We start from the raw sequence: 56,109 nt of genomic DNA on the forward strand, positions 1-56,109 counted from the left end.
TTATCAAATTTTACCTGAATTTCAATTCCGCCTTTAAAGTCTATCCCCCAGTTAAACCCTTTTATAAAAATAGAAAACAGACTAAGCATTATTAGAATAAGTGAAATTGAAATAAATAAATTTCTTTTTCCCATAAAATTGTAAATTTTATCTTGACTAAAAAGTTCCATTTTAAGCCTTCATTCCAAAGTGTTTTGGAGTAATTTTTTTACCGCCGGCAAGTATGTATCCCCAAATGCCGTGTGTTCCGAGAATAGCTGTGAGCATACTGGCCATTATCCCTAAAGCCATGGTAATTGCAAAACCTTTAATTGTTCCGGTTCCGTATGCAAAAAGGGCAATCGCCGCAATCAAAGTTGTGATATTTGCATCAATAATGGCGCTCATTGCATTTTTATATCCTCCTTCAACTGCAGTTTTTTTGTTTTTACCTTCGCGAATTAGCTCTCTTATTCTCTCATTTATAATTACATTTGCATCCACCGACATACCGACGGTTAATACAATACCGGCCATTCCAGGAAGTGTAAGCGTTGCGCCAAAAAGCGCCATTACGGCAATAATTAAAAACAGATTTACAATAAGCGCGATGTCTGCAATAATACCTGCAAGGTTATAATACCACGCCATAAATATAACAACTATTACAAATCCGCTTATCAGTGCAATCATCGATTTTTTAATACTGTCAGCCCCAAGACTTGCACCTACGCTTCTTTGCTCAAGCAGTACCACCGGTGCCGGAAGAGAGCCGCTTCTTAAAGCTATGGCAAGAACATGGGCTTCTTCAGGGCTTCCTACGGTTATCTGGCCGCTTCCTCCTCCTATTCTTTCTTGTATGACAGGTGCTGAATAGACTTTGTTATCCACTACAATTGCAAGTCTTTTCCCTACATTTTTACCTGTAAAATCCCCAAAAATCTGGGCGCCTTGTGAATTTAGCGTAAAGAAAATGGCGGGCTGGTTTGTTTTTTGTGTAAATCCAACGGTTGCGTCCGTAATCATACTTCCGTCAAGTACAGGAGGGGTTTTTAACAGATATTTTCTATCAGGGTTATCTTTGCTCGGAAGCAGTATATCTCCGTATTTTGCAGCGTCTTTTTTAGTTATGGCTTTATGCTCGTCATCAACGGCGTACAGCTCTAAATGTGCCGAAGTGGAAATCAGTTTTCTGACAGAATCTTTTTCTTTTTCAGTTTTTATTCCCGGAAGTTCCACCACAATTTTATCAATTCCCTGTTTTGTAACACTCGGTTCGGTTAAACCGAATGCATCAAGTCTGCTTCTTATTGTCTGAATTGCCTGATTTACGGCATCTTCTTTTGTTTTTTGAATTTCAGTCGGAGTTAGTTTAATAGTATATAAAACACTCTCTTTTTGAGGTTTTTTAATTATTTGAACACCTTTTAACTTTTTTAAAATTTTATCCATTTTAGCTTCGTCATCTTTGTCTATAAGTTCAAAACTTAAAGCGTCTTTTTTAACTTTCAAACTGTCTATAAATATTTCTTTTTTGTTTGTTATATATTTGATTGTGGATGCAAATGTTTTAATTTTGTTTTTAACGGCTTCATTCCCTTTTACACCCAAAACCAAATACATTCCTCCCTGTAAATCAAGGCCCAGATTGATTTTTGGATTTTTTCCTATAAATGAGGGAATGGTAAATGCCACTCCAAAAAAGGCGGCTAATATAAATATAACCAGTCTGTAATTAAGTTTTTTCATTTTTCAACTTCTAGTTTTCTAGCAACTGCTGCTTTATCTATTTTTACTTCAACACCATCGGCTATTTTGGCTTTGATAAAGCCTTCTTCGTTTTTTGCCACTTCTGCGATAATTCCGCCTGTTGTAACTATTTTGTCACCTTTTTTCAGTTCCGCCACCATTGCCTTATGCTTTTTTGCCTGTCTTTGTTGTGGTAAAATTACAAGCAAATAAAAAATTGCAAATAATATAATAAGAGGTAATAGCGATGCGACTAAACTCGGTTGGCCTGCTGCCGGTGCTGCTGCGTATAGAAAATTCATGTGTATCCTTTTTTAAGCGATATTTTAACACAAATTCTTTGATTGTGGCAACTCTAATATCTTTACCTGTTTATTTAAACTTTTTTATGCTTAAATTTGGAATTAATGATAATTTTTTTACAAAATTTATTTTTACATTTATTTTGCTTTTGGCTTTTATTTCTTTTTTTTATATCAAACATTCTTTTTTCCAAACAGGATTTTTTATAGGAATTTTTTGGTTTTATTGGATTAGTCTTAGTTTCAGGTATTATAATTTAAGTTTTTTAATCCCTTTGGTAATTTTTGCAATAGGTGTTTTTTACGGGGTTGTTTTTTGGATTATAAAAAAAACAGAAAATTTTATAAAAAACAGTTATATGAAAAAAATTTACTATATTTTAGTATTTACTTTTGCCTTTGATTATTTAGCACCTTTTACATTTGACTGGCTGAAACCAGAAATATTATTTGTTAATTCTTTTTTCGGGATAGATAAAATTACGCTTTTAATTTTTTTTGGCGCAATTTTGTTTTATGAAATAGATAAAAAATTTTTACTTTTACTTATTATTCCGCTTTTTTTTATAAATTATGATGTTCCGAAAATGCCAAAAATTAAAATTTATCTGGCCAGTACTTATGTACCCCAGAATTTAAAATGGAAAAAGTTTTATATTCCTGTTGAAATAAAAAATAACTTTAATTTAATTAATAAAGCCATTACAAATAATTATGAAGCGGTTGTTTTACCAGAGAGCGCATTCCCTCTGTTTTTGAATCTACATCAGGATTTAATGCAGAAATTAAAAAATTTGTCTCAAAAAATTGTAATCATTACAGGGGCGCTTCATTATGAAAACCGTAAGTTTTTCAATTCAACATATATTTTTGAAAACGGTAAAGTTACTATTCTTGATAAGCATCTTCTGGTCCCTTTTGGAGAATATATCCCTCTTCCTTTTTTTCAAAAAGAAATCAACCATCTGTTTTTTGCTGACAGCAGCGATTTTTCCGTAAGTAAGAAATTTGGAGAATTTAAAATAAAAAAATTTAAATTTATTAATGCCATATGTTATGAGTTAACAAGCGAAAATTTATACAAATTAAAACCGAATTATGTGATTGGTATGAGCAATTTGGCATGGTTTAACCCTTCAATTATGCCGAGTATCCAGGAAATGCTTATAAAAATTTATGCAAAAAAATATAAAAAGGTGGTTTTTCATTCCATAAACGGGTTTAGAAGTCAAATAATTCAATGAATGGAAAATGAAGTGAATAGTAGCTAAGAAAGCAAGTTATATACCAATTGAAAATGGAAAATAATTAAAATGTTGAAATAATGAAAGTTTTATATTTTTTAAAGTAACTAATTGAGAATTGATATAACTAATTGAAAAGAAATATTAAGATAATAGACTAATATATAGTGACAGACACTCATAATAAAATTAATTATTAAAAATTTTACATTTTTCATTGTCCATTTTCAATTGTTATGGCGGAGCCGACGGGACTCGAACCCGCGACCTCCGGCGTGACAGGCCGGCATTCTAACCAGCTAAACTACGGCTCCGTATGATAAAATATATGGTGGTCGCTGCAGGGCTCGAACCTGCGACCCCCAGCTTGTAAGGCTGGTGCTCTCCCAACTGAGCTAAGCGACCGTAAAGTTTTTTGGAGATTGGCGTCCCCAACGAGATTTGAACTCGTGTCGCCGCCGTGAAAGGGCGGTGTCCTAGACCTCTAGACGATGGGGACCAAGTGGTGACCCGTGTTGGATTCGAACCAACGGCCCTCTGCTTAAAAGGCAGATGCTCTACCGACTGAGCTAACGGGTCAGTCATTTGTGGAGTGAAATTATAAGAAAAAAATATTTGCTTGTCAAGAAAAAACAAAATAGGCACTGACTAAATAATGGAAAAGTAAAAATATGACAGCGTAGCGGAATTTAGCGAAAATTTTGCGTTTAAAAAATTGCACCGAGCCCTTAGGGCTGCAGGCGTATGAAGTGCAAGTTTGCACAAATTCATCGCCGTGCGAGCCTAAAAACGACAAGCAGTTGTCGTTTTATTAACGGCTCTCCTGTTTGCAATTTTTAGCAAAATTTGAGCGGTGCATTAGCAAAATGAAGCTCTGAAGCTGCCATATTTTTATCTTTGTAGTTATTTTTGTATATTATTACCATTTACTCAGTGCCACAAAATAATACGGGTAAAATAAAATTAAAGAGATTTGATTATTTCTATAATCTCTTTTTTGTCTATTTTATTTTTTTCACCTTTATAAATATTGGCTTCAAGTTTTTTTAATATTTCATCTATTTTTTTGTTCCCGGCAAAAGGAAGCAATAATTGAAAAAGCTCTTTATTGTCTGCTTTTTTGATTTGTTCATAAATATCTTTTTTTGGAAATTTTATTTTATATAAACTTAAACTTAACAGCAGTGTAATTAAAACCCCTAAAACAAAAGCGATTAATATTAAAATATAATTTGTTTTATATACAATTTTTGTTTTAATTTTTACCGGATGGGTGAAATTTTCTGTTTTTGGCAGATTTATCATAGAATTTTCTATTTTTATATATAAAGGGTTGCTTTTTACTTCTTTGAATTTTCGGTTAAATTCCAATAATGAAACGGGTGAGAGATTAATATCTTTTGGGCTTAACACGGTAAATTCTTTTTGATAAACGCCGCAAAGTCTGTTATTTATAATTTTTGTTTTCAATACAGGTTTTTTTTCATATATTGTGGCGTTTTTTATATTTAATTTGAAATTTTTCATATCATAAAAATCTCCGCATCCGCTTATTTTCAATGTTATATGAACGGGCGTGTTTGCAAGCGCTTCTTTTTTGTCAGCACTTAATGTTATGTTAAAATCGCCCCAGATACTGTTTTGGGGAATCGGTTTTACTTTTAATTTTACTTCATTTGATACTATTCTTTTATATCTGATAAAAGCGGCTGAAAAGAAAGGGTCATCAAACGGGTTTTCTTTTTGCAAAATTCCGATATTGGCCAGAATAGGCCCTATTTCAAAAATTCCGCTTTTTTGAGGTATTATCAAAAATTTATATTCGGTTATTTTATAATTGTTTTTAATAAAAGTTTTGCTGGAAATTTGATTTATTAAAAAATCCTGAAGTGTAGGCCTTTGAATCTGAATACTCTGCGGATTTGCATCAATATTTTGGGAAAATTTAATGGTTAATATCCTTCCTTCCCCTAAGAAACTTTCATTTTTGTCTAAACTGAGAGTCAAATCATAGTTTTTATCATTTGTTTTTTCCAATTTATGAACGGTAATTTTTATCGGCTTTGTATAAAAGGTTTTGCCGTCTACAATAACTTTAAAAGAAGGTATTGTTATATTTTTTAAAGGATAAAAAATATAACTTCTGGAAATTTGTGTGTTCATTTTTCCGTTTATAATAGTCACATTTTCACTCTTTGCGCTTCCCTGCACTTTATATGGTCCTATTTGCGCAATATCCGGCATTTTTACATTTTTACCTTCCGCCGTGATTGTGAAAATTACTTCATCGCCTTCGGATATGTCAGTTTTGTTTACGTTTACGTTTACGTTTACATTTGCAAAAAGTAAAACCGCTATTAATAAAATAAATTTTTTCATTTTAATCCTTTAGAGGTATTATTAAAGAATTGAAATTTAAATTTTTTAATGTTTTTTCATAAAATTTCATTCTTAAATCTGTTGTATTGTTTTCTTTTTTTTGTGTTTTCATTTTAGCATTTTTTAATGAATTTTTTTCTAAATCAGATTTTTGCTGCTTTTTTTGCAACGGATTTTTGTTTTTTGATTTATTTGATTTATTTTTTGTTTGTTTATGTTCGGGTTTGTTTTGTTTTTTACCGGTAGCGTTTTTTTTGTTTTTATTAAGGTCTTTATTTTGGGAACTGTGTTTTTTTTGAGAATTTTTATTGTTTGAATTATTGTTTTTTGATTTATTTTTTCTTTTTTTAAGCAGTTTTTCAATCAGTTTCAGATTATATTCGGCATCTTTGTCTTTTTTTAAATTAATGGCTTTTTTATACATTTCAACAGCTTTATTAAATTCTTTTAATCTGACATATGCGTTTCCTGAATTGTAATATTTCTCAAAAAGTAAATTTTTATCTTTTATTTTTGAATAGAGTGTCAATGCTTTTTTATAATTTTTCGCTTTGTAATAACTGTTTGCCGCATCTAAAAGGGCTTTATCGGAATGGATTTTTTCATATTCTTTAGCCGCTTTTATATATTCTTTGTTTTTAAAATAATTATTTGCCTTAAGAATATGAAAAAAATCAAATGCAAATAAAAATTTAAACATAATTAAAAATATAATTATTCTCATCTTCTGCCTTTAAAAAGAGCTAAAAATATGAATAAAATCCCCAAAAACAGAGGATAATAAAACAGCTCTTTTTTGTCTTTTATTTTTATCACTCTTTTTTTATTTATTGAATTTATCATACTAGAGAGATTTTTAATATCAGTGTTCAGATAACTTGCATAAACTATTCCTCCGTTTGTAATCATGGCAAAATTTTCCATTGCTTTGTTTTGCTGTTTGCCTATAAAATATATAAAAACCTTAAGGTTTTTATTTTTTGCTTCCTCCAAAGCTTTTTTCGAAGCCGTGCTGTTAGTAAAAATCACCAAAACTTTAGGATTTTTAAATTCGTCTACCGTTTTTATCAGATTATAAAAGTCTGGGTAAAAAGAGGTTTGTATTTTAGGAATGTGTTTTAAAAGATAAACAATCGAATTATAATCACTGCTTAAAGGAGAGAGTAGATAAACATCTTTATCGAATAAAAGAAGCGAGACTGGCTCATAATTTAAATATTTTACAAATTTTGAGAATTTGTTTTTTGCAAATTCCAAATTGTTGGGGTAAAAATCATTTTTTTGCATATGTTTGCTTATGTCCAGCCCTATTATTACATTTGTTTTCGGAAGTTTGACATTTATATAGCCGTTGTTTATCACAGGGCGGCAAAGTGCTGTAACCAACAGTAAAAAGGCAATTAAAAAGAAATAATTTTTTTGGGAATAAACGGTTATTTTTTTAAGTGTGTTTAATTTTCTGTGTTTTAAAAAAAGAGAAATAAAACTTAACAGTATTAATGCCCACGGGTTTAAAATTTCCATTTAAGCTGCCTTTTGTAAACCGTTATTAATAAAAATAAAATTCCCAAAAAGAGAGGGTATTCGAAATAATAAATTTTATTTATTATTGTTTTTAATAATATACTGCTTTTTTCGAGCCTGTTTATTGTTTCATAAACCTGTTTCAGTTCATCTTTTGAAAATACGTCAAAAAATTTTCCTCCGGTTTTATTTGCTATCAACCTTAATGTTACAGGGTCTATTTCGTTTCCTATACCTACAGTGTAAACCCTGATTTTCTCTTTTTTAAGTTTTTTTAATGTTACGTCAATAGGGGTTATTGATGCGTTGTCCATTCCGTCTGTTACAAGTATTATTATCTTGTTTTTTGCGTGTGAATGTTTAAAAAGATTGTTTGAGAGAAACAGGGCGTCGTAAATAGCCGTTTTTTCTCCTGCGATTCCGGGATATATTCTTTTTAATATTTCATTTAATGCTTTTTTGTCCGGGGTCAGTGGTGAAGCAATATATGCAATATTTCCAAAAATAACAAGACCGACTCTGTCGTTTTTTCTTTTTTTTATAAAAGCTCTTATTACATTTTTTGCAATGTTTATTTTGTTAAACTGAGCCATCGACCCGCTTGTATCCAGATCAATTACAATATCGTAGCCTTTCTTTTGAATGTTGGTGATTATTTTTGTTTTTACGGGGCTGGCAAGTGCAATGCTTAAAAAAAGTATGCTCAAAAATTCCCATATATTGATAAATTTTCTGTTTTTTAAAATAAAAGCATTTGGAAAAATTATTTTATCGCTTCTCAAAGGGCATTTTAAACGGCAGAATATATAAATCAGAGGAATTATTAAAAACAAAGGATATTCAAACATGAATTTCCTTTATAAAATTTTTTAAATTTTGTTTATCTTCATTGCTTAAAGGCGGGACTTCTTTTTTGTATTTGTATTTTTCAAGCGAATTTACGATTTGCTGATATTTTTCTTTATTTTCTTCATTTATAAAAAACCTTGCAAGTGCGCTGAATTCATAAGCGGCTTTTTTTGAATCATTAAAATCGATGTTTTGAAGTTTTTTTAATATTTCTTTTTTAGGATTTTTCTTTTTCAGCTTTTTAAACAAAAAAAGAGTTATAAAAATTAAAATAAGTAAAATAACAGCTGCAAAAGCGCTAAATTCCCAATCTATTATTGTAACATTCGGTTTTATATCACGAATCGGAATCATTTAAAAAGCCTTATCAGTTTAGGAATGGGATTCTCATCTGTATAAATTTTGACAAATGGAATTTTCAGTTTTTTAAAATGCAGAAAATTCTGTTTATCAACTTTTTGAATATACATATTTATTTTTTTTGCATCACTGTTTGTAAAATTGACATTGACATCTTCTTTTTTTACAGGGTCAAACAGTGTTATATCTCCTCTGAAAGGGGGGTTTTCTTCCGCAATATCTCTTAATACGATGACGAATGTTTCATGCTTTAAATAACTTAAATCAATTTTTTCAAAAAAATCTCCTATTAAAATAAGAAGCGATTTTCTAAATTTGTTTAAAATTTTCAAATCTCCGGGGCAGGTGTTTAAAAAGTCGATATTTTTTATTTTTTGAGTATATGCAATATGGGTTTTTATATTTTTTGTAGGTTTGAAGATAACGGGGGTTTTTTCTAAAATAACCATCTCAACCCTGTTATCCTCTTTTATTGCCTCTATGCCCAAAAATTCAATTAAGCCCTGGAGATATTCGCTTTTTAATGTTTTTATTCCAAAATGCAGACTCGGTGTGGGAAGAATGGCGATTATAATTCTAAGTTCCCTTTCTTCGTCATATTCTTTTACAAGCGGCTTATTTATTTTGGCGGAAATTTTCCAGTCTATTTTTTTTGCATCTTCATTGAATCCGTATTCCCTGAATTCCCTGAAATCAAGTCCTTCACCTTTAAAACGGCTTAAATTGCGGCCCTGAAGGATGGAAAAAATTCTTTTTTTTGTTTTAAATTTAATCATGGCAAAGGAATACTCTTTAGTATTTTTCCTATGATTTTATCTTCGTTTATTTCATCGATTTCTGCTTTATAGCTTAAAACAAGCCTGTGTCTTAAAATATCGGGTGCTAATTTTGCAATATCGAGCGGTGTTACATAATCTTTGTTCTGTATCATGGCATAAGCCCTTGCGGCATTAAAAAGTGAAATAGTTGCTCTCGGAGACGCTCCGTAATCAATGTATTCTTCGATATTTATATTATATTTTTCAGGGCTTCTTGTAGCTTCAACAATTTTAACAATATATTTTAAAACTTCTTCATCCATATGAATTTCTTTTATTTTATCCCTGAGGGCTAAAATGTCTTCTTTGTCCGCCACTTTTTTAACTTCTTTTTTTAAATCGAGTCTTTTAATAATTTCCATTTCTTCTTCGAAACTGTTGTATCCTATAACTATTTTCATTAAAAACCTATCAAGCTGTGCCGCCGGAAGAGGGTAGGTACCTTCTTCTTCGATCGGGTTTTGAGTGGCAATTACCAAAAAAGGCTCATCTATTTTATATGTATTGTTCCCTATTGTTACCTGGCGTTCCTGCATAACCTCCAAAAGGGCGCTTTGAACTTTGGCGGGTGCACGGTTTATTTCGTCTGCTAAAAGTAAATTTGTAAATGCCGGTCCTTTTTTTGTTTCAAATTCATCTGTTTTGGGATTAAAAATTTCTATTCCTGTAATGTCACTTGGGAGTAAATCCGGGGTAAACTGTACCCTTTTAAAATCCAGATTCACTGTTTTTGAGAGTGTGTTTACACTTGTCGTTTTTGCAATACCGGGTACGCCTTCTATTAAAAGGTGGGAGTCTGTGATTAACGCCAAAAGCATTGAGTCTATAAGTTTTTCATGGCCTACAACAATTTTTTGGATTTCTTCTTTTATTTTTTGTATAATCTCCATTAGCGGCCTTTTTTTATTATAATTTTAAATCAAATTAATTAAAAACAAATTAAGGAGTGGAAATGAAAAAATTAATCTTTGCGGTAATTGCACTGTTTATGTTTAGCGGATGTACACAAATGTATAATTCAAACGAAGTCGATTTAGAACAGACAAACGGGATTTATACTTATCAAAAAGGGCGCGTAACAGATGTCAGACTGGTTACAATAAGAGACAATGGAAGCGGTACAATGATTGGAGCACTGGTCGGAACAGTATTAGGCAGTATGTTTGGACACGGCAAAGGAAATGCCCTTACAACCCTTGCGGGAGGACTCAGCGGTGCGTATGTGGGAACTCAGGCGGATAAGGCAAACGGTGAAGAGCTTTATATCCATTTGAACGACGGAAGGGATATAGTGACAATAGTAAAAGGTGTTGCTTTTGGTAAAGGGGAATGCGTAAGGGTTGTATTTAACGGGAACAGAATTTTAAGGGTAGAGCGCTGTTATTAACGCTCTATATTTTAAATTTTGATAGTTCTTTTAATAATTTCTGAAGAGCGGATTTTAATGAATTTGTTACACTTGAAATTGTTTGGGATATTTTAAGGTTTGTATCGGAAATTTTTGTTAATGTGTCGGTGTTGTTTAGAAGCTGTTTTGAATAATGGGACATTATTGTTACGTTTTTGGTGGCTTCTTTTGCATAGTTTATATTTTCTTTGTTTATATCCAATATTTGAGTCAATTCTTCTTTTATTTTTGTTGTTTCATCTGCAACTTTGTTCATTTTTTTAGAATTGTTATTAATCTCGCTGGATGTTTTTTCTATTGTGGAAGTAATCGTTTTTACAATATTTTCTATATCCCTTAAACTTTCTGTGCTTTTTTCCGCAAGTTTTCTTACCTCATCTGCAACAACTGCGAATCCTCTCCCGTGCTCACCCGCTCTTGCCGCTTCTATTGCCGCGTTAAGGGCAAGTAATTCTGTCTGTTCTGTTATTTCGTTTATTATTTTTAATACATTTTTTATTTCATCCGTTTGGGCATTCAGATTGGTTAATAAATCATTTAATTCTATTTCTTTTGTGTTTATTTCCAATATTTCGTTTATTTCACCTTCAAGCGAAATTGCGAAATTTTCCAGAAAATCCGCTGTTTTTATCAATGTTTCCGTTGTAAAAGAGACAGACTCTTCCGTTTTATCCAGATGTTCCCCGAGTTTATTTGAAATGTCTGCTATGTCTTTGGCCTCTTTGTCCGTCTGGGCAATTGTTTCTTTTAATTCGAAGGTAACTTTTTCGAGCTGATTTGTATTGGTTCTTATTGTAGAACTTATTGTTTTAATATCTGTTATAACATTTTTTACATTATTAATAAATTTATTTATATAATCAGCCGCAAGTTTTATTTCATTTTGCTGTTTTATAATGATCTGTTTTGTTAAATCGCCTTCCCCTTCACTCAGTTCTTTTGATACGCTGATATATTCCCTTACAGGTTTTACAACATATATTTCCAATAAATAATAAGCCGCTATCTGGATAACAACGGCTATTATCAAATGTTCCCCGGCTGTTTCCCAAAAATGGGCATAATCAACCATATATGTGTATATTAAAAGAACGGCGCTTGTCAGTATATTGATAATAAGAGGCTCTATTTTAAAATCTTTAATAATGGAATGCATTTTATATCCTTTTGACATTAAAAGTTTTTGTAAGATTTAAATCATCAAGCATTTCGTAAAGAACAGGGTCTTTTACTTCAAGAATAACTTTTTTTTCCATATCTGTGAGTTTTAAAAGTTCTCCTATAATACTCGAAGGCAGAGAAAAGCTGTCTTTTATTTTAACAATAATACTGTCTTTATCGCTCAAAGAATAAAGAGCGTTAATTATTTTTTCCGCATCTTCGATGGTTGTGATATTCCCTTCTATTGTTAAAATATTGTTGTTTATACTCAAATTCATTTTGTTTCCTTTAAAAAAATTTTTATTTTATTGCCTTTTTCATTTATAAAAATTCCGTCGCTTAAATTTCTGATAATTTTAAAACCTTTTCCGTGATGTTTCAAATGCAAGGCGTTTGAAAGATTTTTTCTTTCAAATCCTTCTGTGTTGTCTTCGTAAAGTAATTTTAACATAAATTTATTTTTATAAAGTTTTATTTTGATTTTATTGTTTATATTTTTGAATTTGGGGAAATTTTTTATTAGGGCGTTTTCTTTTTGTTTTTTTGTATTTATTTTTAAAACGGAATGTTCTATAACATTCATAAAAATTTCATGTAAAATAAAAATTATTTTTTCTTTTTGGGGTAAAGAACTAAGCTCTATTTCTTTTAGTGTATCATCTAAATTTTGCTGTGATATTAAAATCTCTTTTTCAAAAATTTTATCCATTATAAAATCATCTTTTCTCATCATAAAAATACTGATATCATCTGTCTGGGCAGCTTTTTCATTAAAATCTCTGATTATGTCTTTTAAAAAAACGGCATTATCAAAACTTTTTAAAAATTCGGAATAATAAACACCGCTTTTGTTTTTCAATATTGATTCAATCAGTCCGTCGCTTGTTGAAACCATTTTTTCAGGGTATTTAAAAACATCAATATTAAAATTTTTTGTTTCCTCCCTGATAGGTAAATTATTTGCTTTTATTTTTCCTTTTTCTGTAAAAATAGGCGGCTGTCCGAAATTGGCATATAATACTTTGTTGTTTTTTATATAAATAAATTTTGCACATAAGATTTCATTGTCTATTAAAATTGATTTTACATAATTTATAAAATCTCTTAAAAGTTTTTCAAAATTAAAATCATTGTATTCCAATGCTTTCTTTAAAGAATGTCTGACAAAACTTATTGAGTTAATTGCACTCAATGCTGCTGAAATTCCTTTTCCCATTGCATCAACCATAACACATAAATATTCATTTTCTTTTATAATCTTAGAATATATCATATCTCCGTTTAATGTGTCTTTCGGTTTAAAATATACATCAAAAAGTATATCTTTTTCAAAAAACATTTCAAGTTCGTTTTCTGTGAGTTTCAGTTGTTTTTTTAATGCGTTTTCTTCCTGTTTTTTTCTATAATCAAGCAGCATAAAATCCCTTTTGGTTTTAAGATATAAAATAATAACAAATTATGTTATACTTTCATTAGTGACAGACACAATATTAAGTGAGTAGTGAGTAGTAAAAATTAAAGTGCAATTTATAACTCAACATTCATAATTAACAATATTAACAATTTACTACTCACCATTTTTCATGTTTTTACCATCTTAAAGGAGTAAAATGGCAAGAAAACCGAGAGTAAATGACCCTGGATTTTATCATATCGTCAACAGAGGTGTAAACGGGGCGGAAATTTTTAATGAAAAAGAAGATTTTTATAAATTTTTATCACTGATGTTAAAAACAAAATATGATTATGACATTACATTTCATGCTTTTACAATTTTGCCAAATCATTATCATTTGTTAGTGCAAACGCACAAAGCAAATTTAAGCGAAGCCATGAGGCTTTTAAACAGTGCATATGCCGCATGGTATAACTATAAAAGCAACAGAATCGGGCATTTGTGGAAAGGAAGGTTTGACAGTTTTATGCTTTTTAATAAAGAGCATTTTTGGAAGATTGTAAAATATATAGAAAGAAATGCTTTTGTATTGGGACTTGTGGATGACATAACAAAATGGGAGTATCAGTCTTTGTATTTAAGAGAGCATAAAACAAAATTCAATGAAATTATTGAGGGAAGTAAAATATTAACAAAACCTGTTGACGAATATATAAAATGGCTAAATAAACCTCTCGAAAAATTTGAACTTGAGGAAATTTATAATGAGCCTAAAATTGTTAAAACAGAAGACGGCAGCCTCAAAGTAATCAGAAAAAAAATAGGTGATTTTTTTAATGAATATAAAGATAAAGCAAAAGCCGTAAGAGAAGCCAAAAAAGCAGGATACAAATATACAGAAATTGCAAGATATTTAGGTGTTAATAATGCATATATTCAAAAAATTTTAAAAAATAAAGAGGGTTAATCCTCTTAAAGTTTTGAAGCTACGAAATCAGCTAATTCTAAAAGTCTTCCAGAATATCCAAATTCATTATCATACCAAGCAAATACTTTTACTTTATTACCGTCAACTACCATTGTTGAAAGTCCGTCAATAATGCTTGAATGAGGATTATTGATAATATCAGTTGAAACCACTTCATCATAAGTGATTTCTAAAATTCCTTTTAAGTATGAATTCATAGCTTCTTCAAAAGCTTTATTTACTCCTTCTTTTGTTACGTTTTTTTTAAGTGTTGCAGAAATATCTGTAATTGCAACATCAGGAGTTGGAACTCTAAGAGCTAATGCATTCATTTTGCCTTGTAGTTCTGGAATAACTTTTGTTGTAGCAATAGCCGCTCCTGTTGTTGTAGGGATTATATTTGCAGCAGCAGCACGTCCACGTCTATGTTTTCCTGGATTTTTTCTGTCAACTATAGCCTGAGATGAAGTATATGAATGAACAGTTGTAACAAGTGCACTTTCAATTCCGAAACTGTCATTAAGTACTTTGATTGCCGGTGCGAGTGAGTTTGTTGTGCAGCTTGCATTTGAAATTACGTCATGTTTGGCCGGGTCGAACCAGTCCTGATTTACACCAAGAACTACTGTAAGTTCAGCATCTTTACTCGGGGCTGATATAAGCACCTTTTTTGCTCCGGCCTTTAAATGTCTTGCAGCATCGTCCCTTTTTGTAAAATGGCCTGTACATTCTAAAACAATATCAATTCCAAGCTCTTTCCATGGAAGTTTTTCGGGGTCTCTTCCTGTAACTAATTTAATTTCTGCATCCCCAACTTTTAATGTATCTTCAGTATAGCTGATATCAGCCGGAAATTTACCATGTACTGAATCATACTTTAGCATATATGCCAAATCTTCCGCTGTTCCGCTTCCCCCGTTTGCCGCAACTATTTCAATATTTTCAGGTTTATTGATGACATAATGCCACAATACCATTTTTCCGATTCTTCCAAGTCCATTTATTGCTACTTTTAATGCCATAATTCATCCTTTTTTTTATTAATTATATCATATTTAAAAAATCTTTTAAGATTTTTGAATGGTCAAATACTAATTTTTCAAAAGGAATTTCTTCAAGTTTAAAAATTTTACATTCTTTTGCGTCATCCCCGGCTTTGGGCATATCAAATGCCCTGCATATAAAAACCGTACTAGCGGTATGAAGTCTTGGATCTCTATTTGGATTAGAGTAAATTCCAAGAAGTTTTTTTATTTTTATATCTAAAGAAGTTTCTTCTTTCATTTCACGCTTTAGAGCATCTTCTACACTTTCCCCATAGTCTACAAAACCACCGGGGAGAGCATATCCAAAAGGAGGATTTTTTCTTTTAATTAACACAATCCCGCTAAATTCCGGATTAAAAATTTTAATAATCCCGTCAACCGTTAAAAAAGGGGTTGGCCTAACCCAATGTGGAATGTTTAATTTTTTTGCTTCTTCACAAATTCTTAATTTTCCACCGTGTCCGTTTTTCAAACGGCCAGGTGAGCTTAATTCGCTTTGCTCATTTTCGCTCATTTTCCATTCTCCTAAACTTATTTTTTTGGCACTTGGCAATTCACAACTCACAACTCACCACCCCGCCGCTTTTCAAGCGGCCGGCCATGCTCACAACTCACCACTCACCACTCACAACTCACTATATTATAGCCCCGCTTCTTTTAATGCTTCTGCCTGATAATGGGTTATAAGCGGGTCGATTATCTCATCAAAAAGCCCCTCGTTCATAATTTGTTCTAGTTTGTATAATGTAAGTCCTATTCTGTGGTCGGTTATTCTGTTTTGAGGATAGTTGTATGTTCTTATTCTTTCACTCCGATCTCCGCTTCCAACCTGACTTTTCCTGTTTTCTTTAGTTTCGGCCAGTCTTTTTTCTTCATAATATTCGTAAACCCTTGCTTTAAGTATCTGCATGGCTTTATCTTTGTTTCTCTGCTGGCTTCTTTCATCCTGCATAGATACTGTTATTCCTGTGGGGATGTGGGTGATTCTGACGGCACTTTCCGTTTTGTTTACGTGCTGTCCCCCGGCCCCTCCGGCTCTCATGACATCAATTCTCAAATCTTTTTGATCAATTTCCAAATCCACATCGTCAATTTCCGGCATAATGGCAACTGTTACAGCGGAAGTGTGTATTCTCCCCTGAGATTCGGTTTCGGGAATTCTTTGAACCCTGTGGGTTCCGCCTTCATATTTAAGGCGCGAGTAAGCGCCTTCACCTTTTATTAATACAATAACCTCTTTGAAGCCTCCCATGTCGTTTTTGCTTTCACTTACAATTTCTGCCTTCCAGCCTTTATTCTCAGCATACCTGAGGTATGCTTTTAATAAATCTCCCACAAACAGGGCCGCTTCATCCCCTCCGGTTCCTGCTCTTATTTCAAGGAAAATATTTTTATCGTCATTTGGGTCTTTTGGAAGTAAAAGAATTTTTATCTCTTCTTCAAGTTTTGGTAATTTTTCTTCAGCTTCTTTTAACTCTTCTTTTGCAAGTTCCGCCATTTCAGGGTCATCAAGCATTGATTTTGCCTCTTCAATAGTATTTATGGTTTTTTCATATTCTTTTGCTTTTTGGGTAATTTTTTCAAGATGTTTTGCTTCGCGAGAAAGTTTTGTCATTTTTTTGATATCTTTTGTTATTTCGGGCGAGCTTAATTTTTTATTTATTTCATTGTATTTATCAACAAACGGTTTAAGTTTATCAAGTAGCATTTTTATTCCTTAAGAGTTAAAAGTTAAAAGTGAAAAGCGAAAAATAGAATTTCACCTTTCATTTTTAACCTGAAATAAATTAAAATAAAAAAAGAGGGGGAAATTTATGCGCTTGGTTCTATTGATTTTACTAAATGATGGAGTCTGCTTATTTTTCTTTTTGCTGTATTTTTCTTTAAAATACCTTTATTGATATAACCCTGGAATTTTTTGTTTGCAACTTTGAACGCATTAAAAGCTTCCTCATAATTTCCCTCAGCCACTGCGTTTTCTATTTTTTTAGTAATTGTTTTTACTCTTGTTTTAAAATATCTGTTTCTTTCAGTTCTTTTTTTTGTTTGTCTAATTCTTTTTAGAGCTGATTTGTTATTTGCCATTTATATCCTTTTTTGAAGCGTATTTTATAAAAATTTGGTAAAATTTGCAAATTAATTTTTCACTCCACAAAGGAAAAGAATGAAATTATTCGGCACAGACGGGATAAGAGGTAAAGCGGGAGAAAAAATCACACCCTTTTTGGCTACAAAAATAGCAATGGCTTTCGGGGAGACAATAGAGAAAAAAACCGGAAAAATACTGGTCGGCAAAGATACGAGAAGAAGCGGTTATATGATAGAAAACGGAATTGTTTCCGGGCTTACGGCCATAGGATACAACGTTATCCAGATAGGCCCTATGCCGACACCCGCGATTGCTTTTTTAACGGAAGATATGAGATGCGACGGCGGTATAATGATAAGCGCGAGTCATAATCCTTTTTATGATAACGGAATAAAATTTTTTGATGCAACGGGAAATAAACTTGATGAAAAGATAGAAGCAAAAATAGAAGAGCGATATTTTAAAAATGATTTTTCCTTAAAAACAGGAAAAGAAATAGGGAAAAGCAAAAGAATAGACGACGTTATAGGCAGATATATAGTTCATATTAAATCTTCTTTTCCTAAAAATCTTAATTTAAACGGGTTTAGAATAGTAATCGATACGGCAAACGGGGCGGCTTACAAAGTGGCCCCCACTATTTTTGAAGAATTGGGAGCCGATGTAATTACAATAAACAATAATCCCAACGGATTTAACATAAATTCAAATTCGGGAGCCATGCATCCTGAAATTTTGGCGGAAAAAGTAAAAGAATACAGGGCTGATGTGGGTTTTGCACTTGACGGAGACGCCGACAGGCTTGTGGTGGTTGATGAAAAAGGCGAAGTTATCGACGGCGATAAATTACTCGGTGCTTTGGCATACTATTTACATAAAAAAAATAAACTTTCCACCAATAAAACAGTGGTTACCGTTATGAGCAATTCCGCACTTGATAAATTTTTAAATAAATTCGGCATTGAAGTATTAAGAAGCAATGTGGGCGATAAAAACGTATTGGAACTTATGAAAAAAGAAAATATAAATTTTGGAGGAGAACAGTCGGGCCATATAATTTTCAGCGATTATGCCAAAACAGGCGACGGGCTTGTAAGTGCGCTTCAGGTATGTGCATATTTGTTGGAATCGTCTAAAAAAGCGAGTGAGGCGTTTAATCTGTTTGAACTGTTTCCCCAGATTCAGGCAAATATAAATGTGGTGGAAAAAATTCCCCTTCAAAAAATAGACGGGGCAAAAGCACTTTTCGAAGAAATTGAAAAAAACGGATTCAGACATTTAATAAGATATTCCGGAACGGAAAATAAATTAAGACTTTTAATAGAAGGGGAAAACGAAAAAAGAGCAAAAGAGCTTTTAAATAAACTGACGGAATTTTTTAAAAGTAAACTTTCATAAATGGAAAATGGATAATGGAAAATGAGTGTAAATGAGCTAAGCGAATTAAACTCATCTGGCCGTTTGAAAAACGGCCATGATGGAAAATTAAAATTTATTTTTTCTTTTTTAATTATTTTTGTAATAGACCAAGCTATAAAAGTTTTATTTTTAAACGGATTTGAATGGAATAACAGATGTATATCTTTAACACTTGCAATAAATAAAGGCGTTGCTTTTTCTATGTTCAGTTTTTTGGGAAATTATTTAAAATATATTCAGTTAATTTTGATTGTTTTACTGGGATTTTATTTTATAAAAGAAAAAATTATAAATAAACATCCGATACTTAGCGGTATTTTGTTTGGGGCGGCTTTGTCAAATTTGTCTGACAGGTTTATAAGAGGCGGGGTTGTGGATTATGTTTACTGGCACTGCGGATTTAATTTTGCCATTTTTAATTTTGCGGATACAATGATAGATTTAAGTATAATACTGTTTGCTTACTTTTATTTTTTTAAAAAAAATGATAAAATTTCATCCGAGGTCGCATAGCTCAGTTGGTAGAGCACTATCTTGACGTGGTAGGGGTCACAGGTTCGAGCCCTGTTGCGACCACCATTAATTAGTGAGTGGTGAATTGTGAATAGTGAGTTGTAAAAATCTCTATACTACTTACCAATCACAACTCACTACTCACTAAGGATGTAAAATGAAACTTGAAATTCAAAATGTAGGAAATATTGAGATAAAAAATATAGTTTTTGATTTTAACGGAACAATTGCAAAAGACGGAAAAATATATAAAGAAGTGAAAGACAAAATCATAAATCTTGCTGAAAATTTTAATATATATGTTTTAACTTCCGATACCCACGGAAATGCCGCTAAAGAGCTCCAAAATCTGCCGGTTAAACTTACAATATTAAAAACAAACAATCACACAAAAGAAAAAGAGGAATTTGTAAAAAATTTAAAAAACACATTTGCCGTAGGAAACGGAAGTAATGATTCCTTGATGCTTAAAGCTGCAGATATTGGGGTATGTGTAATAAATGAAGAAGGGGCAAGTTCTAAATCGATTATAAATTCTGATGTTATCTGCAAATCCATAATTGATGCTGTAAATTTATTGGAAAAACCAAAAAGAATTATAGCTACTTTAAGAATGTAAAAACATAACCTCTAACTTTTGGAGGAATTTTTTCTTTTCTCATTTTTTCTTTAAATTCTTTTGGCATTGGAGTTTTAATATAAGGTGATATATAGATATATTTTTCATTGTTGTCAACAGCAATTTTTCCCTGAATTACGCAGTTAAAGTTTGTTTTTAATATTTCTTCCCTTTGTTTTGAAGTAAGTAAGACTCCTAATTTTTTAATAATTTTATCTGCTATTCTTATATCAATTTCAGGGTTTGATTTTTCAAAATAGAACAGGTCCTTTTCTCTGTTAACAGGTTTATCAAATAAAAGTTTTTTATCCTTCTCTAAATATTCAAAACTTTTTTTAACCCCTTCTCTAAATTGTGTAATAAATTCATTAGAAAATCTGTGTCTGATTAAATTTCTTACAAATTTTATGTCGTCATTGCTTTTATCGTAAAAATATTTAACACCTGATTCATTCAAGTATGCTAATATTTCATCACGAGATATATTATAAAAAGGTCTATATATTTTATAAAAATCTCTCTCCTCCGTTTTGTCCATTGCTATTAATTCATTAAGTCCCGCACCTTTGCCAAACTGCATTAAAAACCATTCAAACCTGTCATTTAACTGGTGTGCTAAAATAAGTGTATTATAATTAAATTTTTTCATAATTTCTTCAAAAAATTTATATCTGCACTTTCTTGCCTCTTTTTCGCTGAATTTTTCTAATAAACAGTCTTTAATATAAATTTTTTTATTGTATTTTTGGGCCAGTTCTTTGGCATAATCAACTTCTTCATCACTCTCTTTTCTTGTGTGATAATTTACAATGGCTATATCAAATGGTATATTTCTTTCAAGAAGATAAAAAAACAGAGCCGTAGAATCAACTCCCCCTGAAAATGCCAAAAGATTATTTTGTAATTTTTCCAATTAATTCATCTCCTATAAGTTCTTTAATTTTTACATTGTATAAATTACCAATTTCCAGATTTTCTGTTTCACTTTCATTTATTAAAACATCCCCGTCAACCTCAGGTGCCCACAGCTTTGGTCTTACTGTATAAAAAAGACTATCCTCAGTCAATCCGTCAAAATAGCATTTACAGGTTTTTCCAATATATTTTTTAAGCGAATTTATTGTGGCTTCTTTTACAACTTCTTCTATTTCAAAGAGTCTTTTTTCAATAATTTGTTGAGGTATTTTATCTTTTCTTTTATAAGCGCCCGTATCTTCTTCGTCTGAATATGCAAACACATTTACCCTGTCAAACTCATATTCTTCTAAAAACTGTTTAAGTTCTTCAAAATCTTCCTCGGTTTCCCCCGGATGTCCCACAATAACAGAAGTTCTTACAAATGAAAATTCTTTTCTCATATCTTCAAGAAGTGATTTTAATTTTTTAACGCTTGATGGTCTTTTCATAATTTTTAGCATTCTCTCACTTATATGCTGGATTGGTAAATCAAAATAATTTTCCACTACGCTTGAATCAAATATCCTTCTAATCAGTTTTTTAGTTGTGGTGGCAGGGTAAAGGTATAAAATTCTAACTGTTATTCCTTCTATTTTATCTATTTCATCAATAAGCCTAATTAGACCATCTTTTATACCAAAATCCCTTAAATATGAACTGCTATCCTGAGATGCAAGTGAAAAATCTTTAAAGCCCTGTGATTTTAGTCTTTTTATTTCATCAACTATTTCCTCAATTGTACGGGATTTTAATTTTCCTTTAAAATTTGGAATTGCGCAGAATGCACATTTTTGATTGCAGCCTTCGCTGAGCTTTATATATGCGTGGTAACTGCTTCCTGTAATAATTCTTTCTTCATTGTGGATTAAATATATATTTGGGCTAAACTGAGACTTTTTATTTTCAATCAATTCATCAATTCTGTTGAAATCCCCGACGCCACTCCAAATATCAACTTCAGGTATCTCTTTTGGCAGGATCTCTTTGTATCTTTCGCTTAAACATCCTGTAACTGCTAAAATGGCATTTTCTTTTTTAACTTGCGCTAAACTTAAAATTGTTTCAATACTTTCCTCTTTTGCAGCTTCTATAAAGCCGCAGGTATTTACGATAATAACATCCGCTTCATTTGGGTTGTCTGTTAGTTTATAATCTTTAAGACGAGCTAGCATTACTTCTGAATCTATTAAATTTTTTACACACCCTAGAGATGCTAAATACAGTTTTTTCAAAATTCTCCTTTTTTGATTTATTTTATCAAAGTGATATAATTAAATCAATAAAAATTAATAAAAGGTGAAAAGTGGATAAGTTGGGACTATTTGTCGGTTTGATTTTGTCTATTATCGGAATGTATTATATTGATAAAAATATTTTATTATCTTTTGAGCTAAATCAGAGCAAATGGTTTGGAAAATATGTTTTTTTTGCTGCTTTTAATATTTTGGTTTTATGGGTTTTGTGGGTATTTTATAAAAAATTCAGAGGTATTTTAAAAATTTTAATGCCTCTTTTATTTGGAATAATAATTTTGTTTATAGGGGTTAAGCTTGCGTAAATTGATTGTTTTATTCGGTTTGTTTTTTAGTTTTTTATATGCAATATCTCAACCAGTAATAGATTTAAGAATGGATGAATGTAAATGGGATAATAATCCAAATACATATGAAATAAACAATAGTGGTAATTCAGGGAATACATATAATGCCACAGCTTTAAATGGCGCAAATACAACTGAAGGAAAAATTTGCAGAGGCGGTGATATAAATTCAACTTCAACAGAAGATAAAGCAGTTTTATTAAAAAATAATTATAAACTGCCTAAAAAATACACACTTAATGTATGGATTAAATTTCCTTTGAATACGCAGGGGCATAAAGATTTTGAAGTATGTACAAATTATTTTTTTGGGATTTGTTTAGAATATAATATAGTAAATTATTTCAATATTGCAGACAGGGTTGGAAGTAAATATGATTTTATCTATTTTACTGAAGAAAAAAGCTGGTTTTCAGATTCGTGGACTTTAAATGTAGATGATGATAATGGCGGGGACAGTATAAATTTCAATCCTCAAAATCTTAATGGATGGCATATGCTGACTTTTAAAATAACTAACAAAAATACGAAGTTTTATTTGGATGGGAAATATTATGATAAATTTAATACTCATCCTAATACAGGATATTTAGGGCTTATATTTAACAGTGATTATGGAAGCAATACAGACAATGAGCCAAACGGTCAGTCAATCGGAACTGATGTGGATGAATTTGAAATATACAATACCACATTAAGAAAAAGAAATATTAGAATTATTTATAATAATGAAAAGAGTGGAAAAAATTATGATGGAAGTGAAAGAATATGCCCTTCCTGCGGAGGCACTCAGGAAATAAACGGAACTTTTAATGCAGTTGATTATGTTTCAGGGCAGTGTAATGCTTTGAATGACTGGGATGACAATATAACCACAAAAATTGTAAATAAAGATTTTAATTTAACAGTTTTGGCAAAAGATAAAGATTTAAATGTTCCACTTGAGGCAAATATTACAAAAGTTGATTTTTATGAATATAATTCAAACGACTGTAGTGGAAATTATAATATAGAAAATATTTGTACTAACTGTGGCCAAACTTCTCCTACCGGCTGTCTGGGTATTTCTGATGTTAAAGTAAATAAAGCTGTAAAATGTATAAAGGTCCATATAGAAGGAAATGTTACCAATCCGCTAAATCCGATACAGGAAAGTAATGCAACCGATAATTTTGCCGTGAGACCTGAAAGTTTTGAAATAACAAATATTCCTTCAAATATTAAAGCCGGGGATGAGTTTAATTTAACCCTAAAAGCTTTAGATGTTAACGGTAATCCTTCAAAAGATTATAATGAAAGCGTAAATATTAATGGAGCTAGTCCCGATTTGGAATACAATATTTCAAAAAATAATTGTGATAACGGAAATTTAGAATTAGTTAGTGGTGGTAGTTTTAAGGATGGAATTGCAACAGTTATATTAAAATATAGCGAAGTTGGGGATGTTAATTTGACGCTTAAAGAAGTAAATGGCAGTGAATTTTCAATTGCTGATAATGATGACACTTCTGATAATGATAGGCTAATAGTGCCTGCAGAAGCTAAAATTTCAGTTTCTCCTGATCATTTTGACATTAATGCAAGTATTCAAAATTATGATAAAAATTTTACCTATTTGGATAATGATTTAAATTTATATTCAATTTTGGATATTAATATTACTGCAAAAAATAAAGACAATAAAACCACAACGAATTATAATAAAGACTGTTATGCTAAAGATATTGATATAAATATTTCAAAAAACTTAGCTCCTATACCTAATTTGGATAAAATAAAATATTATTATATTGATGCAAAAGATAATAAATCAAATATTTTTTCTCAGGATATTAATAAAACTGTCCAAATACATTATAAAGATACTAATTTTACAACCGATAATAACGGTTCTACTAAAATAAGTTTGTTTATTAATTTTGACAGAAACAGTTCAAATGCTGTAAATCCATTTGATATGAACATTAGTGAAATTAATTTAACTGACAAACAGGCAAACGGAAATACTCAAAATATAGGAAAAGTACTTTATTATTACGGAAATTTAGTACTTTTTGACGAAAAAGTCACAAGCGATGAATTTGATACAAGAAAAGATTATTTTATAGTTTATGACAATAATGAAAGTGATGATAAACTACCTTCAAATAATGAAATACTGCCTGATTGGTATGTAAACAGTTATCATAATACCATTGATGGAAATATAAGCAACAGTGATATTGTTGTATCAAGCGATTATAACGCTTCTAATCAAATAAACGGTGTTGAGGTAAGTGTGAATTCTATTCAAAATGGAAAAATCACTTTTCATATTAAAAGAACGAATTCATCAGTTAACTTTGCGGTTGTGCATTTGCTTGAACCTAATTTAAAATGGCTCTGGTATTCAAGATATGGAAATGATTACAACATTTCACCTAACTCTACCTGTTTAAATCATTTTTGTTTTAGTATAACTTGGGAAAACGGAGAAAAAGGGGTTATTAAAAGCGGAGAAACAAAAGGAACAGAATCAAATACTACAAAAGTAAATGAAACAAAAAGAGGTGTTAAAATTTTTAGATAAAAATATTATCAATAAGCCTTGTTTCTCCAACTTTTGCAGCAATTAAAATTATTGTGTTTCCAGGAATAATTTCTTTTATATAGTTAAAATCCCTGTCTACAAAAGCAATATACTGAAGCTCGTCTATATCCAAAATTTTCAGCATTTCTTCTTTTATTTTGTCTGTGTCTTTAATAGTAGCTGATAATTTTGCGGCTCTTTTTAGCGATTTTGAAATACTAAGAGCCCTTTTTCTCTCATCTTCGCTTAAATAGATATTTCTGCTTGAAAGTGCCAGTCCGTCTTTTTCCCTGGCTGTGTCACATTCCACTATTTCAATATCAAAAAAGAAGTTTTTTACCATCTGTTTTATTAAATATAGCTGTTGGGCGTCTTTTTTGCCAAAATATGCTTTTGTTGGGCGGATAATATTAAAGAGTTTATTTACCACCTGCAAAACACCGTCAAAATGTCCTGGTCTATTGAAACCTTCGAGTATATATCCTTTTACTTTCGGGGCTTTTATTAAAACCTCATCTTCACTGTACATATTCTCAGGTGTCGGGGTAAAGACAGCGTCAACCACCGCGCGTCTACATATTTCAAAATCAGCTTCAAGCCTTCTTGGATATTTGTTAAAATCTTCCCCCGGTAAAAACTGGGTTGGATTTACAAAAATTGAAACTATTACAAAATCATTTTCTTGTTTTGCTTTTTTTATAAGGCTTAAATGCCCTTCATGCAAAGCGCCCATTGTTGGTACAAAACCGATATTGCCTTTTAAGCTTTTTGTGTATTCAATGGCCTCTTCGGGTGAGCTTAAAATTTTCATAACCAGCCTTTTTTGGTAGAATTATATAAAAAAAACAAGGAATTAGATGGACGCATTCGAATATTCTGAATTAAGTAAAGAACTCGAAAATAAACTTAATAACATAAAAGCTATTTTAAAACCGGATGAAATAAAAAAAAGACTCTCTGAAATTGAACAAATGGAAAACGAGCCTGAATTTTGGAATGATCCTAAAAAAAGCGCAAAAATTCAAAAAGAAAAAAATATTTTATTAAAAAAACTGAATAAATATCTTGAAGTTGAAAAAGAACTTATGGATAACAACGATATGTATGAGCTGGCCAGTGCCGAAGAAGATGAAGAGACACTGGGAGAAGTTTTTAATGAAGCGCAAAAATTAAAAGATAAAATAAGAGAACTTGAAATTGAAGTAATGCTAAGTGATGAAAATGATTCAAAAAATGCAATTATCACAATTCATCCGGGTGCCGGGGGGACTGAAAGCCATGACTGGGCGAGTATGCTTTATCGTATGTATTTAAGGTTTGCCGAAAGAAAAGGCTGGAAGGTAAAAGTGCTTGATTATCAGGCCGGAGATGAGGCCGGGATAAAAGATGCTACAATTTTGATAGAGGGTGACAATGCCTACGGATATTTAAAAACAGAAAACGGAATTCACAGACTCGTAAGGGTTTCCCCGTTTGACAGCGGCGGCAGGCGACATACTTCATTTGCTTCCGTTCAGGTTTCCCCTGAAATAGACGATGATATTGATATAGAAATTGATCCGAAAGATATCAGACTTGATGTGTTCAGGGCAAGCGGAGCCGGGGGACAGCATGTAAATAAAACGGAAAGCGCAGTCAGAATTACACATATCCCCACAGGTATAGTAGTGTCCTGCCAGCAGGACAGAAGTCAGCATAAAAATAAAGAAATGGCGTTTAAAATGTTAAAGTCAAAACTTTATGAATTTGAAGCTGAAAAAAGAAGAGCCGAAGAAGAAGGAAAACCGAAAGATGAAATGGGGTGGGGCCATCAGATAAGAAGTTATGTGCTGTTTCCTTATCAGCAGGTAAAAGATGTTAGAAGTAATAAGGCATATTCAAAAGTTGACGATATACTTGACGGGGATTTGCAGGAAATTATAGAAGATGTATTAATTAGTGAAAAGGAAAAAAGCTGAAAAAAGCGTTAACTTTAATAGAACTTATTTTTACCATGGTAATAATTGCTTTTACATTTACTGTAATTCCAAAAATAATTCAAATTTCAAACAAATCTCTTATGTTTTCAAAAAAAGAGGATGCGATATTTAATATGATGAGTAAAGCTATGGATATTTCATTAAAAGAATATGATGAAAAAAATACAAAATATGATGATATATTATTAACAGGAAATCAAAATATTTTAGAATGTAATACAACTACTAATTACAGAATAGGCGGATTTGTCGGAAGCAGAAACTGTATAAACCACATTGAAGAGAGTGCTATAGGAGCTGATTCAAATGAGCCCCCTTATGATGATGTGGATGATTATAACGGTTTTCATGAAACATTAAGTTATGGTCATACAACTTATGATATAAATGTAACTGTTGGTTATACAGATGAATGGAATAAAAACAATTATAACGGAACTTCACTGGATTTTCATTTTACAAATACAAGTAATAATAAGAAAACTAATATAAAAAGAATAGAAATTAAAGTTTCTCAAAATGGTAAAGAAATTTCTTCTGTTAAATATTATTCTGCAAATATCGGGCATATAAAAATCGGAAGTGTGCAATGGTAAAAAGAGCTTTTACTTTAATTGAAATGATTTTTGTAATTGTTATTTTGGCTTTTATTGCTATCGGCAGTTTTAATTTAATTTCAAAACTTTATAAAAGAAACTACATAGCAAAAACTGAAAGCGATTTTGAATATTTTTCCCAGCAGCTCGCTGATCAGCTGTCAATTTTTTTATATAACAGAATTCCTTTGAGTGTAATTGGTTATAACGGAAATGATTTTAAATATATTGGTGAGATTGGTGAAAATGAAAATTATCCTGTAATGGAATGGATTGGAGAGCTTAACGATGCAAAAACCGGTAGAAATTTAAGCGGTTTTGCGGATTTATATGCCAGCAGCAAGCCAAATCTTAAAGCACTTGATTTTAATTCTTCTTTTGTTAATGATGTTTTGCATAACAAATACAATACTTCAAATAATTTAGATAGTTTAACAGCGGTGATTTTTGCAGGGACATTTGATGAGGGGGGCCAGGAAGTTTTAACTGATTATAAAAATGCATTTGGATGGCATAATCATAATCATAACTATGTTTTTACAATATCAAATTATACCCAAAATGGAAATAACTGTTTTTTAAGTTTAAATGATACAGACGGCAAAAGAATATATGCCAAATTTTATCTGGCCGACAGTGCCTATGCACTGGCGCTTGGAAAAGATATAAACAAAAATGCCACGTGTATAGCCAATCTTCATATTCCGGATAATGAATTGGATAATACTCTTTTTTTATTTTACAATTACAGACCATGGAAGGGTGATACTTTTTGTGCGGATAATAATGGAAATCCGGAAGGAAACGTTACAGTATTGGCTCAAAATGTAAAAGGATTTAAATTTAAAAAAGTAAATTCACATCTTGAAATGTTTTTTACATTTTTTAAAAGCAGGGGTGATATTAATATCTCCGTTTCCAAACAAAAGGTAGTATTTTGAGAAAAGGTATAGGACTTATTTGGGCGATTATAATATTGCTTTTAATAGCTACATTAATGACTGCTGTTACAAAAATAGCATTTTTCAGTGTTAAACATACAAGCGATACTTATATGATTCAAAGGGCCCAGCTTTTTATGCAAAGTGCAATTGAAAATGCGATTTTAGCAATTGAGGGATATGATAGAAGCGGTGGAAATTGCCTTAAAACAATTCATTTTACAGATGAAGATGGCAGATTTAAAGCCAATATTACGATTTTGAGATATTATATTTATAAAAAATGCCCAAATAACTGTAATATATGTGTTCCTATAAAAACAGGTTTTTCAAACGGATATGTGTTAATGGATGTAAAAGTAGTGAGCTTAAACAGTGCAAAAAATGACAATAAAAAAATAGTGCTTGAAAAAGTAACACTTCAAAGGCCGTGAATGAGAGCATTTAGTTTGATAGAACTTATTTTTGTTTTGGTTATTATGGGAATACTTTCATTTGTGGGAATGCAGTTTATTCCAAATGAAACGCCTTTAAGTGATTCTGAAATTTTAAAAAAACTTATTTTAACTAAAAAAACAAATGCCCTCGGGTATAAAATTTTCGGTGAAAACAATGAAACGTGTATAAAATTAACAAAAAACGATATTAACAGTGAAGAAAATGCTTCAAGAGTCAAATACCGCTTTAAATCGGATATTCAAGTCAGCGGGTTAAGCGGCGATTTACTCTGTTTTGATTATATGGGAAGGCCTTATGACGGAGGGGTGGATGAAAAGCTTACACATTTGCTTAAAAATTTTGTTACAATAACATTAAATTATAAAAATAAAGAGAAAAATTTAACACTCTATCCTGTAAGCGGATATGTAAGGTAATTAATGGAAAATGTCTATTTTTTAACTAAAGATTATATGTATGAATATGTTGACGGAAGAGTTGTAAAAAAAGAACTTAAAAAAGAAAAAGGTATTTATACTTCAATAATTTATTTTAAAGATATTTTTAATAATACATTTAAACTCCCTGCGGATTTAAATAAAGACGAATTGGTTATAGAAGCTGAAAAAACGGTTTTTAACGAAGCCACGCTTGATTTGAGTAAAGAATATAAAATTAATTATAAATTTCAAAAATTTGATGATTATTATTTGGTGGATGCTTTTATAGCTGAGGCTGACAGGTTAAAAGAAGAATTTTCCGATATTATTAAAAAATTTAAATATATCGATTTTGTCGGGGCCGCCCCTTTTGTTTTCGAAGAATATTATAATATTGCAAATATAATTCCCAAAAACGATATATTTATATTTTTTACTCCAAAAGACGCATTTTTGGTGGGATTTAAAGATAAAAAATTTGTTTTTGTCAAAAGTCTGGATAAATTTTCCAAATTGGCTGCAATTACAAATCTTAAAGAAGACGCCCTTATCACTCTTTTAAAAGAAAAAGGCTTAAATAAAACATCTTATGAAAATGATGAATTTTTTAATAAAATAGAAAGTTTTTTTTCACAGTTTTTTATGAAAGTGAATAATTTGATTAATTATTCCAAAAATTTTTACCATATGGATGAAATTAACAGGATATTTTTTTATTCAGATATAAAAATAAACGCTTTAATTGAAACGTATGAAAATTTTTGGCATTTAAGCGGTATTGAATTTAAAAAATTTGAAATTGAGAGCGAATATGACCCGTTTGAATATTGTGCAACTGTATATAATGCTAAAAATTATAATAATGAAGAAGTCAATTTCAGTATTTTTTTAAGACCTCCGAAATTTTATAAAACAAAAAGCGGTAAATTTGTGGTATTTTCTTTTATTATTTTAATGTTTTTATTAATTGACGGAATATACAAATATTATTTGATAAACAATCAACAAAAACAGATTTCAAGATTGCAAAATTTTTTTCAAAAAAAAGAAAAAGAAATAAAACTGGTTAAACTTTACATAAAAAAATATAAAGAAAAAATTAACAAAGAAAAAGAAAATACTGCAAATATTGACACCCAAACAGAAGACATTTCATCAAAAATAGATTATTTATATGGTTTAAAAGTTAAAAAACCCCTTTTCAATGAAATAGCCGATGCAGTTGATTTTGCGGTTAAACATAATTTACAAATTATAAAATTTGAAAAAAACAAAAATAAAATAAACTTAATGATAAAAAGCAATATTGACAATTCAGATTTAATTGCAAAATTTGTAAAAAAACTTATAGATTTGGGATATAAAAATGTTTTCTCCAATAAAATTACCAATAAAAAAAACAGATATATCACTGTAATAAAGTATAATGATGAATAGATTGGAAGAATTTTTACAAAATCTTGATAAAAAAAATTTATTATTACTTTATTTATCTGTATTTATAATCGGAATTATTATTTATTACAATTTTAATTATAATGTTTTAAGTTCAAAAATTGATGAAAACAGCCGATTGATTGGTGATTTGGAAAATAAAGCAAATGTTTCATTAAAAAAATACAATACAAAACTGGCAAAACTGAAAAAAGAATATAGAAATTTAAAAATAAAAGAATATTCAAAGCTTCAGGATCTGGATTATTTAAATAAAAAAATTGATTTAAGTATTTTGAATATAAATGATAAAAATTTCTACTCCCTGCTTGAAAATATTTTGTATAAAAGTTCGGTTTTAAATTTAAACCCTAATTTCTATATTAGTAAAAACAATAATAATTTTAAAATTTACAATATAGAAATAAACGGGACTTTAGGGTATTGCAATGAAAGAAATTTATTCAATCTTATTAAATTTTTGGAATCCCAAAAATATGTAAACAGTGTAGAGAGTTGTTATATTGATGAAAACAGATCAAATTTTTACATAAAATATAATGTCTGGGGACTTAAATGAAAAAATTTTTATTTTTATTAGCAGGGATTTTTTTATATGCGGGTATTAGCAATGCTTTAATGGAAATAGTAAAAATAGAAAATTTTAAACCTCGTTTTAAAAAAATATTTTTACCAGCATGTACTTTAAAAGGAAAAAAAACTGTATTAAACAATACTGTTAGTAATTTGAATTTAAAACTGGAAGCGATTTTTAATAAAAAAGCTCTTATTAACCATAAATGGGTGAGGGCTGGAAACAGTGTAAAAGGTTATAAAATAATAAAAGTGTTTCCAAAAAAAGTGATTTTGAAAAAAAACAACAAATATGTTGTTTTAAAATTTGAAAGTAATATTTTAAAGGTTAAAAAATGAAAAAAATATTTCTGTTTTTAATTATTGCAATAACTCTTTTTGCCACAGATTGTAATAAAAAACTCTTTACCCTGCATCTAAAAAGCCCTGTAAAATTCAGTAACATTATTTCAGACATATCAAGCGAATGTAATTTAAATGTGGTAATTATTGATAAAAAAGCAAAGGATATTTTAAATACCGATATAAATTATATAAATATTGACAATGTCTCATTAAAGGATTTTTTAAACACCCTTTTTGATGTTAAAAATCTTTTTTATAAAATAGAAAACAATAATATATATATATCTTATTATAAAACAAAGACATTTAAGCTCGATTTTGTACCAAATTCCATAACCGGTGTTTCAAATATGGATACAACCGACAATACGGTAAAAACCGATTACAGTTTTGATTTCTGGCAGAACCTCAGAAATAATTTGATAAATATTCTTTCAAATATAAACGGGGATTATAAAAAACCTGTAATAGATAAAAATGCAGGGCTGATAACAGTAACTGCGAATAAACCGCAAATGGATCAAATAAAAAAATATCTCAATGATTTAAGTGACAGGCTTCATAAAGAAGTGTTAATTGATGTTAAAATTTACAGTGTGGAACTCTCAAAATCACATCAGACTGGTATAGACTGGTCAAAACTCAATATTGCAATGGATGCTTCGAATATTCCTCTCAGGGCGGCATATATTGGAGGCAGTGAATCTGTTTTCAATTCGGCAACGTTTAATATAAGCGGATTTTTAAATTTTTTAGCTCAAAACGGAAATGTAAATTCAATATCCAATCCTAAAATAGTAACACTTAATAATCAAAAAGCGTTAATCAGAGTAGGGGATACGATTTATTATAAATATGCAAATGAAATTACCACAAATTCAAACGGAAATCCCACAGCATCATATGAAATTAATTCAACGTTTGTTGGGGTGGTTCTTGATATAACCCCCCAAATTAGCGATAACGGGAATATAATTTTAAGTATAAGTCCCAGAATAAGCGCTTTTAAAAATCCAGGTCAGCTCAAAGATACAAAAAGAGATATGCCGCCTGATACAAAAGATAATTCGTTAATTAGCGTTGTCAGGATGAAAAATAACCAAACACTTGTTTTAGGAGGTCTTATTACGGACGATTCCAATGTAAATGTAAACGGAGTTCCTGTTTTAAAAGAAATCCCTTTGGTTAAATATCTTTTTTCTTCAAAAGACGAAATAACTTCAAGAAAAGAGCTTGTATTTGTTATAACCCCGCATATTATCGATTTAAATACCAAAAAAACGCTTAAAGATTACGGTTTTAAGAAACTTCCGAGTTTAGAGGATTTGGATGTTAAGTGATTTAATAAATGAATTTGAGGATAAAATAAATTTGAAAGATTATTTTTCTTATGTAAATTTTGAAATAATTAAAGAATCACTGCTTTCTTCAAAATCAAATATTATTTTTCTTTTGGGAGAACCGGGAAGCGGAAAAAGTTTTTTACTGAATTATCTTTTTAATAATTTTAACAGTTATATTTTAATAAAAGAACCCTTCGAAAGTAAAGAAGAATTTTTTAGGATTGCGGGAGAAATAAATAATAAAAAAATATTAATAGACGAAGCCCAGCTTTTGGACATTAAAATACTTGAATTTTTAAGAATATTAAGCGACAGGGGAAATCAGGTTGTTTTTGCGATGCACAAAATTGAAGGGGAAAAAATTGCAAAACTTCCACAGTTTTTTTCAAGATACAATGAGAAAATTTATTTAAAACCGTTGAATTTTGAAGACTTTCAAAAATATGTGACAGCAAAATTTCTAAAATATAACAAACCGGAATTAATAAATAAAAAAATACTTAAAAAAATTTATAACCTTTCCGGAGGTAATTTCAGGCTCTGCAAAAAAATAGTGTTTACCTCTTTGTTTCTTTTAAATTATTCTTTGAAAAATTCGTTGAAATACAGGAAAATAGATAACTGTATTTTAACAATGAGTGCTATAAAACTGGGATTAAAATGACTTTTTACGAATTGGAAAAAGAGTGTAAAAAAAGAAAAAGAAACTCGTTTTTGTTATTGATGTTCTTAATTTTTTTAATGTTAAGTATCGGTTTGAGCGCTTATTATTTTTCATTTAAAAAAGATAAAAAGATAAAAAAAACAGAAAATAAAAAAATTAAAAAAGTTCAAAAGACAAAAAAAATTAAAAAAATAAAAAAAACAGAAATTTTAAAACCGATAATAGATTTAAATATATCTGTTGATGAAGCTAAAAAAAAGATTAAAAAGGAAGTTAATAATACAAAAATTATTAAATCCAAAAAAGAATTATTAAATATTTCAACCCTGCCTTCTTTTGAAACATGTATAACACTGGCTAAAAATTATTATAAAAACGGTGATTATGAAAATGCTTTAAAATGGGCAAAAAATGCCAATTTGCAAAATAAAAATAAACCTGAAAGCTGGATTATCGTGGCCAAAAGTCTTTATAAATTAAATCAAAAACAAAAAGCGATTAAAATTTTAAAAATTTATTATGATTATACTAAAAATAAAGATATTTTAAATCTTATAGAAAGGATGAAAAATGGGGAAACTTTTTAGTGTTTTTATTTTATTGACAGTTTTTTTAAATGCTTCAATAATTGATGAATATAAAAATAAAAATTATAATAAAGTATGCAGTTATAAAAATATAACGAAATATAAAAAAAATGAAAAAATTCTTTCTATTATCGGTGATTCCTGTGTTAAAACAAATAATTTATATATGCTTCCGTATACAATAAATTATTTAATACACACGTCAGTCGGAAGAAAAAACGCAATCTATTTTTTGGTTATATTTAACGAAAAAAAACTTCTTTATTCATTTTTGTTTGATAATTTTAATATAAACAGTTTTGATTTTCCAAAAACCGATCATGTTTTATCTGTAGTGTTTAATGCTGTTAAAAATAAACAATATAAAAAAATAGGAGATATTTATTTAATTAAAAATAAAAATCTAACGATAAAAATGTATAAAGAAAATGATAAAATGATAATAGAAGAATATAATCAAAAAGAATTATTAAAAAGGTATTGGTTCAGATGATTAGAAAAAATGTAAGACTTGGGGATTTATTAATACAAAATAAAATAATTAACGAAGAAGAATTAAACAAAGCTCTCGAAAAACAAAAAGAATTAAAAAAAGAGGGGATTTATAAAAAACTCGGCGAAATATTAATTGAACTCGGTTTTGCAACGGAAAAAGAGATACTTGAAACACTTTCTCGTCAGCTCGGATATCCTTTTGTAGATTTGTTTGGTGAAAAAATAGATTATGATTTGATGAGCTCATTTCCAATTGCTTTGCTCGAAAGACATAAGATTCTGCCTTTTAGAAAAGATAACGAATATATTTATGTTGCCACTTCAGACCCGCTTGATTATGAAGCGGTGGAAACGGTTGAAAAATTTTCTCCAAAACCTCTTCAAATATATATATCTTTAAGCAAAGATATAAATGCCATATTTGAGAGATTAAAAGTTACCCTTTCAACCAATGAATCGATTAAAAAGGTAAAAATTGAACTTCAAAAAGGAGGCGGGAAAAATATAGCCGCAATAGATGAGCTTTTGGATGTAATAATTCAAAATGCGATAAAACAGCGTTCAACCGATATTCATATAGAACCGAGCAGATACAATTTTTCGGTAAGAAGCAGAATAGACGGGGTTTTAAGAGAGCTTTTTTCTTTCGATAAAGATATATATTTTCCTTTGATTTCCAAAATTAAATTACTCTCAAATATGGATATCAGTGAAAAAAGAAGACCCCAGGACGGAAGATTTACAAAAAATTATAATAACCATATTTATGATTTCAGGGTTTCCACCACACCGACACTGCACGGTGAAAGCGTGGTTTTAAGAGTTCTTGACCAGCAAAAAATACTCCTTAGGCTAACAGAACTTGGAATGAGCGAATATAATTTAAAAAGATTTGAAAAACTTATCCATACCCCTTATGGAATAGTGTTTGTAACAGGTCCTACAGGAAGCGGTAAAACAACCACTTTATATGCTGCGTTAAATGAATTAAAAGGTGTTGATAAAAAAATTATTACAGTGGAAGACCCTGTAGAATATGAAATTCCTCTGATTCAACAAATTCCCGTAAATTATAAAATAGGTGTAACATTTGCCGTGGCTTTAAGAAGTATTTTAAGGCAGGACCCTGATATTATAATGATAGGTGAAGTCAGGGATACTGAAACACTCACAGCTTCCATTCAGGCGGCACTTACGGGACATTTGGTACTCGCCACACTTCATACAAACGATGCACCAAGTGCAATTACAAGAATGGTTCAGATGGGGGCGGAGAATTATCTGGTGGCCGACGCTTTAATCGGAGTGGTTGCCCAAAGACTTGTAAGAAAAATTTGTCCTTATTGCAAAGAAGTTTTTCATCCAAGCAAGCAGGAACTGGAATTAATAAAACCGTATTTAAAAGAAAATATTACCTTTTACAAAGGCAAAGGATGTAAGGAATGTAATTTTACAGGATATTTGGGACGTGAAATGATAAGCGAAGTATTAATTATTAATGACAAACTGGCCCATTTGATAGCGAACAGCAAAGACAAGGTTGAAATTCTCGAAATCGCAAAAGAACTTGGGTTTGTAAGTATGATAGATGACGGTATAAATAAAGTAAAAGCCGGTATTACTACATTAGAAGAAATCTTGAGGGTTGTAAAAGTAGATGTTGTTTAAAATTAATTATATTAGTAAAGGAAAATTAAATTCAAAAATCATTAAGGCAAAAAATGTAAAAGAAGCTATTTTTTTATTAAAAAAAAGAGATAACAGAGCTATTGTAAAAAATATTGAAGAAATAGAAAAAGCTTCGGTTATAGATGAACTTTTAACAAAACTTGATTTAGCAAAAATAGATTTGGAAGAATATATAAGCGTTATTGATCAATTATATGTAATGCTTGATGCCGGACTTGGTATAGATACAGTAATAGATAATATAAAAGAAAATATAAAAAATAAAAAATTAAAAAAAATTTTTTATGCTATTTCTAACGATATTAGAGCAGGGCTTTCACTTAGCGAAAGTGTTAAAAAATTTGAAAAAGATTTGGGTACATTAAGTACAGCAATGGTTTCTTTGGGTGAAGAAACAGGAGATTTGGCAAGGGCGATGCATGATCTCTCTCAAATTTTAAGTGAAATTTTGGAAAATAGAAAAAGGCTTAAAAAAGCAACCCGTTATCCTGTTTTTATTATATTTGCAATGATGATTGCATTTGTAGTGGTGATTTTATTTGTAATTCCTCCATTTAAATCCCTTTTTGCCTCTCTTCATACCGAATTGCCGCTTCCTACAAGGTTTTTATTGTGGATAGAATATGCTTTTGAACAATATGGACTTTATGTATTAGCAGGTGCTATAATAATTTTTGGAATATTAACATATATTTATAATACCAGTGAAAAAGCAAGACTTAAAATGGATAAGTTTATGCTGAAAATCTATATAGTTGGGCCTGTTATTAAGCTTGCCATGATTGGAAGGTTTATTTTTGTAATGCAAAGACTTATTGATGCGGGGATTCCTATAATTAATGCGGTGGAAATTGCTTTAAATATTGTTGATAACAGATTTATCTACAAAAGACTGATACTGATTAAAAATTCCATTCAGATGGGTGGGACTGTAAAACAGGGATTTGTTGAGAGCGGACTGTTTGAAAATATGATAATTCAAATGATAGCGGCGGGGGAAGAATCGGGCTCGCTTGTACTTATGCTTCAAAAAGCAAGCAATTATTATCTGAATAAATACAGGTATATTGTTGATAATATAGCAGCACTGATTGAGCCTGTTTTAATAGCTGCAATAGCGGGATTTGTATTTACACTGGCACTTGGAATATTTTTGCCGATGTGGAACCTTACAGAGGCAATGCAATAGGAGAAGATATGGGGATAGAGACGGGAAGTATAATAACGGCAATTATCAGTACAATAATTTTAGCTTTTGCTTTATGGATAATTTATAAAGTTTCCAATATTTAAAAAATTATGAAATATTTATTAAAACGCTCGACTTTTAAAACACATTGTAGTATAATTAAAAAAAATAAAGAAAAGGAGTAAAAATGAGAAAAGGTTTTACGTTAATTGAGTTAATTTTTGTAATTGTAATTATCGGTCTTTTGGCAGCAGTTGCGGTTCCTAAATTTTTGAATCTTAAACAAAATGCTGAGGCATCACCATTGGTAGGGGCAATTAATGATTTAAATGGAAGTGGTGGAGCAAGTGCTTATCTTAATGCAACAGAATTGAATGGTGTTAAAGATACAGATTTAAATTTAACAAATTTATATAAATTTGAAGGCGGTTATTGGAAAGTATCAAATGACAATAAAAGTGCCATATATAGAGACGGGTATAACGATTTAAATGCCACTTTTACTTATAACAATGATGGTACAGTAACTATAACAAATTATTGTGATACCTCAACAGATCAGGGAAAAGCAGTTGAAAATTATTTAAAAGCTCATGGTTTAGATTGCTCACCAGGTGGAACTTCCTATACTATAGATTTAGCAACACAAAAATAATTAATGAAAAAAGCGTTTACATTAATAGAACTTATTTTTGTAATAGTTATCATAGGTCTTCTGGCCTCTGTGGCCGTTCCTAAATTTACACATCTTACAACAAATGCTAAAAATTCCGCGCTTAAATCAACAATTACCTCTGTTCAATCCGCAATTGACAATATCCATTCTCAGTGGATTGTAAATGATGATTTTAAATGGATCGGGGCTGACGGAATTGACCATTCAGCAGATTTTGATGATAATACAGGATATCCTAAAAAACTTGATGACGGAAAAAATACTGATAAGCTTTTTTCTTATATATTAAAAGTGCCCGTACTTTCTTGCGGAAATAAAAATTCCGGATGTTTTGAAGAGTATGATGACAATAAATACGAATATAAATACAATTCTTCAAAAGATTTAAAATTTGAATATAATTCAACAAACGGTCTTATTGTCTGTGATAATGGAGATGGCGTAACTAAAGAGGAATGTGAAAATCTGTTTTTTAAATAGGATGATAAATTCTAAATCCTTTTTTTTCTTTTGCCAATTCTATTTTTCCGTTATGGGCTTCTATTATTTCCTTGCTTAAAGCAAGTCCAAGACCGTTACCTTTTGTTTTTGTGGATTTAAAAGGTGTAAAAAGAATGTTTTTATCCTCTATTTCTTTTCCGGAATCATAAATATTAATAATATGATAATTATCTTTTTTATCGTATAAAATTTCAATTAATCCTTCTTCATTTTCATCTTCTTCTATTGCATCAATCGCATTTATTAACATATTTTGAAGAACGAGTAATATTAAATCATAATCGGCATTTATTTCAATGTCAGGTAAAAAGAATATAAATTCTATATTTTTAGAATAAGAATAATATTTTATAATCTCTTCCAAATTTTTTTGTAATTCGCTTAAAAAAAAGATTCTTTTATTAAGTTTTAAGCCTTTTGAAAAAAGAAGAGTCGATTTAATTATTCTCTCAATCCTGAAAATCGAGCTTTTTGCTTCATTGATTAATTCGTTATTTGGGCATTCTTTTTTTAATAAAGACAAAAGTATGGAAATAGAACCTATTGGGTTTCTGATTTCATGGGCTAAGTGTGCCGCCATCTGTCCCATAGAGATTAGTCTTTCATTTCTTTTTTGCTCTGTTATGTCGGTAGCGCTTATTATTTTTTTATTTTCGATTTTTGAGCTTCTGATTAAATAAACTTTTTTATTTATTTCTATTTCGCCTTCGTTTGGAATAAAATCAAACTCATTGGTTTTAGAATTTTGGGCAATAATTTCCCCGTTTTCATCTATTACCCACAGGGCATGAGGTAAAAATTCTATAACCCCGTTTAATATATTTTTAAGTTCGATAAATTCGTTTTCTACTTCATAAGTCCTCTGAATTAATGTTTCAAGATTTTTTATCAGCTCTTCATTTTCTTTTGAAAGTTTCATTTAATATATTCCTCAATGTTTTCTCTCAGTTTTCTTTTTAAAACTTTTCCGGTGGCATTTTTTGGAAGTTCTTCTATTACATAAAAAGCTTTTGGAATTTTATAATTTGCAAGATGTTCTTTTAAAAATTTTTTTAGTTTTAATTCTTTAAAATCGGCTTCTTCTTCAAGCTCAATAAAAGCAACCGGTATTTCATCGTTATTTTCTTTTTTCCCAATTACAGCACACTCTTTGATTCCCGGAAATTTCAGACAGATTTCTTCGATTTCCCTTGGATAAATATTAACGCCTTTAGAGATAATCAAATCTTTTTTTCTGTCAAGTATATAAATATATCCGTCTTCATCTATTTTTCCTATATCTCCCGTAAGCAGCCATCCGTTAATGATGCTCTGTTGAGTGGCGTCTTCCCTTTTATAATAGCCTTTCATGACATTATCGCCTTTTACGATAATTTCACCGGCAACTCCTCTCGGCACTTCAATTAATTCATCATTTACTATTTTTACTTCAACACCCGGTATTGCGGGGCCGACTGAAAAAGGTTTTTGAAGTTCGGCTCTGTTGACGGCTACTACAGGCGAGCATTCGCTAAGTCCGTAACCTTCAAGCAGTTTTGCCCTTTTGAATTTTTTTGAAAATCTTTCAAGTACTTCACCGGCGAGTGGTGCGGCACCTGAAACAAAAAACCTTATTTTATTAAACCAGTGAAAATAAAAAGGAAGTTTTGCCCTTGAGAGTGCAGAATAAACATCCGGAACGCCTGTGAAAATTGTAACTCTTTTTAGTAGGGTCTGTTTTATAATATTACTAAAAGGCATAATTGAGCGTATTATTACAACAGGTGAGCCGTAAAACATGGGAAGAAGTATGTTTACAGTTAAAGTAAAAGAATGAAACATTGGAAGATACGCTATAAATCTGTCTTTATTTGTGAGTTTAATAAGCTCATTTACCCCGTAGATGTTTGAGAAAAAATTTTTGTATGTAAGCATTGCCCCCTTTGGTTTTCCGGTAGTTCCGGATGTATAAATAATTACCGCCAAATCATCTCTTTTAGGAAGCTCTTTTATTTCATGTGATTCAAAGTTTGAGAGAATTTCTGAAAAAGAGATATTATTTTCATCTATATTTTCAACTTCACCTTCCCATATTATTTTTTTAATATTTGTATTGTTTCTTATATTTTTTAGATTGTTTTTAAATTTGCTTGAAGCTATTAAAATTTCAGCTTCAGTGTCATTTAAAATAAAAGTAATTTCTTCTTCTTTTAAAAATGTATTAACCGGTATAGCAACGGCAGAGAGTTTTTGTATGGCAAGAATTGCAACAATAAATTCTATTGAATTTCCAACTAAAACAGGAACTAAATCACCTTTTTTAACACCTATAATTTCCAAAGCCCTGGCAAACGTGTCAACTTTTTTTTTGACTCTCTCCCAGGAAATTTTTCTGTTATTTAGAAAATAGGCAGGTTTGTTTTTTAAATTTTTTGCATTTTTTTCAAGTATTTCATAGAAGTTATTATATTGATAATTCATAAAATTACCTTTTTATCATTATTATATCAAATTATTAATTTTCCATTTTATATTTTCAATTATCCATTATTTAACAGTGAATTGTATATCTCTTTTTGTGATTTATCACTGATTTTAGCAAGAAGTTTTGATTTTTCTTTTATGGAAAGGTTAAGGTTTAATATGTCTTCATATGTTAAATTTAGCATTTTTGTTTTTTTTGCCTTGTCTATTACAACAACCCATTCGCCTTTGGTATTATCTAACTTTATATCTTTTGCTTTTGCTTTTATAAATTTTTCATGAATTTTTGATATTTCTTTTATTAGAAAAATTTCTCTGTTTTCATCTATTTTTTGAATTTCTTTAATCAGTTTTTCAATTCTGTGAGGAGCTTCGTAAAGAATAGAAATTTTGCCTGCTTGCATAATTTCATATAATTTATCGGTTCTTTCTTTTCCTTTATTCGGTAAAAACATATAAAAACAAAATTCACCTTCAAATCCGCTTGCAACATATGCCGTTACAAATGCACTCGGTCCCGGTAAAACAGTGTAAGGTATATTGTTTTCCTGACAAAACCGAATTAATTTACTGCCTGGGTCGCTGATTCCGGGCATTCCCGCATCACTGACGTAAGAGCATTCTTTTGTTTTTAGAAGATTTATATCCAGGCTGTTAATTATTTTTGATTCATTATGTGAATGCATTGAAATAAATTCTTTATTTAGGGGAATCTTTAAAAGATTTAGAAGTTTTTTTGTAACCCTTGTATCTTCGCAAAATATAATTTCGGAATTTTCAAGGGCTAAAAGAGCCCTTTTTGTAATATCGGCTAAATTTCCAATGGGTGTTGGAACAAAATATATCAATTATTTTAAGCCGTATTTTTTCTTAAATTTCTCTACTTTTCCGCCTCTGTCTAAGTTTCTTTCCTGTCCTGTATAGAAAGGATGACATTTGTCGCATACTTCAATTCTCAGTGTAGGTTGATTTGAAAGTATTTCAAAAGTGTGACCGCATGTGCATGTAACCTGACAAGTTAAATATTTGGGATGTATATCTTTTTTCATTTATTGCTCCTTTAATGCAACTTTTGCTTTTTGAGCAACCGCAGCAAAAGTTTCTGGTTCGTTCATAGCTAAATCGGCAAGTATTTTTCTATCAAGTTCGATGCCGGCTTTTTTAAGACCGTTTATAAATCTTGAATAGCTAATACCATTTAATCTGCATGCGGCATTTATTCTTACTATCCATAATTTTCTAAAATCTCTTTTTTTCTGTTTTCTGTCTCTAAAAGCGTATACAAGACTTCTTTCAATCTGTTCTTTGGCTTTTCTAAAATGTTTTCTTCTGCCAGAATAGAAGCCTTTAGCCATTTTTAATATTTTTTTATGTCTTTTTCTTCTTACTGTTCCTGTTTTTACTCTCATTATTTCTCCTTGTTTTTTGGCGTGCAAACTTTCGCAACTTAGCCTTTTAGGCGGGGTCTTTTACCCACTTGGCCACTTCTACACTAAACTCCTAAAAGTTCTCTTACTTCTTTTATGTTTGCTTTTGCAACATATTTAGGGGCTCTAAAATTTCTTTTTCTTTTTTGTGATTTTTTAGTCAAAATATGGCTTCTAAAAGCGCTTCCTCTTTTGATTTTACCGCTTTTTTTAACTTTGAATCTTTTAGCCGCCCCTCTGTTTGTTTTCATTTTAGGCATTTTAAGCTCCTTACTCAAATTGAGATGAAATTATACCATAAAGTTTAATTTTATGCTACAATAATGATACATTATGTAAGGATTAAAAATATGACTATAGAAAAATATGTCGAAGACGTTTATTATAAAGAGTGTAATGAAGTAAAAGATATGACAATTAAAGAATTAATTGTTTTATCAAATAAATATAAAACGGATTCAATTTATCTGACAAAAAATAAATATCCTGTTTTTATGTTTGAACATATTGATTTTTTAGATGTGCTTTTGAGTAATGAATTGGATGTAAATGTTTTGGAGTATATCAAAAAACATCCTAAAAAAATAAATGTTTTAAATTATGATACAAATATTATAGATGCGTATTATTATATGCGTTCAAACAATTTAAAAAAAGTAGCTGTAATTAAAAACAACGAGCTTATCGGTGAAGTTAATTTTAAAATGATAAGTGCACGAATTGCCGATATTGTAATAAAAGACCCTCTTACAGGTGTTTATAATGAAAAATATTTTGAAGTGTTGATTGAAGAATACAAGGATTTTGACAAACCTCTCGGAATTATTTATATAGATATAAAAAACACAGGGGTAATTGAAGGATTATACGGAAGAGAAAAAGTAAATGAAATATTAAAAGCAATTGCCGATAAATTAAAAAATTTGCTAAGGGATATAGACTTTATTTTCAGAAACGATTTTAGATTTAAAATAATAACATTTTCTCCTCTTGATGTAACGGAAAAAATAATAAACAGAATAAGAAAATCATTAGATAATTTTGAAATAGACGGGATTAAAATTGCATATTCTTTATCTTTTTCCCATATTCCCGAACTTGAAAGTAATGTGTTATTGGCTCTTGATGATTTGGAAAGAAATCTTATAGATTAAAAGGGACTATCGCACTGCCCCATGTAAATCCGCCTCCGAAAGCGTCAAGAAGCATAATATCGCCTTTCTTAATTTTTCCAACTTTATATAAATCATTTATTGCCATAGGTATTGAAGCAGAAGAAGTGTTTCCGTATTTATGAACGGTTAAAACAGATTTTTCTTTTGGCATTTTAATGGTTCTTGCAACAGCATCAATTATTCTGTAATTTGCCTGATGAGGAATAAACCAGTCTATTTCTCTGCTTGTCATACTGTTTCTTTTTAATATATCGGTTACAGACTGGGACAATGTTTTAACGGCGACTTTAAATGTTTCGTTGCCTTTCATTTCGAGCCAGATTCTATCGCTTTCACATCCATATTTTACACCTCTGCCAGGTGTTATTAAAAAATCTTTATATTTACCGTCGGCATTTATATCTATGTCTGTTATGGCTTCTTCTTTTTTATCTGTTGCACTTATAATTGCGGCTCCCGCCCCGTCACCAAACAAAACACAGGTGGTTCTGTCTTTCCAGTTTACTATTTTACTGAGTGTCTCCGCACCGATTATCAATATGTTTTTATATACCCCGCTTTCAATAAAAGCCTTTGCCTGGGCAAGGGCATAAATAAAGCCGGTACAAGCGGCGCTGATATCCACTGCTGGCGCTGTGATTCCCAGTTTTTCAGCTACTAAACATGCGGTTGAGGGCATTGTGAAATAATCAGGTGTTATTGTGGCTAAAATAATCATATCAATATCTTCGGGTTTCATTCCGGCATTATTAAGTGCATCAACCGAAGCTTTATACGCCAAATCGCTTGTTACCTCATTTTCAGCGATGTGTCTTGTTTTTATACCTGTTCTTTTTGTTATCCATTCATCTGTAGTGTCTACTATTTTTTCCAAATCTTTATTTGTTAAAATTTTAGGAGGAACATACGCCCCTATACTTTTAAAACTTGCATACATTATGAACCTTTAGGGAATTTTCTATTTTTTGTGTTACATCGTTTTCAATATATTTTACGGCTTGGAAGATTGCGTTTTTTATGGCTTTGGAATTACTTTTTCCATGGCTTATAATAACACATCCGTTTATTCCAAGAAGAGGCGCACCTCCGTATTCTGCATAATCTGTTGCTTTTTTCAGACCTTTGAATACGGGCTTTAATAAAAGTGCCCCTATTTTTTGAAAGATTCCTGAGGCATAAATTTCCTGTTTTATTAAAGTTGATATGGCTTCTGCCGCACCTTCGCTTGTTTTTAAAACAATATTTCCTATAAAACCGTCGCATACAACAACATCCACTCCGCCTTTAAATATATCAGAGCCTTCTACATTTCCGATAAAAGATTTGCAGTTTTCTTTTAATATTTTAAAAGTTTCTTTGGTAACGGAGTTTCCTTTGCTTTCTTCTTCACCGTTGCTTAAAAGCCCGATAGTCGGAGTGTTTTTATTTAAAACCACTTTTGCATATTCTTCACCCATTAAAGCAAACTGATATAAATTATTTGCATCACAGTCAACATTTGCGCCAACATCTAAAACTAATGTATATGATTTTTTGATATTCGGCATAAAAGTTACAATAGCGGGTCTTTTTATTCCCTTTATTCTGCCGAGCCTGAGTGTTGCGAGGCTCATTGTGGCTCCGCTGTGACCGGCTGAAACAACTGCGTCAACCTGTTTTTGTTTAAGTAATTCAATAGATTTATAAATAGTGGATTCTTTTCTTCTTACAGCATCTGTAGCATTGTCTGTCATGCTTATAACATCTTCACTATTTATAAACCTAACTTTCTCTTGTAAATTTTGCGGAATTAACGGTTTTATCTGTTTTTCATCTCCCACCAAATAAGCGGTAAAATCTTTCTTTTTCAATGCTTCAACAACACCTTCGATAATAGGCCCGGGACCGAAGTCCCCTCCCATTGCATCAATCGCTATTTTCATTAATACTCACCGCAGCTTGGGCATGCTCTGTGAGGTCTTTTGTAAGCCCCGCAGTTTGAACATTTTACAACATTAGATAATCTAATTTTATAATGTGTTCTTCTTTTAGCTCCTCTTGTTTTAGAGTTTCTTCTTTTTGGAACTGCCATTGTTTCTCCTTAAAATTCTTTGTTAAATTCTTTGTTTTTACATTTTTCGCATATATTATAATCAAGTTTTAAACTTTCTATTTCACTTTTTACTATTTCATCTAAATCAAATTTTTCTTGTTCAATTATATCATACTCATCATCAAAACCGTGATAAGGAGGTTTTACAATTTTATATTTAACCTCTTCGTCAACTTTTCTTTCAAAAGTATTTAAACATTTAACGCATTCCACTTCTAATGTACCGGTGATTTTTCCTTTTACTAAATAAAAATCACCTTTTTTTTCACTACTGCCGATAAATTGAATATTATTAATTTTTTTTTGAATATTCAATTACAAAATCTCCCTGCCTGCAAAGAAAAATGCGATTTCTTTTTTAGCATTTTCAAGAGAATCACTGCCGTGAACTGCATTTGCCTCAATACTCTCAGCAAAATCTGCTCTGATTGTGCCCTCTGCCGCTTCTTTGGGATTAGTGGCTCCCATAAGATCTCTGTTTTTTTTCACAGCGCTTTCACCCTCAAGAACCATAACTACAACAGGTCCACTGCTCATATATTCACATAAATCATTAAAAAACGGTCTTTCTTTATGTACTTCATAAAATTTTGCAGCGTCGTCTTTGCTTAATTTAATTTTTTTCATAGCTGCGATTCTAAGTCCGTTACTTTCAAATCTATCTATTATTTTTCCAATAACATTTTTAGCTACAGCGTCAGGTTTAATTATTGAAAGTGTCTGTTCCATTATCTCTCCTTAGCTTTTTAGAGAGGAATTATACAAAAAAATGAAGAAAAAAAGAAGAGGGGATTATTCGATTACAGGAGCACCAGGTTCTCCTCTGTCTTCTCTGCAAGTTTGTCCTTCTTTGCATTCGTCCCAAACTATGCATCCCTCAGTAGGGCAAGCTTCAGCACATGCCGGAGAATCATAATATCCAACACATTCTACGCATTTGTCAGGATATACATAATATGTTTCTTCTCCTGTTGGGTTTTCGCTGTCATCCACAATTGCTTCTACAGGACATTCGTCTATGCAAGCCCCGCAATTAATACAAATATCAGTAATTTTTACTGCCATTTTAACTCCTTTATTTTTTTTGTAATAGAAATATAACACACAAACCTTAAGTTTTGCTTAAATGTTATTTTTTAAAATTTTTTTGTTACGTTTTGTAATATATTATAGTGAGTAGTGAATAGTAAATAGTGAGTAGTTATAGGAATTTTTTAATTTACCACTCACAACTCACTACTCACAACTCACTTTTTACTATTTGGTATAATTCCATAAAAAAGGCTAATATATGAATTTATATAAACAGGTTTGGGAAAAAATAATAAATTCAGACAATATTTTATTGATAGCCCATGTAAATCCTGACGGAGATGCTCTTGGAAGTTCATTGAGCTTATATCCTATTTTAAAAAAAATGAATAAAAAAGTGACTGTTTTTAATATGACAAAACTTCTGCCGCAGTATTTGGATTTTTTACCTAATTTTAATAAAATAACCGACAGATTGCCTAAAAAAATAGATTTAACCATTTCATTTGACTGTGGAAGTTTTGACAGACTGGGACTTGAAAGCAAACCCTCTTTTCTTATAAATATAGACCATCATATTTCAAATACAAATTATGGCGATATTAACCTTATAGAACCAAATGCGGCCTCAACTTCTCAGGTAATCTTTAATATGTTAAAAGCCAACAATGTTGAAATTGATAAAGATAGCGCAATATGTATGTATACGGCACTTGTAACCGATACAGGAAGCTTTCAGTATGAAAGTGTAAACAACAAAGTATTTGAAATGGCGGCAGAACTTGTTAAATGCGGGGTAGAACCTAATTATGTAGCTAAAATGCTCTTTCAAAGAGACAGGCTATCACGCCTTAGATTACTTGCAAAAGCTTACGATACAATAGAATTATGCTGTGAAGGCAAAGCCGCTTTTGTTGAAGTTACAAAAGAGATGATGGAAATTACAGGAGCTATTAAAGAAGATACGGATACTATAGTAAACAGTGTAAGAAATATTGCAAGTGTGGAAATTGCATGTTTACTCAGGGAAGAAGATGAGGGAATTAAAATTTCTCTTAGAAGCAAAGATTATGCAGATGTAAGTAAAATAGCAGTGAAATACGGCGGAGGCGGGCATATAAGGGCAGCCGGGGCTACAATTAAAGAATTTGATTTAAAAAAAATAAAACATATGCTTAAAAATGATATAAAGGAGATCTTATGAAAAAAATTTGGATTTTTATATTGGTCTTAATAATAGCTGCCGGAGGTTTTGTCTGGTTTTCCCCTATCTTTGAAAGAATTCCTCCTGAAATTAAGGTTAATTCAAACGGTTTTACAAATTTAAAAAATCCAATAAAGATAAGTTTAAATGATAATAGAGGTATTAAATATTACAGTGTAACGGCATTAATCAATGGAAATGCTAAGGTGTTGGTTAAAAAAAGTGGAAATTTTGGAAAAAGTATAAGTTTGGATGTTAAATTGCCACAGATTGCTTCTAAAAAAATCAAATTAATTATAGACGCCGTAGATACATCCGAATGGAACTGGTTTGCCGGAAACGAAGCAAAAAAAGAGGTAACCTTAAAAGTTGATACAATTGCCCCTGATGCCGAGATTGTAAATAATTCCTATGCCATAGGAAACGGCGGCAGTGCGGCTGTTGTGGTAAAAGTGGCAGATGCTAATTTAAAAGCTGCTTATATCTTGGTCGATAACAAATATAAATTTAAATTAACTCCATTTTATAAAAAAAATTATTATGTTGCTTTAATAGCTTGGCCGGTGAAAGAAAAGACATTTGATGCTAATTTAGTTGCAATTGATTATGCCGGAAATAAATCGATAGCCCATATTCCTTTATATTGGAGACATTATAAATATCCAGATGCTAAGATAATTATTGATGATAATTATATAAAGAATAAAGCCATACCTATTTTACAAAAAATGAATGTCAGTGTCCCTAATGATCCTGTCAGTGTTTTTAGAAAAGAAAACGAATATGTCAGAAAACTGAATAATGAAGAAATTTATAAATTAACAAGTAAAATTTATGAAGATAAAATAAATTCATTTTCATTAGCGTCGTTTAATCCTCTTCCGAGAAGCTTATTGGAAGCATATTTTGGCGAAAGAAGACATTATTTTTATAAAAATAAACTCATTTCTAATTCAATTCATTTAGGAATAGATGTTGCTAAAATTAAAAGAGCAAAAATATATGCAAGTAATTATGGAAAAGTAGCGGCAGAAAAATGGATAGGAATTTATGGAAATACATTAATTATTTATCATAATTTGGGGCTTTATTCTTTATATGCCCATACATCAGAATTTGATGTGCCTGTTGGTGCAAGTGTAAGAAGAGGTGAGGTTATTGCAAGAACCGGTAATACAGGAGGTGCTATAGGAGATCACTTACATTTTGGATTATATATTCAGGGAATAGCTGTAAATCCGTTTGAATGGATGGACAGAAACTGGATAAGAGTAAACATTATAAATATAATTAATTCATCAAAAAGGCTTATAGGTAAATGAGGCAAAAAACCATAAGGGCTTTTATAGTAGAAGATTATGAAAAATTAAAAAATGTTGTAGAATCAAAATATGCTCTGGTTAAAAATTACTATTTTTTTTTGAAAGAAAATAATGAGGCAATAGAAAATTTTTTAAAAGAAAAAAAATTAAACTATATTGTTGAAAACAATATTTTTACTTCTGAAAAGGAAAAAACGCAAGAAGTTAAGATTATTGAAAAAGAAAAAATTATAGAAAAACGAGTTAATACAAAAATTTATGATAAAATTATAAGAGCGGGAGTCGAAATAGACAGTGATGAAAATTTGATATTTTTAAATAGAATTAATGCAGGGGCTAAAATAAAAACTTCCGGAAATGTTGAAATATTCGGGGAATGCGAAGGTAATATTGTTTGTGAGGGCGAATATTTGATAGTAAAAAAAAATAAAAAAGGGACGATTTTTTATAAAGGTGAAAATATCGGAACGGTAGAAAAATTAACCGTATTTACAAAAGACGGAAAAAGGGAACTGGAGTGAAACAAAGAACAATTAAAAAAGCAGTGGAAGCGGTAGGCATAGGTCTTCATAAAGGGGTGCCTGTAAAATTAAGGCTTGAACCTTTGGGAGAAAACAGCGGAATAATATTTTACAGAAGCGATAAAGGTGTAAGTATTGAATTAAAACCTCAAAATGTCGTGGATACCAAAATGGCAACTGTAATAGGCGAAAATAACGTGGTTGTTTCCACAATCGAGCATTTGATGAGTGCCGTTTATTCTTTGGGGGTGGACAATTTAAGAATAGTCTTGGATAATGATGAAGTTCCCATTATGGACGGAAGTGCGATAAGTTTTGTAATGCTCCTGCAAGAAGCCGGTATAAAAGAGCTTGAAGCTCCCAAAAAATTTATAAGAATTACAAAAGAAGTTGAAATAAAAGAAGGTGAAAAATTTGCAAGGCTTAAACCTAATGAAAAAATTTCATTTGATTTTGAAATAAATTTCTCCCATCCTATAATAGGAAAGGAAAAAAGGGAATTTGTTTTTTCCACCAGAAATTATATTGAAGAGATAGCCAGGGCGAGGACTTTCGGATTTTTAAAAGAAGTTCAGTATTTAAGAAGCATGGGTCTTGCACTCGGTGGAAGCCTGGATAATGCCATAGTTCTTGATGACAAAGGGATTTTGAACGACACTCTTAGGTTTGATGATGAATTTGTAAGACATAAAATTCTTGACGCAATAGGAGATATGAGTCTGCTTGGCGGAAATTTTATAGGCAGATATGAAGCTTTTGCCAGCGGGCATCATTTGAATCATTTATTAACATTAAAACTGTTTGAACAAAAAGCCTATGAAACAGTAACTTTTTCAAAAGAGGAGCTTTCACTTGTCAAAGCCTTTGGTTGATGTTGTAGCAGTTGTAATTTCAAAGCCCGTAAAAGTTGGAATCTATAAAAATAACAGATTAATAAAAACTATACAAAAAGAAGGTTTAACAAGTGATGTTTTGCCTGAAATATTTGATGAAATTTTAAAAAAATATGAAATTGATTCCATTTTTTATTCCAAAGGGCCGGGAAGTTTTATGTCCATAAAATTAGCTTTTGTGTTTTTTAAAACCCTCGAAACAGCAAAAAATATTAAATTATTTGCAGCCGACGGATTTTATTTTAATAACAATAGACCCATAAAAGCTGTCCATAAAAGTTATTTTGTAAAAAAAGAGGGTATAATTACACTTAAAAAAAATTTAGAAGAAGGCGAATTTTTTTTACCGGAAATTTTAAATAAAGATGATTTTTCTGCGGATAATTCGCCTCTTTATGTGTTAAAAGCAGTTTGAAAGGTTTTTATGATTATAACGGTTCCGGCTACAAGTGCAAATTTAGGTGCAGGATTTGATACATTAGGTTTGGCGCTTAATTTAAGAAATGAAATTGAAATTCTTCCAAGTGAAAGAATTGAAATAGAAATTTACGGCGAAAATGCCGATTTTTTAAGAAAACTTCCGAGAAATTATTTTGTGGATATATTTAGTGAACATTATAAATATTTGACAGATAAAGAAGTAAAATTTAAATTTAAATTTAATAATAAAATACCTCTCTCGCGCGGGCTTGGAAGCAGTTCGGCTGTAATAATAGCCGCGATTACGGCTGCATATGAAATGGCTCAGGTCCCGTATAAAAAAGACAGAATTATAAATTTGGCACTAAATTACGAACCGCATCCCGATAATATCACCCCTGCGACACTTGGGGGATTTTGTGTTGCAAAACTGAGAAAAAACAGGGTTTATTTTCTTAAAAAATTTATTCCAACTTACCTAAGGGCTGTTATTGTAATTCCAAACAGACCAATTTCAACCCAGAGAAGCAGAGAGGCGTTAAAAAAATATTATTCTCTAAAAGATGTGGTCAGTAATATTTCATCTTCCTCAATGATTACCGCTGCGTTTTTTTCTGAAAAATTTGATATTTTAAAATATATTGTAGAGGACAGAATTCATCAGGAAAACAGGATGAGGCTGGTTCCGGAGCTGTTTAAGGTAAGGGAGATAGCCTTGAGAGAAGGCGCTTTAATGTCCACACTCAGCGGAAGCGGTTCAACGTTTTTTAATATGGCGTATAAAGATGATGCATATAGTATTTATGCCGCTTTAAAAGATAATTTTAAAGATTTTAGTGTTAAAATATTGAATTTTGACAATTTGGGAGTTAAAGTATATAATTAGTGGTGAAATTAGAGAAGAGTGAACAGTGAATAGTAAAAATAAATGTCAAATAGGAAATGGAAAACAGATTAGAATGTGTGTTGCCTGCAGAAAAAGAGATTTGCAAAGTAATTTGTACAGATTACAGTGCATTAATAACGAATTAATTAAATTCAGCGGAAACGGCAGAAGTTTTTATGTCTGTGAAAGTTGCATAAATTCAAAAAAATTTGTCAGATATATTTCAAGATTATGTAATTTAAATAAAGATAAAGCAAAACAGAAAATTTTAACTTTTCCATTTTCCATTTTACATTAAAGAAAAGGAGTTTGTTTGAAGATAAAGGTATCAATAGTTGCAAGAGAAATGGGTCTTAAAGCAAAAGAACTGGTTGAACTTGCAAAAGAAATCGGGATAGAAGCAAAAGCAAGAGGTGAAATTACGCCTCTTGAAGCGGCTAAAATTCAGGAGTATTTTTTAAATAAAGGAAAAGAACCTAAAGAAGAGGTAAAAAAAGAAAAAAAACAGGAAGTAAAAAAAGAAGAAGAAAAAAAACCAATTAGACGCAGAAGAAAAACATTTAACGATTTGGTTAAAAAAACAAAACAGGGTATCACTCTCGTTAAAAGAAAAGAAGAGCCTAAGGAAGAAAAACCAAAAACAGAAATTAAAGAAGAACAAAATACCAGAGCTGTTAAAAAAACAGTTAAAAAGGCGCCAGCCAAACCTAAAAAAATTCAGGAAAAAGAATTAACTATTAATGTGGATTTGGCAGATATGGACGTTATAGAAGAAAACCAGGTTGAGCTTTTGGATCTCTATTTTAATGATGTTTCATTAAAAGATGAAGAAATAAGTGAAAAAGTAAAAACAAAAAAAACTATTAAAGAAGATAAAAAACAAGAAAAAAAAGCGGTTAAAACTGTTAAAAGAAAAAAAGTAAGTGAAGGCGGATTAATAAAAGAAGGGCTTAAGAAAAAAAGAAAAAAGAAAAAAGAAGTCAAAATCGAGATTATAAGAATTCCAAAAGAAGTAAGAGTCCATGAATTTGCCACTTTAATCAAAAAGCCTATAGAGGATGTGATTGAAACATTGAGATCTCTTGGTGAAGAAAGGGATAAAAACGACTTTTTGGGTGAAGAATATATTGAAACCCTTGCAGAGGAATTTGGCTCAAACATAGAAATATATGATCCTCTTGCGGAATTTGATTATATAAAAAAATATGATGAAAAATGCAAAGATTCAGATAATTTGCAACAAAGACCGCCTATTGTGACTATTATGGGACATGTCGACCATGGAAAAACAAGTCTTTTGGATAAAATAAGAAACTCTAGAATAACAGCAAAAGAAGCCGGAGGAATTACCCAGCATATCGGTGCTTATATGGTGGAAAAAGACGGTAAAAAAATTACATTTATCGATACACCGGGGCATGAAGCGTTTACAGAAATGAGGGCAAGAGGCGCACAGGTTACAGATATTGCAATTATTGTAGTAGCTGCTGATGACGGTGTTATGCCCCAAACCAGAGAGGCTATTGCACACGCCCAGGCCGCCGAGGTACCTTTTATAGTGGCGGTAAACAAGATAGACAAACCTCAGGCCAATCCGGATTTGGTTAAATCACAGCTTGCGGAAATGGGAATAACTCCCGTTGAATGGGGTGGAGAATATGAATTTGTAGGAGTTTCGGCAAAAACAGGCGAAGGCATAGACGATTTGCTTGAAACAATTTTGATGCAGTCTGAAATTATGGAAATTAAAGCCAATCCAAAATGCCCTGCAAAAGCCATTGTAATCGAAAGCAGAATAGAAAAGGGAAAAGGGCCTGTCGGAACAGTTATAGTTAAAAACGGAACACTTAAAAAACAGGACAGTTTTGTATGCGGAATAACCCATGGAAGAGTAAGATTAATTATAGATGATTTGGGAAAACAGAAAAAAGAGGTAAAACCGGGCGAGCCTGCGGAAATTACAGGATTTGACGAAGCTCCTATCGCCGGGGATAATTTAGTGGTTGTAGAGAGTGATAAAGAGGCAAAAGAAACTGCCGAAAAATGGAAAAATTATCTTGAAGCCAAAGAAAGAAGCAAATCAACAAAAGCAACGCTTGAAGATTTACAAAAAATGATACTTGAGGGTGAACTTAAAAAACTTCCTGTAATTGTAAAAGCAGATACCCAGGGAAGTGTTGAAGCTATTAAAGGAAGTCTGGCTAAACTTAAAAACGAGGAAGTAAAAGTGGATGTTATTCATTCCGATGTGGGGGCTATAACGGAAAATGACGTAATTTTGGCAAAAGCAAGCGAGCCTAAAGCCATTATTTTAGGATTTAACGTAAGACCTACAAGCGGGGCTAAAAACAAGGCGAAACAGGAAGGTATTGAAATAAGGACATATTCTATTATTTATGATTTGATTGATGATATAAAAGAGCTTTTAAGCGGTTTGATGACTCCTAAAATAAAAGAAGAAGTAACAGCAACTGTTGAGGTCAGGGATACGTTTAACGTACCTAAAGTCGGAACCGTTGCGGGATGTTATGTGATAGACGGTATGGTTCACAGGGGCGATTTTGTAAGAGTTATAAGAGACGGGGTTGTTATTTACGACACTAAACTTGCATCTCTTAAAAGATTTAAAGAAGATGTAAAAGAGGTGGGAAAAGGTTTTGAATGCGGTATTATGATTGAAGGATTTAACGATATTAAAGTGGGGGATATACTTGAAACTTATCAAAAAATTGAAGAAAAAGCCAATTTTGAAGGATAATAATGGATAAAAGTATAAAAGTCCAAAGAAAAGAATCCCTGCTTAAAGAAATTATTCCTGAAGTGCTTGCTCAGATGAATGACAGCAGAATCAGAGGCCTTGGGGTTGTTGATGTTGTTTGTTCCCGCGATGGAAGTGATGCAAAAGTTTATTTAGAAAAAAGTTATTTAAATGAAAAAGAACAACGCGAGGCCCTAAAACAGCTTAAACAGGCGAGAGGATATATTCAAAATTACTGCCTAAAATCAACCGGCTGGTTTAAAGTCCCAAATTTAACTTTTACATTTGACGAACTCCTTGAAAAAGAAAACAAAATGGAAGAATTATTTGAAAAAATAAAGGCAAAAGGTGAATAATTTAAAAGAAATTATTGAAAAAACAGTTAAAAATTACGGCTGTGACCTTTATGATGTTGAAATTACAGAAGAGGGCGGACACAAATATTTCAGAATTTATATAACAAAACCGGGCGGCGTTAATTTAAACGACTGCGAAGCCATAAATAATATGCTTTCACCAATTTTTGATGTGGAAGAGCCTATAAAAGAGAGATATTTCTTAGAAGTCAGTTCACCGGGGCTTGAGAGAAAACTTACCAAAAAAGAGCATTTTGAAAAAAGTATAGGAGAAAATGTTAAAGTAACAACAAATGAAGGCAAAAAAATAAAAGGCACATTAAAAAGTTTTGACGGAGATGTTGCAGAAATAGGAAAAGAGAAAGTAAAGTTTGAAGATATAAAAAAAGCAAAAACATATGTTGATTGGAATAATTATAAAGGCTTAAAATAAAAGCCTTAAGTTTAGCCGTTAATGAAGCCTGGAAATACCAGCTTTTAACCTACCCGAATCCGGCTGTTGGATGCGCTGTAATAGTTAAAAATCAAATTTTTACAGATGCCCATAAAAAAGCGGGCGAGCCTCATGCAGAGGTAAACGCTCTTTTTAAGGCCTTTTCTTTTTTTCATAAAACTCCGAAATTAAACTCAGCTAAAGAAATCCATGAATTTTTGATAAAAAACCATAACAATTTTTTTAAAGATGCCGAGATTTACGTCAC

General features: G+C 30.8%; 67 protein-coding genes, 5 tRNA genes and 1 pseudogene (2 of these 73 cut by a window edge). 37 read left to right on the top strand and 36 right to left on the bottom strand.

The genetic code is table 11. The features are described 5' to 3' along the window. From secF to yajC, 3 genes and pseudogenes are all read right to left on the bottom strand, one after another. Window positions 1-170 (bottom strand): annotated as a pseudogene (gene secF, locus DZ65_RS11500) (protein translocase subunit SecF); it reaches 804 nt to the left of the window's first position. A 1-nt stretch (window position 171) separates the two neighbouring features. After that, window positions 172-1,728, bottom strand: a complete 1,557-nt coding sequence (gene secD / locus DZ65_RS0105365) for a protein translocase subunit SecD (RefSeq protein ID WP_024791332.1) — start codon at window positions 1,726-1,728, stop codon at window positions 172-174. Beyond that, a complete protein-coding gene (yajC, locus tag DZ65_RS09970) occupies window positions 1,725-2,030 on the bottom strand; it encodes a preprotein translocase subunit YajC (protein WP_024791333.1) in 306 nt (101 codons plus the stop codon). Before yajC ends, secD begins: the two co-directional genes overlap by 4 nt. On the opposite strand from yajC, the gene DZ65_RS0105375 reads away from it, so the two are divergent. Next, a complete protein-coding gene (locus DZ65_RS0105375) occupies window positions 1,976-3,274 on the top strand; it encodes an apolipoprotein N-acyltransferase (protein ID WP_084021790.1) in 1,299 nt (432 codons plus the stop codon). The two genes, yajC and DZ65_RS0105375, sit on opposite strands and share 55 nt — an antisense overlap. Before the next feature lie 237 nt (window positions 3,275-3,511). On the opposite strand, the gene DZ65_RS0105380 is transcribed toward DZ65_RS0105375, so the two are convergent. From DZ65_RS0105380 to DZ65_RS0105430, 11 genes are all read right to left on the bottom strand, one after another. Beyond that, window positions 3,512-3,588 (bottom strand) — tRNA-Asp (locus tag DZ65_RS0105380). Window positions 3,589-3,603: 15 nt separating this feature from the next. After that, window positions 3,604-3,679 (bottom strand) — tRNA-Val (locus DZ65_RS0105385). An 18-nt stretch (window positions 3,680-3,697) separates the two neighbouring features. Next, window positions 3,698-3,773, bottom strand: a tRNA-Glu gene (locus DZ65_RS0105390). A 4-nt stretch (window positions 3,774-3,777) separates the two neighbouring features. Then, window positions 3,778-3,853 (bottom strand) — tRNA-Lys (locus DZ65_RS0105395). Between the two features lie 384 nt (window positions 3,854-4,237). Then, window positions 4,238-5,653 (bottom strand): BatD family protein, encoded by a 1,416-nt coding sequence (locus DZ65_RS0105400; RefSeq protein WP_024787639.1) that lies wholly within the window; start codon window positions 5,651-5,653, stop codon window positions 4,238-4,240. Between the two features lies 1 nt (window position 5,654). Further along, window positions 5,655-6,377, bottom strand: a complete 723-nt coding sequence (locus DZ65_RS0105405; RefSeq protein ID WP_024790878.1) for a lipopolysaccharide assembly protein LapB — start codon at window positions 6,375-6,377, stop codon at window positions 5,655-5,657. Beyond that, on the bottom strand, window positions 6,374-7,177 hold the full coding sequence (locus DZ65_RS0105410; protein WP_024787641.1) for a VWA domain-containing protein: 804 nt from the start codon (window positions 7,175-7,177) through the stop codon (window positions 6,374-6,376). Before DZ65_RS0105410 ends, DZ65_RS0105405 begins: the two co-directional genes overlap by 4 nt. Then, window positions 7,165-8,025: a VWA domain-containing protein gene (locus tag DZ65_RS0105415; RefSeq protein ID WP_024787642.1), complete on the bottom strand. Its 861-nt coding sequence runs from the start codon at window positions 8,023-8,025 to the stop codon at window positions 7,165-7,167. The genes DZ65_RS0105410 and DZ65_RS0105415 overlap by 13 nt, the downstream gene beginning before the upstream one ends. Continuing rightward, entirely contained in the window at window positions 8,018-8,380 is a 363-nt protein-coding gene (locus DZ65_RS0105420) for a hypothetical protein (protein ID WP_024787643.1), read from the bottom strand. The genes DZ65_RS0105415 and DZ65_RS0105420 overlap by 8 nt, the downstream gene beginning before the upstream one ends. Beyond that, on the bottom strand, window positions 8,377-9,162 hold the full coding sequence (locus tag DZ65_RS0105425) for a DUF58 domain-containing protein (protein ID WP_024790879.1): 786 nt from the start codon (window positions 9,160-9,162) through the stop codon (window positions 8,377-8,379). The genes DZ65_RS0105420 and DZ65_RS0105425 overlap by 4 nt, the downstream gene beginning before the upstream one ends. Beyond that, entirely contained in the window at window positions 9,159-10,094 is a 936-nt protein-coding gene (locus DZ65_RS0105430) for a MoxR family ATPase (protein WP_024787645.1), read from the bottom strand. The genes DZ65_RS0105425 and DZ65_RS0105430 overlap by 4 nt, the downstream gene beginning before the upstream one ends. A 62-nt stretch (window positions 10,095-10,156) precedes the next feature. Here DZ65_RS0105430 and DZ65_RS0105435 point away from each other — a divergent pair, with 62 nt between their 5' ends. After that, window positions 10,157-10,591 carry a glycine zipper 2TM domain-containing protein gene (locus DZ65_RS0105435; protein ID WP_024787646.1) on the top strand — a complete coding sequence of 145 codons (435 nt, stop codon included), beginning with the start codon at window positions 10,157-10,159 and terminating at the stop codon, window positions 10,589-10,591. A gap of 4 nt (window positions 10,592-10,595) precedes the next feature. Here the strand turns inward: DZ65_RS0105435 and DZ65_RS0105440 are convergent, their stop codons facing one another. The 3 genes from DZ65_RS0105440 to DZ65_RS0105450 are packed head-to-tail and all read right to left on the bottom strand — an operon-like array spanning window position 10,596 to window position 13,190. Beyond that, entirely contained in the window at window positions 10,596-11,768 is a 1,173-nt protein-coding gene (locus DZ65_RS0105440; RefSeq protein WP_024791335.1) for a methyl-accepting chemotaxis protein, read from the bottom strand. 1 nt (window position 11,769) lies between these two features. Continuing rightward, entirely contained in the window at window positions 11,770-12,051 is a 282-nt protein-coding gene (locus tag DZ65_RS0105445; protein ID WP_024787648.1) for a hypothetical protein, read from the bottom strand. Then, a complete protein-coding gene (locus DZ65_RS0105450; protein WP_024790880.1) occupies window positions 12,048-13,190 on the bottom strand; it encodes a SpoIIE family protein phosphatase in 1,143 nt (380 codons plus the stop codon). Before DZ65_RS0105450 ends, DZ65_RS0105445 begins: the two co-directional genes overlap by 4 nt. Window positions 13,191-13,383: 193 nt before the next feature. Between DZ65_RS0105450 and DZ65_RS0105455 the strand changes: the two genes are divergently transcribed. Continuing rightward, window positions 13,384-14,136, top strand: a complete 753-nt coding sequence (locus tag DZ65_RS0105455; protein ID WP_024790881.1) for a transposase — start codon at window positions 13,384-13,386, stop codon at window positions 14,134-14,136. A gap of 5 nt (window positions 14,137-14,141) precedes the next feature. On the opposite strand, the gene gap is transcribed toward DZ65_RS0105455, so the two are convergent. The 4 genes from gap to rpsT form a co-directional block, all read right to left on the bottom strand. Continuing rightward, window positions 14,142-15,158: a type I glyceraldehyde-3-phosphate dehydrogenase gene (gene gap, locus DZ65_RS0105460; RefSeq protein WP_024787651.1), complete on the bottom strand. Its 1,017-nt coding sequence runs from the start codon at window positions 15,156-15,158 to the stop codon at window positions 14,142-14,144. Window positions 15,159-15,180: 22 nt separating this feature from the next. Next, on the bottom strand, window positions 15,181-15,597 hold the full coding sequence (locus DZ65_RS09975; RefSeq protein ID WP_035907413.1) for an NUDIX hydrolase: 417 nt from the start codon (window positions 15,595-15,597) through the stop codon (window positions 15,181-15,183). Window positions 15,598-15,822: 225 nt separating this feature from the next. Beyond that, a complete protein-coding gene (prfA, locus tag DZ65_RS0105470; RefSeq protein WP_024787653.1) occupies window positions 15,823-16,890 on the bottom strand; it encodes a peptide chain release factor 1 in 1,068 nt (355 codons plus the stop codon). Window positions 16,891-16,994: 104 nt separating this feature from the next. Beyond that, window positions 16,995-17,267 carry a 30S ribosomal protein S20 gene (gene rpsT / locus DZ65_RS0105475; protein WP_024787654.1) on the bottom strand — a complete coding sequence of 91 codons (273 nt, stop codon included), beginning with the start codon at window positions 17,265-17,267 and terminating at the stop codon, window positions 16,995-16,997. Window positions 17,268-17,346: 79 nt separating this feature from the next. On the opposite strand from rpsT, the gene glmM reads away from it, so the two are divergent. From glmM to DZ65_RS0105495, 4 genes are all read left to right on the top strand, one after another. Next, entirely contained in the window at window positions 17,347-18,669 is a 1,323-nt protein-coding gene (gene glmM, locus DZ65_RS0105480) for a phosphoglucosamine mutase (protein WP_024787655.1), read from the top strand. Between the two features lie 21 nt (window positions 18,670-18,690). Continuing rightward, window positions 18,691-19,203 (top strand): signal peptidase II, encoded by a 513-nt coding sequence (lspA, locus tag DZ65_RS10380; protein ID WP_024790882.1) that lies wholly within the window; start codon window positions 18,691-18,693, stop codon window positions 19,201-19,203. Then, window positions 19,194-19,269: transfer RNA gene (locus tag DZ65_RS0105490), tRNA-Val, on the top strand. Before lspA ends, DZ65_RS0105490 begins: the two co-directional genes overlap by 10 nt. Window positions 19,270-19,360: 91 nt before the next feature. Continuing rightward, on the top strand, window positions 19,361-19,822 hold the full coding sequence (locus DZ65_RS0105495; RefSeq protein ID WP_024787657.1) for an HAD family hydrolase: 462 nt from the start codon (window positions 19,361-19,363) through the stop codon (window positions 19,820-19,822). On the opposite strand, the gene tilS is transcribed toward DZ65_RS0105495, so the two are convergent. Next, the gene (tilS, locus tag DZ65_RS0105500) at window positions 19,806-20,735 is read right to left on the bottom strand and encodes a tRNA lysidine(34) synthetase TilS (RefSeq protein ID WP_024787658.1); all 930 of its coding nucleotides are present in this window, start codon (window positions 20,733-20,735) and stop codon (window positions 19,806-19,808) included. The two genes, DZ65_RS0105495 and tilS, sit on opposite strands and share 17 nt — an antisense overlap. After that, complete coding sequence (rimO, locus tag DZ65_RS0105505) at window positions 20,716-22,011, bottom strand: 30S ribosomal protein S12 methylthiotransferase RimO (RefSeq protein ID WP_024787659.1); 1,296 nt, start codon at window positions 22,009-22,011, stop codon at window positions 20,716-20,718. Before rimO ends, tilS begins: the two co-directional genes overlap by 20 nt. 71 nt (window positions 22,012-22,082) lie before the next feature. On the opposite strand from rimO, the gene DZ65_RS0105510 reads away from it, so the two are divergent. Next, complete coding sequence (locus DZ65_RS0105510) at window positions 22,083-22,337, top strand: hypothetical protein (RefSeq protein WP_024787660.1); 255 nt, start codon at window positions 22,083-22,085, stop codon at window positions 22,335-22,337. Continuing rightward, a complete protein-coding gene (locus DZ65_RS0105515) occupies window positions 22,330-24,948 on the top strand; it encodes a hypothetical protein (protein ID WP_024790883.1) in 2,619 nt (872 codons plus the stop codon). Before DZ65_RS0105510 ends, DZ65_RS0105515 begins: the two co-directional genes overlap by 8 nt. Here the strand turns inward: DZ65_RS0105515 and panC are convergent. After that, window positions 24,941-25,759 carry a pantoate--beta-alanine ligase gene (gene panC, locus DZ65_RS0105520; RefSeq protein WP_024787662.1) on the bottom strand — a complete coding sequence of 273 codons (819 nt, stop codon included), beginning with the start codon at window positions 25,757-25,759 and terminating at the stop codon, window positions 24,941-24,943. The two genes, DZ65_RS0105515 and panC, sit on opposite strands and share 8 nt — an antisense overlap. Before the next feature lie 46 nt (window positions 25,760-25,805). On the opposite strand from panC, the gene prfB reads away from it, so the two are divergent. The 16 genes from prfB (at window position 25,806) to DZ65_RS11085 (ending at window position 38,838) form a co-directional block, all read left to right on the top strand. Then, window positions 25,806-26,906 (top strand): peptide chain release factor 2, encoded by a 1,101-nt coding sequence (prfB, locus tag DZ65_RS0105525; protein ID WP_024790884.1) that lies wholly within the window; start codon window positions 25,806-25,808, stop codon window positions 26,904-26,906. A gap of 35 nt (window positions 26,907-26,941) precedes the next feature. Further along, window positions 26,942-27,523 carry a hypothetical protein gene (locus DZ65_RS0105530; RefSeq protein WP_024787664.1) on the top strand — a complete coding sequence of 194 codons (582 nt, stop codon included), beginning with the start codon at window positions 26,942-26,944 and terminating at the stop codon, window positions 27,521-27,523. Then, entirely contained in the window at window positions 27,517-28,464 is a 948-nt protein-coding gene (locus DZ65_RS0105535; RefSeq protein ID WP_024787665.1) for a type II secretion system protein, read from the top strand. The genes DZ65_RS0105530 and DZ65_RS0105535 overlap by 7 nt, the downstream gene beginning before the upstream one ends. After that, a complete protein-coding gene (locus DZ65_RS0105540) occupies window positions 28,461-28,898 on the top strand; it encodes a hypothetical protein (RefSeq protein ID WP_024787666.1) in 438 nt (145 codons plus the stop codon). Before DZ65_RS0105535 ends, DZ65_RS0105540 begins: the two co-directional genes overlap by 4 nt. After that, window positions 28,899-29,339 (top strand): type II secretion system protein, encoded by a 441-nt coding sequence (locus DZ65_RS0105545; RefSeq protein WP_024787667.1) that lies wholly within the window; start codon window positions 28,899-28,901, stop codon window positions 29,337-29,339. A 3-nt stretch (window positions 29,340-29,342) separates the two neighbouring features. Next, window positions 29,343-30,779, top strand: a complete 1,437-nt coding sequence (locus DZ65_RS0105550; RefSeq protein ID WP_024789816.1) for a hypothetical protein — start codon at window positions 29,343-29,345, stop codon at window positions 30,777-30,779. Further along, complete coding sequence (locus DZ65_RS0105555) at window positions 30,772-31,356, top strand: hypothetical protein (RefSeq protein ID WP_024787669.1); 585 nt, start codon at window positions 30,772-30,774, stop codon at window positions 31,354-31,356. Before DZ65_RS0105550 ends, DZ65_RS0105555 begins: the two co-directional genes overlap by 8 nt. After that, the gene (locus DZ65_RS0105560; RefSeq protein WP_024787670.1) at window positions 31,353-31,709 is read left to right on the top strand and encodes a hypothetical protein; all 357 of its coding nucleotides are present in this window, start codon (window positions 31,353-31,355) and stop codon (window positions 31,707-31,709) included. Before DZ65_RS0105555 ends, DZ65_RS0105560 begins: the two co-directional genes overlap by 4 nt. Continuing rightward, on the top strand, window positions 31,706-33,055 hold the full coding sequence (locus DZ65_RS0105565; RefSeq protein WP_024787671.1) for a type II secretion system protein GspD: 1,350 nt from the start codon (window positions 31,706-31,708) through the stop codon (window positions 33,053-33,055). The genes DZ65_RS0105560 and DZ65_RS0105565 overlap by 4 nt, the downstream gene beginning before the upstream one ends. Continuing rightward, window positions 33,045-33,722 carry an ATP-binding protein gene (locus tag DZ65_RS0105570; RefSeq protein ID WP_024787672.1) on the top strand — a complete coding sequence of 226 codons (678 nt, stop codon included), beginning with the start codon at window positions 33,045-33,047 and terminating at the stop codon, window positions 33,720-33,722. The genes DZ65_RS0105565 and DZ65_RS0105570 overlap by 11 nt, the downstream gene beginning before the upstream one ends. Continuing rightward, window positions 33,719-34,309, top strand: a complete 591-nt coding sequence (locus DZ65_RS0105575) for a CDC27 family protein (protein ID WP_024790886.1) — start codon at window positions 33,719-33,721, stop codon at window positions 34,307-34,309. Before DZ65_RS0105570 ends, DZ65_RS0105575 begins: the two co-directional genes overlap by 4 nt. Beyond that, window positions 34,293-34,802, top strand: a complete 510-nt coding sequence (locus DZ65_RS0105580) for a hypothetical protein (RefSeq protein WP_024787673.1) — start codon at window positions 34,293-34,295, stop codon at window positions 34,800-34,802. The genes DZ65_RS0105575 and DZ65_RS0105580 overlap by 17 nt, the downstream gene beginning before the upstream one ends. Further along, complete coding sequence (locus DZ65_RS0105585; protein ID WP_024787674.1) at window positions 34,799-36,472, top strand: GspE/PulE family protein; 1,674 nt, start codon at window positions 34,799-34,801, stop codon at window positions 36,470-36,472. Before DZ65_RS0105580 ends, DZ65_RS0105585 begins: the two co-directional genes overlap by 4 nt. Next, complete coding sequence (locus DZ65_RS0105590) at window positions 36,462-37,682, top strand: type II secretion system F family protein (protein ID WP_035907168.1); 1,221 nt, start codon at window positions 36,462-36,464, stop codon at window positions 37,680-37,682. The genes DZ65_RS0105585 and DZ65_RS0105590 overlap by 11 nt, the downstream gene beginning before the upstream one ends. 187 nt (window positions 37,683-37,869) lie before the next feature. After that, window positions 37,870-38,337, top strand: coding sequence for a type II secretion system protein (locus DZ65_RS11415; protein WP_024787675.1), 468 nt, complete (start codon window positions 37,870-37,872; stop codon window positions 38,335-38,337). 3 nt (window positions 38,338-38,340) lie between these two features. Beyond that, window positions 38,341-38,838: a type II secretion system protein gene (locus tag DZ65_RS11085; protein WP_024787676.1), complete on the top strand. Its 498-nt coding sequence runs from the start codon at window positions 38,341-38,343 to the stop codon at window positions 38,836-38,838. Here DZ65_RS11085 and DZ65_RS0105610 read toward each other — a convergent pair. From DZ65_RS0105610 to rpmI, 6 genes are all read right to left on the bottom strand, one after another. Continuing rightward, on the bottom strand, window positions 38,831-39,778 hold the full coding sequence (locus tag DZ65_RS0105610) for a PAS domain-containing sensor histidine kinase (RefSeq protein WP_024787677.1): 948 nt from the start codon (window positions 39,776-39,778) through the stop codon (window positions 38,831-38,833). The two genes, DZ65_RS11085 and DZ65_RS0105610, sit on opposite strands and share 8 nt — an antisense overlap. Then, on the bottom strand, window positions 39,775-41,319 hold the full coding sequence (locus DZ65_RS0105615; protein WP_024787678.1) for a long-chain-fatty-acid--CoA ligase: 1,545 nt from the start codon (window positions 41,317-41,319) through the stop codon (window positions 39,775-39,777). The genes DZ65_RS0105610 and DZ65_RS0105615 overlap by 4 nt, the downstream gene beginning before the upstream one ends. A gap of 59 nt (window positions 41,320-41,378) precedes the next feature. After that, a complete protein-coding gene (rsmI, locus tag DZ65_RS0105620; protein ID WP_024790888.1) occupies window positions 41,379-42,170 on the bottom strand; it encodes a 16S rRNA (cytidine(1402)-2'-O)-methyltransferase in 792 nt (263 codons plus the stop codon). Continuing rightward, a complete protein-coding gene (gene rpmE, locus DZ65_RS0105625; RefSeq protein ID WP_024787680.1) occupies window positions 42,171-42,371 on the bottom strand; it encodes a 50S ribosomal protein L31 in 201 nt (66 codons plus the stop codon). It lies immediately after the preceding gene. Beyond that, window positions 42,372-42,734 carry a 50S ribosomal protein L20 gene (gene rplT / locus DZ65_RS0105630; protein ID WP_024790889.1) on the bottom strand — a complete coding sequence of 121 codons (363 nt, stop codon included), beginning with the start codon at window positions 42,732-42,734 and terminating at the stop codon, window positions 42,372-42,374. An 80-nt stretch (window positions 42,735-42,814) separates the two neighbouring features. Beyond that, complete coding sequence (gene rpmI / locus DZ65_RS0105635; RefSeq protein WP_024787682.1) at window positions 42,815-43,009, bottom strand: 50S ribosomal protein L35; 195 nt, start codon at window positions 43,007-43,009, stop codon at window positions 42,815-42,817. Between the two features lie 90 nt (window positions 43,010-43,099). Here rpmI and DZ65_RS0105640 point away from each other — a divergent pair, with 90 nt between their 5' ends. Beyond that, window positions 43,100-43,903: a diguanylate cyclase gene (locus DZ65_RS0105640; protein ID WP_024787683.1), complete on the top strand. Its 804-nt coding sequence runs from the start codon at window positions 43,100-43,102 to the stop codon at window positions 43,901-43,903. On the opposite strand, the gene DZ65_RS0105645 is transcribed toward DZ65_RS0105640, so the two are convergent. The 6 genes from DZ65_RS0105645 to DZ65_RS0105670 form a co-directional block, all read right to left on the bottom strand. Continuing rightward, entirely contained in the window at window positions 43,893-44,861 is a 969-nt protein-coding gene (locus DZ65_RS0105645; protein ID WP_024787684.1) for a beta-ketoacyl-ACP synthase III, read from the bottom strand. The genes DZ65_RS0105640 and DZ65_RS0105645 overlap by 11 nt on opposite strands. Then, a complete protein-coding gene (gene plsX, locus DZ65_RS0105650) occupies window positions 44,845-45,846 on the bottom strand; it encodes a phosphate acyltransferase PlsX (RefSeq protein ID WP_084021795.1) in 1,002 nt (333 codons plus the stop codon). The genes DZ65_RS0105645 and plsX overlap by 17 nt, the downstream gene beginning before the upstream one ends. Further along, entirely contained in the window at window positions 45,846-45,995 is a 150-nt protein-coding gene (gene rpmF, locus DZ65_RS0105655; protein WP_024787686.1) for a 50S ribosomal protein L32, read from the bottom strand. Before rpmF ends, plsX begins: the two co-directional genes overlap by 1 nt. Window positions 45,996-46,004: 9 nt before the next feature. Then, window positions 46,005-46,331, bottom strand: a complete 327-nt coding sequence (locus DZ65_RS0105660) for a DUF177 domain-containing protein (RefSeq protein ID WP_024787687.1) — start codon at window positions 46,329-46,331, stop codon at window positions 46,005-46,007. Continuing rightward, window positions 46,332-46,745, bottom strand: a complete 414-nt coding sequence (gene ndk, locus DZ65_RS0105665) for a nucleoside-diphosphate kinase (RefSeq protein ID WP_024787688.1) — start codon at window positions 46,743-46,745, stop codon at window positions 46,332-46,334. A 63-nt stretch (window positions 46,746-46,808) separates the two neighbouring features. After that, complete coding sequence (locus DZ65_RS0105670) at window positions 46,809-47,081, bottom strand: 4Fe-4S dicluster domain-containing protein (RefSeq protein WP_024787689.1); 273 nt, start codon at window positions 47,079-47,081, stop codon at window positions 46,809-46,811. A gap of 226 nt (window positions 47,082-47,307) precedes the next feature. Here DZ65_RS0105670 and DZ65_RS0105675 point away from each other — a divergent pair, with 226 nt between their 5' ends. The 11 genes in view from DZ65_RS0105675 to ribD are tightly spaced (at most 48 nt apart) and all read left to right on the top strand, a layout consistent with a single transcriptional unit that may run on beyond the window. Beyond that, complete coding sequence (locus DZ65_RS0105675) at window positions 47,308-48,252, top strand: bifunctional oligoribonuclease/PAP phosphatase NrnA (protein WP_024787690.1); 945 nt, start codon at window positions 47,308-47,310, stop codon at window positions 48,250-48,252. Continuing rightward, window positions 48,249-49,574 carry a M23 family metallopeptidase gene (locus DZ65_RS0105680; RefSeq protein WP_024787691.1) on the top strand — a complete coding sequence of 442 codons (1,326 nt, stop codon included), beginning with the start codon at window positions 48,249-48,251 and terminating at the stop codon, window positions 49,572-49,574. The genes DZ65_RS0105675 and DZ65_RS0105680 overlap by 4 nt, the downstream gene beginning before the upstream one ends. Next, entirely contained in the window at window positions 49,571-50,095 is a 525-nt protein-coding gene (locus DZ65_RS0105685) for a septum site-determining protein MinC (RefSeq protein ID WP_024787692.1), read from the top strand. Before DZ65_RS0105680 ends, DZ65_RS0105685 begins: the two co-directional genes overlap by 4 nt. Further along, window positions 50,092-50,967 carry a UDP-3-O-acyl-N-acetylglucosamine deacetylase gene (lpxC, locus tag DZ65_RS0105690; protein ID WP_024787693.1) on the top strand — a complete coding sequence of 292 codons (876 nt, stop codon included), beginning with the start codon at window positions 50,092-50,094 and terminating at the stop codon, window positions 50,965-50,967. Before DZ65_RS0105685 ends, lpxC begins: the two co-directional genes overlap by 4 nt. Further along, window positions 50,948-51,403, top strand: a complete 456-nt coding sequence (locus DZ65_RS0105695) for a hypothetical protein (protein ID WP_024787694.1) — start codon at window positions 50,948-50,950, stop codon at window positions 51,401-51,403. The genes lpxC and DZ65_RS0105695 overlap by 20 nt, the downstream gene beginning before the upstream one ends. Before the next feature lie 9 nt (window positions 51,404-51,412). After that, complete coding sequence (thrB, locus tag DZ65_RS0105700; protein ID WP_024787695.1) at window positions 51,413-52,294, top strand: homoserine kinase; 882 nt, start codon at window positions 51,413-51,415, stop codon at window positions 52,292-52,294. Window positions 52,295-52,319: 25 nt separating this feature from the next. Continuing rightward, window positions 52,320-52,592, top strand: a complete 273-nt coding sequence (locus DZ65_RS0105705) for a DUF448 domain-containing protein (RefSeq protein ID WP_236617366.1) — start codon at window positions 52,320-52,322, stop codon at window positions 52,590-52,592. A gap of 48 nt (window positions 52,593-52,640) precedes the next feature. After that, entirely contained in the window at window positions 52,641-55,052 is a 2,412-nt protein-coding gene (gene infB, locus DZ65_RS0105710; protein ID WP_369792330.1) for a translation initiation factor IF-2, read from the top strand. Window positions 55,053-55,054: 2 nt separating this feature from the next. Further along, a complete protein-coding gene (gene rbfA / locus DZ65_RS0105715) occupies window positions 55,055-55,408 on the top strand; it encodes a 30S ribosome-binding factor RbfA (RefSeq protein ID WP_024787697.1) in 354 nt (117 codons plus the stop codon). After that, window positions 55,401-55,841 carry a ribosome maturation factor RimP gene (gene rimP / locus DZ65_RS0105720; protein WP_024787698.1) on the top strand — a complete coding sequence of 147 codons (441 nt, stop codon included), beginning with the start codon at window positions 55,401-55,403 and terminating at the stop codon, window positions 55,839-55,841. Before rbfA ends, rimP begins: the two co-directional genes overlap by 8 nt. Further along, a protein-coding gene (gene ribD / locus DZ65_RS09990; RefSeq protein ID WP_035907725.1) for a bifunctional diaminohydroxyphosphoribosylaminopyrimidine deaminase/5-amino-6-(5-phosphoribosylamino)uracil reductase RibD crosses the window boundary here: on the top strand, window positions 55,838-56,109 show its start. It continues 691 nt past the right edge of the window; the window shows 272 of its 963 coding nt (coding positions 1-272); it begins with the start codon at window positions 55,838-55,840; the stop codon falls past the right edge of the window. Before rimP ends, ribD begins: the two co-directional genes overlap by 4 nt.

This window comes from Lebetimonas sp. JS032, assembly GCF_000523315.1.
In the GTDB taxonomy this organism is placed as follows: Bacteria; Campylobacterota; Campylobacteria; order Campylobacterales; family Nautiliaceae; genus Lebetimonas.

Coding starts and splice junctions, on each gene's coding strand:
- infB (WP_369792330.1), top strand. CDS start 52,641: ATGGGTCTTAAAGCAAAAGAACTGGTTGAACTTGCAAAAGAAATCGGG.
- rbfA (WP_024787697.1), top strand. CDS start 55,055: ATGGATAAAAGTATAAAAGTCCAAAGAAAAGAATCCCTGCTTAAAGAA.
- DZ65_RS0105645 (WP_024787684.1), bottom strand. CDS start 44,861: ATGTATGCAAGTTTTAAAAGTATAGGGGCGTATGTTCCTCCTAAAATT.
- DZ65_RS11085 (WP_024787676.1), top strand. CDS start 38,341: ATGAAAAAAGCGTTTACATTAATAGAACTTATTTTTGTAATAGTTATC.
- lspA (WP_024790882.1), top strand. CDS start 18,691: ATGAGTGTAAATGAGCTAAGCGAATTAAACTCATCTGGCCGTTTGAAA.
- DZ65_RS0105405 (WP_024790878.1), bottom strand. CDS start 6,377: ATGAGAATAATTATATTTTTAATTATGTTTAAATTTTTATTTGCATTT.
- DZ65_RS0105420 (WP_024787643.1), bottom strand. CDS start 8,380: ATGATTCCGATTCGTGATATAAAACCGAATGTTACAATAATAGATTGG.
- DZ65_RS0105680 (WP_024787691.1), top strand. CDS start 48,249: ATGAAAAAAATTTGGATTTTTATATTGGTCTTAATAATAGCTGCCGGA.
- thrB (WP_024787695.1), top strand. CDS start 51,413: ATGATTATAACGGTTCCGGCTACAAGTGCAAATTTAGGTGCAGGATTT.
- DZ65_RS0105400 (WP_024787639.1), bottom strand. CDS start 5,653: ATGAAAAAATTTATTTTATTAATAGCGGTTTTACTTTTTGCAAATGTA.
- plsX (WP_084021795.1), bottom strand. CDS start 45,846: ATGAAAATAGCGATTGATGCAATGGGAGGGGACTTCGGTCCCGGGCCT.
- DZ65_RS0105610 (WP_024787677.1), bottom strand. CDS start 39,778: ATGAAACTTTCAAAAGAAAATGAAGAGCTGATAAAAAATCTTGAAACA.
- DZ65_RS0105545 (WP_024787667.1), top strand. CDS start 28,899: ATGAGAGCATTTAGTTTGATAGAACTTATTTTTGTTTTGGTTATTATG.
- DZ65_RS0105425 (WP_024790879.1), bottom strand. CDS start 9,162: ATGATTAAATTTAAAACAAAAAAAAGAATTTTTTCCATCCTTCAGGGC.
- DZ65_RS0105570 (WP_024787672.1), top strand. CDS start 33,045: ATGTTAAGTGATTTAATAAATGAATTTGAGGATAAAATAAATTTGAAA.
- prfB (WP_024790884.1), top strand. CDS start 25,806: ATGGACGCATTCGAATATTCTGAATTAAGTAAAGAACTCGAAAATAAA.
- DZ65_RS0105670 (WP_024787689.1), bottom strand. CDS start 47,081: ATGGCAGTAAAAATTACTGATATTTGTATTAATTGCGGGGCTTGCATA.
- DZ65_RS0105590 (WP_035907168.1), top strand. CDS start 36,462: ATGTTGTTTAAAATTAATTATATTAGTAAAGGAAAATTAAATTCAAAA.
- DZ65_RS0105450 (WP_024790880.1), bottom strand. CDS start 13,190: ATGCTGCTTGATTATAGAAAAAAACAGGAAGAAAACGCATTAAAAAAA.
- DZ65_RS0105535 (WP_024787665.1), top strand. CDS start 27,517: ATGGTAAAAAGAGCTTTTACTTTAATTGAAATGATTTTTGTAATTGTT.
- DZ65_RS0105580 (WP_024787673.1), top strand. CDS start 34,293: ATGGGGAAACTTTTTAGTGTTTTTATTTTATTGACAGTTTTTTTAAAT.
- DZ65_RS0105455 (WP_024790881.1), top strand. CDS start 13,384: ATGGCAAGAAAACCGAGAGTAAATGACCCTGGATTTTATCATATCGTC.
- DZ65_RS0105675 (WP_024787690.1), top strand. CDS start 47,308: ATGAATTTATATAAACAGGTTTGGGAAAAAATAATAAATTCAGACAAT.
- rpmF (WP_024787686.1), bottom strand. CDS start 45,995: ATGGCAGTTCCAAAAAGAAGAAACTCTAAAACAAGAGGAGCTAAAAGA.
- rpsT (WP_024787654.1), bottom strand. CDS start 17,267: ATGGCAAATAACAAATCAGCTCTAAAAAGAATTAGACAAACAAAAAAA.
- DZ65_RS0105575 (WP_024790886.1), top strand. CDS start 33,719: ATGACTTTTTACGAATTGGAAAAAGAGTGTAAAAAAAGAAAAAGAAAC.
- rpmE (WP_024787680.1), bottom strand. CDS start 42,371: ATGAAAAAAGATATACATCCCAAATATTTAACTTGTCAGGTTACATGC.
- glmM (WP_024787655.1), top strand. CDS start 17,347: ATGAAATTATTCGGCACAGACGGGATAAGAGGTAAAGCGGGAGAAAAA.
- DZ65_RS0105495 (WP_024787657.1), top strand. CDS start 19,361: ATGAAACTTGAAATTCAAAATGTAGGAAATATTGAGATAAAAAATATA.
- gap (WP_024787651.1), bottom strand. CDS start 15,158: ATGGCATTAAAAGTAGCAATAAATGGACTTGGAAGAATCGGAAAAATG.
- DZ65_RS0105550 (WP_024789816.1), top strand. CDS start 29,343: ATGGAAAATGTCTATTTTTTAACTAAAGATTATATGTATGAATATGTT.
- DZ65_RS0105530 (WP_024787664.1), top strand. CDS start 26,942: ATGGTAATAATTGCTTTTACATTTACTGTAATTCCAAAAATAATTCAA.
- DZ65_RS0105640 (WP_024787683.1), top strand. CDS start 43,100: ATGACTATAGAAAAATATGTCGAAGACGTTTATTATAAAGAGTGTAAT.
- panC (WP_024787662.1), bottom strand. CDS start 25,759: ATGAAAATTTTAAGCTCACCCGAAGAGGCCATTGAATACACAAAAAGC.
- DZ65_RS0105375 (WP_084021790.1), top strand. CDS start 1,976: ATGCGACTAAACTCGGTTGGCCTGCTGCCGGTGCTGCTGCGTATAGAA.
- DZ65_RS0105565 (WP_024787671.1), top strand. CDS start 31,706: ATGAAAAAAATATTTCTGTTTTTAATTATTGCAATAACTCTTTTTGCC.
- secD (WP_024791332.1), bottom strand. CDS start 1,728: ATGAAAAAACTTAATTACAGACTGGTTATATTTATATTAGCCGCCTTT.
- DZ65_RS0105415 (WP_024787642.1), bottom strand. CDS start 8,025: ATGTTTGAATATCCTTTGTTTTTAATAATTCCTCTGATTTATATATTC.
- DZ65_RS0105430 (WP_024787645.1), bottom strand. CDS start 10,094: ATGGAGATTATACAAAAAATAAAAGAAGAAATCCAAAAAATTGTTGTA.
- DZ65_RS0105685 (WP_024787692.1), top strand. CDS start 49,571: ATGAGGCAAAAAACCATAAGGGCTTTTATAGTAGAAGATTATGAAAAA.
- DZ65_RS0105440 (WP_024791335.1), bottom strand. CDS start 11,768: ATGCATTCCATTATTAAAGATTTTAAAATAGAGCCTCTTATTATCAAT.
- DZ65_RS0105435 (WP_024787646.1), top strand. CDS start 10,157: ATGAAAAAATTAATCTTTGCGGTAATTGCACTGTTTATGTTTAGCGGA.
- ndk (WP_024787688.1), bottom strand. CDS start 46,745: ATGGAACAGACACTTTCAATAATTAAACCTGACGCTGTAGCTAAAAAT.
- DZ65_RS0105585 (WP_024787674.1), top strand. CDS start 34,799: ATGATTAGAAAAAATGTAAGACTTGGGGATTTATTAATACAAAATAAA.
- DZ65_RS0105615 (WP_024787678.1), bottom strand. CDS start 41,319: ATGAATTATCAATATAATAACTTCTATGAAATACTTGAAAAAAATGCA.
- DZ65_RS0105555 (WP_024787669.1), top strand. CDS start 30,772: ATGAATAGATTGGAAGAATTTTTACAAAATCTTGATAAAAAAAATTTA.
- DZ65_RS11415 (WP_024787675.1), top strand. CDS start 37,870: ATGAGAAAAGGTTTTACGTTAATTGAGTTAATTTTTGTAATTGTAATT.
- DZ65_RS0105445 (WP_024787648.1), bottom strand. CDS start 12,051: ATGAATTTGAGTATAAACAACAATATTTTAACAATAGAAGGGAATATC.
- yajC (WP_024791333.1), bottom strand. CDS start 2,030: ATGAATTTTCTATACGCAGCAGCACCGGCAGCAGGCCAACCGAGTTTA.
- DZ65_RS0105410 (WP_024787641.1), bottom strand. CDS start 7,177: ATGGAAATTTTAAACCCGTGGGCATTAATACTGTTAAGTTTTATTTCT.
- rpmI (WP_024787682.1), bottom strand. CDS start 43,009: ATGCCTAAAATGAAAACAAACAGAGGGGCGGCTAAAAGATTCAAAGTT.
- prfA (WP_024787653.1), bottom strand. CDS start 16,890: ATGCTACTTGATAAACTTAAACCGTTTGTTGATAAATACAATGAAATA.
- DZ65_RS0105560 (WP_024787670.1), top strand. CDS start 31,353: ATGAAAAAATTTTTATTTTTATTAGCAGGGATTTTTTTATATGCGGGT.